This is a genomic window from Bradyrhizobium sp. NBAIM18, from assembly GCF_020193825.1.
GTDB classification, from domain to species: Bacteria; Pseudomonadota; Alphaproteobacteria; order Rhizobiales; family Xanthobacteraceae; genus Bradyrhizobium; species Bradyrhizobium yuanmingense.
The window spans coordinates 1-54,978 of sequence record NZ_JADYVO010000019.1 but is presented as its reverse complement, the minus strand read 5'-3'; the positions used below and the strand labels follow the sequence as shown (position 1 = coordinate 54,978).

The following is a 54,978-nucleotide window of genomic DNA, read 5'->3' as shown; positions in this document are numbered from 1 at the left end:
CGCCGGCCTACGCCGCGCCGATCTACAATTGGACAGGCTTCTATCTCGGCGCCCATGTCGGCGGCGCGTTCTCCAGCGACAACAATTTCAATGGCCTCTCCACCGGCAACAATGGCAACGGCCGCTTCCTCGGCGGCGTGCAGGTCGGCGGGGCCTGGCAGTTCCACCCGAACTTCGTGGTCGGCGTCGAGGGCCAGTATTCCTGGCTCTCCGGCAGCGTCGGCGCGGTGTTCCCTGGCGGCATCGCCTACACCAACGACCAGCGCGGCCTCGGCTCGATCACCGGCCGCGTCGGCTACACCTGGGGTCCGGGCCTGGTCTATGTGAAGGGCGGCTACGCCTATTCGGACAACAACGAGAAGGTCACCGTCGGCGGCGTGCCGACCGCCTTCGTCATCACCGGCGATCATCGCAACGGCTACACCGTCGGCGCCGGCCTCGAATACATGTTCGCCCCGAATTGGTCGGCCAAGGCCGAGTACCAGTATTACAATTTCGGCGACGCGAGCTTCACCGCCGGTCCGCTCGCCGGCACCGGCGCCTTCACCACCGACGACCATACCTTCAAGGCGGGCGTCAACTACCGCTTCAACTGGGCAAGCCCGGCCATGGCGCGCTACTGATCGGTTACCACGACCTTATCAAGATGAGGGGGCCGGCCTCGTTGCCGGCCCCTCTTTTTTTCGCTCTGCGGAACAACGTCAACCGATTGGGCTCATTGCGATTCCTTAACCGGTGCTGCCGATACTGCAGCCACAAATAGAAGAACATTGGGGGAATTTCGATGCCGATCCGTTTGGGCCTTGGCCGCTTCCTTGGCCGTTTCCGTCCGCGTTTCAAAATGCCCAAATGGGGCGTGCGCGGCAGCCTGTTCGCGGCGTTTGCGGTCATCGCGGGCATGGGCCTGGTGATCGCGGCCGGCGCCGGCCTCGCGTTGCAGAATCTCGGCGGACGCATCACCGAACTGAGCGGACGGGACATTCCGCGCCTTTCCGCCAGCCTGCAATTGTCGGCGCTGAGTGCGAGCCTGGCGGCGCAGGGACCGGCGCTGCTTGCGGCGCAGAGCGAGGACGCTCTGAACGAGCGCACCAAGAAACTCAGGGAATTACAGGAGCAGACGCAGCAGAAGCTCAACGAGATCATCGAGCTCGGCGGCGACAAGAGCGTCGTCTCCGGGCTCAGCGAGACGATGAAGAGCATCAACGAGGCGGCTCAGAGCCTGGCCAAGGCCGCCCGCGAACGGCTCGACATCGCAGCCCTCCACGACAAGCAATATGACGCCCTTCGCACCGCGCAGGGCGCGTTCGTCGGCGCAGCGAGCCCGGCGATGCTGGACGCGCAGACCCGCGTCAATGCCATTCTCGGTTCAGCCGACCTGTCCGCCGCGGATGCAACCGACGCCGCGCAGACCGTCGGTCAGCTCGGCAACGTCGTCGCCAGCGGCAATCTCGCGGCCGCCAACATGAGCGCGGCGCTGTCGGCGAACACCAGCGACAAGCTCGATGACATCCAGAAGGAATTCAAGACGGCGCAGGGGCGCCTGCGGTCGAACCTCGATCTGTTGCCGGACAACCAGGGCAACAAGATGCTGCGCGAGACGGCGGAAAAGCTGCTTGCGCTCGGCACCGGAAAGACCGGCGTGTTCAATCTGCGCGAGAAGGAGCTCGACTCCGTCGACTACGGCCAGACCATCCTGGACGAGACCCGCAAGCTCAACGTCGGCCTCGGCATCAGCGTGCAGCAGCTCGTCGATGGCGTGCAGAAGGAGACCAACACCTCGACCTTCCAGGCACGGCAGGAGATTTCGCTCGCGACGTCGGTCATGCTGGCGATGGGCGCGTTGATGCTGGTCGGCTCGGCGCTGTTCGTCTGGCTCTATGTCGGCCGCAACATCCTGCGCCGGATCGGCGCCTTGCATCAGTCGATGCAGTTGCTCGCGAACGGCGATCTCGAAACCGAGATCTACCGCTCGAAGAACCACAACGACGAAATCTCCGTCATGGCGAACACGCTGCAGGTGTTCCGGGAGAGCATGATCGAGACCCGCGCGCTGACCAGCGAGCAGGACAAGGACCGTATCGCCAAGGCCGAGCGCGCCGCGCGCATGGAGGCGAAGATCGCCCAGTTCGAAAGCACGGTGCGCTCCGCGCTCGACAATCTGGCCCAATCGGCCAATTCGATGCAATCGACCGCGCAGAGCATGTCGAACACCGCCGACCAGTCCAACGCGCTGGTCAACGCGGTCGCCTCCGCCGCGGAGGAGACGTCGGTCAACGTGCAGACCGTCTCGGCCGGCACCGAGCAGCTATCCTCCTCGATCCAGGAGATCAGCCGTCAGGTCGTGACCTCCGCCGAGATCGCCAAAAAGGCGGTCGACGAAGCGGGAGCGACCGACGCCACGGTGCAGAGCCTTGCCGACAGCGCGAGCCGCATCAGCGTCGTCGTCGACCTGATCCAGACCATCGCCTCGCAGACCAATCTGCTCGCGCTCAACGCCACCATCGAGGCGGCGCGCGCCGGCGAGGCCGGCCGCGGCTTCGCGGTGGTTGCCTCCGAGGTGAAGAGCCTGGCCAGCCAGACCGCCAAGGCGACCGACGAGATCCGCACCCAGATCGCCAGCATGCAGTCAGTCACGACCTCCGCGGTCGGCGCCATCCAGGGCATCGGCCGGATCATCGGCGAGATCAACGACGTCACCACGACGATCGCAGCAGCGGTCGAGGAGCAGGGCGCCGCCACGCGCGAAATCGCCCGCAACATCCAGCATGCCGCCGGCGGCACCAGCGAGGTCTCCAGCAACATCGTCGGCGTCTCCACCGCGTCCGCCGAAGCGGGCGCTGCGGCCACCGAGGTGCTGGGCGCCTCGGACGCCCTGCGCCGCGAGGCCGATATGCTGCGCGGGGAGATCGACGCCTTCCTCAACGACATGCGGGCGGCGTAAGGCCCTGTCCTGTAGCCTGGATGGAGCGTAGCGCAATCCGGGCTACGGAAAACTGCCTCGGTATGACCGCCATGCTGTCGCCGCCCAGCATCCTTTTTCGGCTGGCGCCCCGCGCGCGCTGGGTTTAAGCCGATAGCATGAGCTCGAAAACCGACACCCCGCAGTCCTCGGCCGAGGCCCTGCGCTACCCCTGGGAACAGCATCCCGGCCCCGAACAGGTGGTCGAGGTGCGGCCCGGCGTGTTGTGGGCGCGGCTGAAGCTGCCGTTCCGCCTCAACCACGTGAACATCTACCTGCTCGCCGATGGCGACGGCTATGCGATGATCGATGCCGGCTTCGGCAACGAGGAGACGATCGAGGCCTGGACGAAGCTGTTCGATGGACCGCTGAAAGGCGTCAACATCACGCGCCTGATCGTCACCCACTCCCACCCGGATCATGTCGGTCTCGCCGGTTGGATCGTCGAGCGGTTCGGCTGCCCGCTGGTGATGTCGCAGGTCGAATATCTGCAATCGGTCTATCACCAGAACCGCGGCACCGAGGAGCGGCGCGAGGCGCAGCGGCTGTTCTTCCGCCGCCACGGCATGGACGAGTCGCTCACCGAAAAGCTGCTCGGCCGCGGCCAGGACTATCTGAAGCGCGTCTCGGTGCTGCCGCCGTCCTATCGCCGCATCTCGCATGGCGACGACGTCGTGATCGGCACGCGCCGCTTCAAGGTCATCACCGGCGGCGGCCACGCCCTCGACCAGGTGATGCTGTATTGCGCCGACGACAAGCTGTTCCTCTCCGCCGACCAGGTACTGAGCAAGATCTCGCCGAATGTCAGCGTCTGGGCGGTCGAGCCCGACCAGAACTCGCTCGGCGAATATCTGGCCTCGCTCGCCAGCCTGACCACGACGCTGCCCTATGACGTGCTGGTGCTGCCCGGCCATGGCGTGCCGTTCTACGGATTGAAGACCCGCATCAAGCAGCTCGCCGACCACCACGAAGAGCGCTGCCGATTGATCGCGGAAGCCTGCCGTGAGGTGCCGCAAACCTCGCGCGCCTTGGTGCCCGTCGTATTCAACAAGCACGTGCTGGACGAGCACCAGATGGGCTTTGCCGCCGGCGAGCTCGTCGCCCACGTCAACTACATGATCGTCGAGGGCCGCCTCACGCCCGAGACGCAGGACGGCGTGCTGCAGTTTCGGACGACGTGAGTTCTGTCGTCATGGCCGGGCTTGTCCCGGCCATCCACGTTCTTCCGCGCGAAAACAAGTTCGTGGATGCCCGGGACAAGCCCGGGCATGACGAGTTTGTGGAACGACCAGCACAATCACCTCACTTCATGTTCGCGATCGCGTGCAGCGCCGCGATGTAGCCGAACGGCCCGAGCCCGCAGATCACGCCGGTCGCCACGAACGAGATCTTGGAATGCCGGTGATATTCGTCACGGGCGTGGATGTTGGAGATGTGCACCTCCAGCACCGGGCCCTCGAACGTCTTGATCGCGTCCATGATCGAGACCGAGGTGAAGGAGAGACCGGCCGGATTGATCACGATGGCGTCGGCGTCCTGCCGCGCCGACTGGATCAGATCGACCAGCACGCCCTCGTGGTTGGACTGGTGGAAGGCGAGCTTGAGGCCGAGCCTGGCGGCCGCGTCCTCGCAGCTCGCGTTGACCTCCGCGAGCGTCGTCGTGCCGTAGATGTGCGGCTCGCGGATGCCGAGCATGTTGAGGTTGGGGCCGTTGAGGATCATCACGCGCTTCATGGAAGGGTCCTTTCGAGAGCCTGGTTGGGAAGGAAAGCGCGCGCCGGGCCGCGACGGAAGACCATAGGCTGGGGTTGAACGCTCGCCCCGCCAGATGGTGCAGAGCAGCATTATATGTCGCGCAGGATTGATCGGGATCAAACTGAGGCGCGCCGGATAGGGCATTTTGCCCAAATGCCCCACAGATCCAAATGTGGGATAGCGCATAGACATTGGAGCTGGAAAAGCTCTAAGTAGACGCGTCCCCTTGGTCAGGTTCCGTTGCAGGTTTGCCGATGGATTACGCCCAATTCTTCGATTCCGCCCTCGATCGTCTCCACACCGAGCGGCGTTATCGCGTGTTCGCCGACCTCGAACGCACGGCCGGCCGGTTCCCGCATGCGGTCTGGCACTCGCCCAAGGGCAAGCGCGACGTCGTGATCTGGTGCTCCAACGACTATCTCGGCATGGGCCAGCATCCGAAGGTGGTCGGCGCCATGGTCGAGACCGCCACGCGCGTCGGCACCGGCGCCGGCGGCACCCGCAACATCGCCGGCACGCATCATCCGCTGGTGCAGCTCGAAGCCGAGCTCGCCGATCTCCACGGCAAGGAAGCCGCGCTGCTGTTCACCTCGGGCTATGTCTCGAACCAGACCGGCATCCCGACCATCGCAAAGCTCATTCCGAACTGCCTGATCCTATCCGACGAGCTCAACCACAATTCGATGATCGAGGGCATCCGCCAGTCCGGCTGCGAGCGGATCGTGTTCCGCCACAACGACGTTGCGCATCTCGAAGAGCTGTTGAAAGCGGCCGGTCCCGATCGGCCGAAGCTGATCGTCTGCGAGAGTCTCTATTCCATGGACGGCGATGTCGCGCCGCTCGCGAGGATCTGCGATCTCGCCGAGAAATATGGCGCGATGACCTATGTCGACGAAGTCCACGCCGTCGGCATGTACGGCCCGCGCGGCGGCGGCATCGCCGAGCGCGACGGCGTGATGCATCGCATCGACATTCTCGAGGGCACGCTGGCCAAGGCGTTCGGCTGTCTCGGCGGCTACATCGCCGCCAACGGCCAGATCATCGACGCCGTGCGCTCCTATGCGCCGGGCTTCATCTTCACCACCGCGCTGCCGCCGGCGGTCTGCTCGGCCGCGACCGCCGCGATCAGGCACCTGAAGACGTCGAGCTGGGAGCGCGAGCGCCACCAGGACCGTGCCGCCCGCGTCAAGGCGATCCTCAATGCCGCCGGCCTGCCGGTGATGTCGAGCGACACACACATCGTACCGCTGTTCGTCGGCGATCCCGAGAAGTGCAAGCAGGCCTCCGACCTGCTGCTCGAACAGCACGGGATCTACATCCAGCCGATCAACTATCCGACCGTCGCCAAGCGCACCGAGCGCCTGCGCATCACGCCCTCGCCCTATCACGACGACGGCCTGATCGATCAGCTCGCCGAAGCGCTGCTGCAAGTGTGGGACCACCTCGGCCTGCCGCTGCGCGCGAAGTCGCTGGCCGCGGAGTAGGCCTCTCTTACCCTTCCCCTGGAGGGCAAGAGCGGGCGGACAGCTCGCCCCACCGCTTAACGACGCCTGCAGTTCCTGCCGCCACCCGGCATTTCGCTGTCGCTTGCGTCCGCTCAACGCGCTAGGTTTGCAAGGAGAATGAGCTCGGGCGCCGCCGGCGCCCAGGGAGAGAGCCCCCGACCCATGCTGCACGATTGGGGCGTGATCGCCGCCGCCTTCGGCTATATCGGCTTCCTGTTCCTGGTGGCGAGCCACGGCGACCGCCGCTCGCCGGCCGGTCGCGGCCGCGCCTCCGGGCTGATCTATCCGCTGTCGCTGGCGATCTACTGCACGTCCTGGACCTTCTTCGGGTCGGTCGGCTTCGCGACCCGCACCTCGACCGATTTCCTCGCGATCTATGTCGGCCCGATCCTGATGATCGGGTTGGGGGCCGGGGTGCTCCGACGCGTGATCCAGCTGGCGAAAGCCCACAACATCACCTCGATCGCCGATTTCATCGGGGCCCGCTACGGCAAGAGCCAGGCGGTGGCGGCGACCGTCGCCGCAATCGCGATCATCGGCTCGGTGCCCTATATCGCGCTCCAGCTCAAGGCGGTGGCTTCCTCGCTGGGCACAATCCTGAGCGAAGACCAGGCCTTCTCGCACATCCCGATCCTCGGCGACATGGCGCTGATGGTGACGCTGACGATGGCGGCCTTTGCTGTGCTGTTCGGCACGCGACAGACCGACGCGACCGAGCACCAGCACGGCCTGATGCTGGCAATCGCGACCGAGTCCATCATCAAGCTGGTCGCCTTCCTCGCCGCCGGCATCTTCGTCACCTTCTGGATGTTCTCGCCGCATGAATTGATCGAGCGCGCGATGAGGACGCCGGAAGCGGTGCGCGCCATCAATTATTCGCCGTCGATCGGCAACTTCCTGACCATGACGTTGCTGTCGCTGTGCGCGATCATGCTGCTGCCGCGCCAGTTTCACGTCAGCGTGGTGGAGAATTCCTCGGATGCCGAGGTCGGCCGCGCGCGCTGGCTGTTTCCGCTCTACCTCGTCGCCATCAACCTGTTCGTGATCCCGATCGCGCTCGCCGGCCTCGTGACCTTCCCGTTCGGCACGGCCGACCCTGATATGTACGTGCTGGCCCTGCCGATCGAGAGCGGCGCGAACCTGCTCAGCGTCGCCGTCTTCGTCGGCGGGCTGTCGGCGGCGACCGCCATGGTGATCGTCGAATGCGTCGCGCTCTCCATCATGGTCTCGAACGACCTCGTGGTGCCGCTGGTGCTGAAACGTCGGCCGGAGGGGCGCGCCGGCGGGGCCGATTTCAGCAACTTCCTGCTGCGCTCGCGCCGGCTCGCGATCTTCGCCATCATGGTGATGGCCTATTTCTACTATCGCGCGCTCGGCAGCACCCAACTCGCGGCGATCGGCCTGCTCTCCTTTGCCGCCATCGCCCAGCTCGCCCCGAGCTTCTTCGGCGGCCTGCTCTGGCGGCGCGCGACCGCGCGCGGGGCGATCGGCGGCATGCTGGTCGGGTTTGTGGTGTGGCTCTACACGCTGTTCATGCCGAGCTTCATGGATTCCTCGACTTCAGGCATCCTGCTGCTGCAGCATGGCCCGTTCGGCATCGAGGCGCTGCGGCCGCAGGCACTGTTCGGCGCCGACCTGCCGCCCCTGATGCACGGCGTGATCTGGTCGCTGTCCCTCAACATCCTGACCTATGTGCTGCTGTCGCTGGCACGCCGGCCATCCTCCATCGAGCTGCTGCAAGCCGATCTGTTCGTGCCCAATACGCTCGCACCGATCTCCCCGAGCTTCCGCCGCTGGCGCAGCACCGTCACCGTGCAGGACATCCAGACCACGGTGGCGCAATATCTCGGGCCCGACCGCGCACGGCACTCCTTCGAGGCCTTCTCGGCGCGGCGCAACGTGCGGCTGGAGCCCGGCGCGCCCGCCGATTTCGAGCTGCTGCAACACGCCGAGCATCTGATTGCCTCCTCGATCGGCGCGGCCTCCTCCCGCCTCGTGATGTCGCTGCTGCTGCGCAAGCGGACGGTCTCCGCCAAGGCCGCGCTGAAGCTGCTCGACGATTCGCACGCCGCGCTGCATTTCAACCGCGAGATCCTGCAGACCGCGCTCAACCATGTGCGCCAGGGCATCGCCGTGTTCGACGCCGATCTGCAACTGATCTGCTCCAACCGCCAGTTCGGCGACCTCCTCAATGTGCCGCTGCATTTGATCCAGTTCGGCACGCCCTTGCGCGAGATCCTGGAGTTCATCGGCCTCGGCGATCCGAACGATCCGCTCGAGCGCGAGGCCCTGCTGGAACGGCGCCTTGCGGCCTACACCACCGATAGCGAGCCTTATCTCGAGCGGCTGCCGGAACGCCACATGGTGATCGAAGTGCTCACCAACCGCATGCCCGGCGGGGGCTTCGTCATCACCTTCACCGACGTCACGCCGACCTTCGAAGCCGCCGAAGCGCTGGAGCGCGCCAATGCGACGCTGGAAAAGCGCGTGCGCGACCGTACCGAGGAGCTGACGCGGCTGAACTCCGAGCTGGCCATCGCCAAGAGCGCGGCGGAGGACGCCAGCATCTCCAAGACGCGTTTCCTCGCCGCCGCCAGCCACGACATCCTGCAGCCGCTGAACGCGGCGCGGCTCTACGTCACGAGCCTCGTCGAGCGCCAGCACAATGGCGAGGAGACGCGGCTGGTCGAGAACATCGACGAATCCTTGCAGGCGATCGAGGAAATCCTCGGCGCGCTGCTCGACATCTCCAGGCTCGACGCCGGCGCGATGGCGACCTCGATCTCGAGCTTCAAGATGGCCGATCTGATGCGCTCGCTGGAAATCGAGTTCGCGCCGATCGCGCGCGCCAAGGGCCTGGAGCTCGCCTTCGTGCCCTGCTCGCTGCCGGTCGAGTCGGACCGGCTCCTGCTGCGGCGCCTGCTCCAGAACCTGATCTCGAACGCGATCAAGTATACCCCGCGCGGCCGCGTGCTGGTCGGCTGCCGCCGCCGCGGCGCCTCGCTCAAGATCTGCGTCTACGACACCGGCGTCGGTATCCCCGCGGTCAAGCGCGGCGAGATCTTCAAGGAATTCCATCGCCTGGAGCAGGGGGCACGGATCGCGCGCGGTCTGGGCCTCGGCCTCTCGATCGTGGAACGCCTGGCCCGCGTGCTCAAGCACGGCATCGCGATCGACGGCAACCGAAGCGGCGGCTCGGTGTTCTCGGTGACCGTGCCGACAGCGAAGGCGGTCACCCACACCGCGGCCGTGACCAGCGCGACGCCGCTGGCGCGCACACCGATCTCGGGCGCGCTGATCGTCTGCATCGAGAACGATGCGGCGATCCTCGACGGCATGCGCACGCTGCTCAAGGCCTGGGATGCCGAGGTGATCGCGGTCGCCGATCCCGAAGGCGCGATCGCTGCGATCGAAGCCGCCGGCCGCCGCGTCACCGGCCTTCTGGTCGACTATCACCTCGATCGCGGCAACGGCATCGCCGCCATCCGGGAGATCCGCCGCCGTTTCGGCGATACCATCCCTGCGATCCTGATCACGGCCGACCGCAGCCCCGCCGTGCAGGTCGCCGCGCGTGACGAGAAGATCGCGGTGCTCAACAAGCCGGTGAAGCCGGCTTCGCTGCGTGCTCTGCTCGGGCAGTGGCGCACGCAGCAAATGGTGGCGGCGGAGTAGCCTCGCCGCAAAGCGACGCCAGGCCTTCGTGCCTCAAGGCGCGAGCCGCGTGAAGACATAGTCGCGGCTCTTGGCGCGGGCTTCGTGGCAGGCGAAGCAGGTGCGGTGCTGCGCCTCGTCCACCGGCTTGCCGTTGATGAAGCGGCCAAAGCCCCAGCCGCCGGTAGCCGCGTATTTCTTGGAATCCTTCACCATCACCTGGACCGTGGTGGCGGCGCCGGGAATCGTCGCGGACGCGAACTCCGGTGACTGCTTTCGCTTCCAGGCGCGCTTGACCAGGATGGTGCCGTCCGGGAACGGCAGTTTTCCGGCCTGATAGGCATCGATGGCGGTCTGGTTGCCGACAACAGCGCGCAGCTCGTCGAGCGGCGCGGCCTCTTCGGCCGGCGCGATCAGCTCCCACCGCTTATAGCCGGCTGGAATTGTGACGCCGAAGATCGGCGAGGCGTCCGCCGCGCTCTGTTCCGCTGGCCCTTCCGCGAAGGCGATCGTGACGAGGTAGGGCATGCAGGTCAGGAGCACGACGAGGACGACCACGCTCAGCACGATCATCGTGGTGTAGAGAGATTTCTTCTTTTCGGGTTCGGCTATCGTCATGATGTTTCATCGGGCTCGATCAATGATGCTGGACGGAGGTGCTGACGAATGCCTAGGCGCCGTCGGCGTCGATGACGGCCTTGGCGAAGGCTTGTGGCGCTTCCTGCGGCAGATTGTGGCCGACGCCGCCGGTGATCAGGCGAAACTCGTATCGGCCTGAGAACTTCTTGGCATAGGCGCTGGGATCGGGATGGGGCGCGCCGTTGGCATCGCCCTCCATCGTGATCGTCGGCACCTCGATCTGCGGAGCTGCGGCCAGCTTCTTTTCGAGAGGCTCGTATTTCGCCTCGCCCTGGGCAAGCCCGAGCCGCCAGCGGTAATTGTGGATCGTGATCGCGACGTGATCCCTGTTGTCGAGCGCCGCCGCGCTCCTGTTGAAGGTGGCGTCGTCGAACTTCCACTGCGGCGAGGCCAGCTTCCAGATCAGCTTGGCGAAATCGTGCGTGTACTTCTCGTATCCGGCCCGGCCGCGTTCGGTCGCGAAGTAAAACTGGTACCACCATTGCAGCTCCGCCTGCGGCGGCAACGGCGCGTTGCCGGCAGCCTGGCTCGAGATCAGATAGCCGCTGACCGCTACCAACGCGCGACAACGGTCCGGCCACAGCGCGGCGATGATGTCGGCGGTGCGTGCACCCCAGTCGAAGCCGGCGACGACGGCCTTCTTGATCTCGAGCTTGTCCATCAGCGCGATGATGTCCGCGGCCATGGCCACAGGCTCGCCGTTGCGCGGCGTCTCGCTGGAGAGGAAGTGCGTCGTGCCGTAGCCACGCAGGTATGGGATGATCACGCGATAGCCGGCCTTGGCCAGGAGCGGCGCGACCTCGACGAAGGCGTGAATGTCGTAGGGCCAGCCATGCAGCAGGATCGCCACCGGACCGTTCGAGGGACCCGCCTCGGCATAGCCGATATTGAGGACACCGGCTTCGATCTGCTTGATCGTGCCGAAGGACGCATTCGACCCTTGAGATCGCTGCGGTTCGGTCTCGGCACGAGCGAACGCGATCACGCCGATGCCGGCGGCGGCAGCTCCCGTGGCGATGCCGAGAAACTGGCGGCGGTGCTGATCGATGATCCGTTTCATGATGGTGTGACCTCGTCGTGGTTGATGATGGTGCGTCAGATCAGCGCGACCGTGACGTCGATGTTGCCGCGGACGGCCTTGGAGTAGGGGCAGGTTTGATGCGCTTCATCGATGATGCCGCGTGCGATCTCGGGGTCGAGTCCCGGCAGGCTGACATTGAGGCGCGCCCTCAGCGCGTAGGCGCCCTCGTCGAGCACCAGATCGATCTCCGCGTCGATCGCACTTTTCCTGGGAAGGGTCACCTTCTGCTTGCGCGCGGCGAGTTCCATGGCGCCTTCGAAGCAGGCCGACCAGCCGGCCGCAAACAATTGCTCGGGATTTGTGCCGATGCCGGCCCCGCCCGGCGGCGACAGCTTGACGTCTAGGCGACCGTCGGAACTGCGCGATATGCCGTCGTGCCGGCCTCCGCTGGTGTGGGTCCGGGCCGTGTAGAGCAGTTTTGCCGTTTGCGTCATGAAGAGCTCCTTGCCGTCGCGCAAACTGACTAGCAGCGACGCGCTCCGGAGACCCGTTTGGACTTGTGAGAAGTTGTGAGGCCGGCGCAGAAGCTGTTGTGAGGCCTGCAAACACGGTCTGAGGCCGATGCAACGCAGGCCTTGCGGGATGGCTGCCCTCTGGCTATCCGGTTCGCAAATGAGCAAGATTTCGCGATGACCACGCCGACCGGGCCAAGACTCTCGTTCGGACCATTCACCGTGGCGCCACTTGAAAGGCTCGTGACGCGCGACGCCGTCGCGGTGCCGCTGGGTGCGAAGGCCTTCGACGCACTGATCGCACTGATGTCGCGGCCGAACGAGGTCGTCAGCAAAAGGTATCTGATGGCGCTGGTGTGGCCCGGCATCACCGTCGAAGAGGCCAATCTGCGCTTTCACATCGCCGCTCTGCGCAAGGCGCTCGGCGACGGCAAGGACGGCGCGCGCTACATCACGACGCTCTCCGGGCGCGGCTATTGCTTCGTGGCGCCGATCTCGCACACGGAGCCTCCGGCGGCGCGGCGCTCGTCCCCGCCGATGGAATTGCCGCCGGTCAAGCTGCCGAATCGGCTGCAACGGATGGTCGGACGCGACCAGGCGGTCGCCACCATCTCCGACAAGCTTCTCACCTCGCGCTTCGTCACGATCGTCGGTCCGGGCGGCGTCGGCAAGACTGCCGTCGCGGTGGCGATCGCCCACGACCTGCTCGCGACGTTCTCCGACGCCGCGCATTTCGTCGACCTTGCCGCGCTCAGCGACCCCGATCTCGTGATCACCTCGATCCTGTTGATGCTCGGCTTGCCGGCCGAGACCGACGATCCCCTGCCCGCGCTGCTCGCGCATCTCCGGGACAAGCGGTTGCTGCTCATCCTCGACAATTGCGAGCATGTCATCGCCGCGGCGGCACCGCTGGCTTCGGCGATCTTCCACGCTGCGCCTGATGTCCACATCCTCGCCACCAGCCGCGAAGCCCTGCGCGTCGAGGGCGAGCAGGTCTATCGACTGGCGCCGCTCGCCGTACCGCCTGATAGTGCCGGGCTGAGTGCGGCGGCTGCACAGACCTATCCCGCGCTTCAGCTCTTCATCGAACGGGCGACCGCTGGCGGCGCGCAGATCGCGCTCGACGACACCAACGCCGCGACTATCGCGAGGATCTGCCGCAACCTCGACGGCATGGCCCTGGCGATCGAGCTCGCCGCCGGCCGGGTCGAAGCTTACGGCCTGGAGCAGACGGCCGCGCTGCTCGATGAGCGTCTCAATCTGCTCTGGCAGGGCCAGCGCACCGCGCCCCCGCGACAGAAGACGTTGCGGGCGACGCTGGACTGGAGCTACGGGCTGCTGTCCGACATCGAGCGCCTCGTCCTCCGCAGGTTGGCGGTCTTCGCAGGTCACTTCACCATCGACGCCGCCCTCGAGGTCGTCCCGGATAAACGTGCCGACCGCTCCCATTTGTTCGATGCCATCGACAGTCTCGTCGCCAAATCGATGGTCGCGCCGCGGCCGGTCGGCGCCATGATGCGCTACCGTCTGCTCGATACCACGCGCGCCTATCTGCTCGAGATCGAGCCGAACGACGCCGCGCTCGCCGCCCGCCACGCGACCTACTACCGGCGATGGCTGGAGCAGGCCGGCAGCACATGGGCGGCAACGCCGAACGCCGACGAACGGGCGATCCACTTCTCCGCGCTCCACAATGTGCGTGCCGCGCTGGACTGGTGCTTTGGCGCGGGCGGCGACGCCACCGCCGGCATTGCGCTCGCCGCCGCGGCAGCGCCGATCTTCCTCGCGATGTCCCTCTTGATCGAATGTCGGCGCTGGTCGGAACGGGCACTGCTTGCCATGACCCCGTCCGCGCGCGGCAGCGCCGATGAAATGCACATCCAGGCTGCCCTCGGGCTGACCCTGATGTTCACGCGCGGCGGCAGCGAGGCGGCGCGCGTGGCCTTGAGCAGGAGCCTTGCGATCGCGGAGGCGCGCGGCGACGTGCCGAACCAGCTCCAGCTGCTCGGCCGCATGCACATCTTCCACGAACGGATGGGGCAGTTCCATGCCGCGCTTGGTTATGCGCAGCAGAGCCTTGCGGTCGCGCAGCCGCTCGGCGATCCGGGCTCGATCGTCCTCGCCCATTCGTTGCTCGGGGTCTCGCTGCATCTGGCCGGCGAGCACCGCGACGCGCTCAAGATGCTAGAGGTCGCATGGCAAGGGCCGGGCGCCGAACGAATCAGCACCATCCATGGCTTCGATCATCGCAACCGGGCCGGCATCACGCTGGCGCGCGAACTCTGGTTGCAGGGCCGGCCCGCGGACGCGCGGCAGCTGGCGCAACAGACGGTGACTGAAGCCGCGCAGATGGAGCATCCGATCACGCTGTGCATCGCGTTGATCTGGGCGGTCTCGATCTCGCTCTGGGACGGCGATCTCGACGGCGCCGAGCAGAGCATCGACCAATTCATCGCGCATGCCGAATCTCGCTCGATGGGTCCCTATCTCGTGGTGGGCCGCGGCGTGAAAGGCGAACTGGCGATCCGTCGGGGAGACGCCGCGCAAGGCGTCGATACGATCTTCGCTTGCCTACGTGATCTCCACGAGGCCGGCTACGAACTACTCACCACGACCTTCAACATCGCGCTGGTTCAAGGCTTGTTGGCGCTTGGACAGGTCGAGCAGAGTGCGCGCCTGATCGACGATGCGATCCGCCTCGTCGATCAGAGCGGCGATCATCTCTACATGCCCGAATTGCTGCGGATGAAAGGCAGAGTTCTGTTGTCGCTGCCGGAGCCCGACGCCGAGCAGGCAGAAGCCCACTTCATGCAATCCCTGGATCTCAGCCGCCGGCAAGGCGCCACGGCCTGGGAGCTGCGCGCTGCGATCGATCTCGCCGGGCTGTTTGCCGGACGCGGGCAGCGCGACGAGGCGAAGCGATGGCTCCAATCGCCGCTCGAGGGCTTTGCCGAGGGCGCCGATACGGCGGATATCAAAGCGGCCAGCGTGCTTCTGACCACGCTGTAGCGGATCACCCCGTCGGCGTACCCTGCTTCGTCGCTGCGCTCCTCGCAATGACGGCGCAAGGTGAACCGTTATCGACCTCAAACCAGCGTCTCGACTCGCAGACATGGCTTCGCCTTCTCGCGGCGCGTTTCGCCCGAGTTTTGCGCTTCGCGTCACGCCCTCCTGGAGAAAGGGCGCAGGGAAGGCCGGGTGCTGGCTCGCACCCGCGGTCCGCTGCGCGAAATGCACACGCAGAAGGAACCGCACAGCAGCATACAGGTGAAGCCGAACACACGGCCTTCCCTGCGCGATGGTCGGACGGCTTATGCCGCGCTCTCCCGGGAGCCGAGTTCCCTCTGGCCTCCCTCGCCCTCACGAAAGTCACCGACACCGCGCCGGTTGGCGCAGATGCCGCATCCGCAAGCGCTTGACCGTAGCAACGACGGCCAGGACCACACGGTTTTGCCGTTACGCGAACGGCGCCGTTCGTACAACGCGGCTTGCGAGGCGCTCACGGGGCTCGGCTCAATCCATCACCCCGCCCTGCGTCCCACATCCGCGACGGCGCCAAAGCGTCCACCGCAGCCCGATCCGCGGCTCGTGACGACGTACGACCGCCCCTTTCGCCGGATCAGGGTGAGCCAGGATTTACGCTGAATCCGAATTTCTGTAAAGTAGAATATTTGGCCGCCGATCGGTTGACCCAGCCGTTGCTGTTTTGAGCGACGACGGCCCAACCCCTAGGGGTGGCTCGGTCACGTCCCTGCAAATCATGTTTCGAAGAACGCGCACATGGTGTCCCGTCATCTCCAGCAGCAGCGCGAAAAGCGGAGAGCGTCAACCGCCCGGGTTGGACGAAAAGCGGAAGTGCTTCGGCGGACGTCCCTTAGTTCTTGGGCTGCCCGAAATCGACCAGCGGTGGCGGCAACTCGATGTCCGGAATCTCGATCTTGATCTTATCCAGATCCACCTTGATCGGGGCGTCCAGCAACCCGGTGACAGTGATCGGGAATGCGATCACGACCGCAACCATGATCGCCTGCAGACCGATCCACGGCACCGCACCCCAATAGATGTCTGAACTCTTGACTTCCCTCGGCGCCACGCCGCGCAAATAGAACAGTGCGAAGCCGAAGGGGGGATGCAGGAAGGAGGTCTGCATGTTCACGCACAGCATGATCCCAAACCAGATCAAGGCGGCATCCGCGCCGACGACAGGCGTGAGGAGCTTGAGGGCGGTCGGCGCGATCATGGGAACGATAATGAAGGCAATCTCGAAGAAGTCGAGGAAGAAGGCGACAAAGAAGATGAACAGATTGATGAAGATTAAGAAGCCCCATACACCGCCCGGCAACGATGTCAGCATGTGTTCCAGCCAGACGCCCCCGTTGCAGCCGAGAAAGACAATCGAGAAACAGGTCGATCCAATGAGGATAAAAGTCACCATGCAGGTGATGCGCATGGTGGTCTCATAACCCTGCTTTACCAGCAAGCGCAGGTCGGGAATCCTGATTACCTCGAGACACGCCCAGGCCACCGCCAGATAGGCAATCGCGAACGCAATTTTGAACGGCAGATTAGGCGTGAAGTAGATGCCGATGATGGTGCCCACGCCGGCCGCGGCCACGCCCACGAGCAAGACCTTGTGACCGGCCGAGCTGAAATCCTTGTGATGGATGACGGCGAGGACGATCGCGCCGACGGCGCCCATGGCACCCGCTTCGGTCGGCGTGGCGAGCCCCAGCATCATCGTGCCGAGCACCACGAAGATCAGAACGGCGGACGGAATGATGCCCAGAAGGCATTTGCGCCAGAGTGCCCAGCCCTTGAGCGTCCTCGCTTCCTTCGGCACCGCCGGAACATGGCCCGGTTTGACGATGCTCAGAACGAAGGTGTAGCCCGCGAACAGCGCGATCTGAAGTATCGATGGCCCCCAGGCGCCCAGATACATGTCACCCACCGACTTTCCGAGTTGGTCCGCGAGCACGATCAAAACCAGCGAGGGAGGCACCAGCTGGGTTATGGTGCCGGAGGCTGCGAGCACGCCGGTGATGTAGCGCACGTTGTAGCCGTAGCGGATCATGACCGGCATCGAGATCAGCGCCATGGCGATGACCTGCGCCGCCACTGTGCCTGTGATGGCCCCAAGGATGAAGCCGACGATGATCACGGAATAGCCGAGACCGCCGCGAACGGGGCCAAACAGCTGTCCCATCGAATCCAGCATGTCCTCTGCGAGGCCACATCGTTCGAGGATCGCGCCCATGAACGTGAAGAATGGGATGGCCAGCAGCAGCTCGTTGGACAGAACGCTGCCGTAGATGCGCTCCGGGATCGCCTGGAGGAAGCTGAACTCGAAAAATCCCAAATGGATCGCGAGAAATCCGAACGAGAGCCCGAGGGCGGCCAGCGTGAAGGCGACCGGAAAGCCGATGAGCATCGCCAGCACAAGACCGCCGAACATCAGCGGCGGCATCATCTCGATCGTGATCATTGGGTCGGCCGCTCGTATTTCGCATCGATGGTGACTTCACCGCGCAAGGCGGCGGCGCGCTTGATGACCTCCGAGATACCCTGCAAAGCCACCATGAAGAAGCCGGCCGGCAGGACGAACTTGATCGGCCACCGCAGAAGGCCGCCTGCATTGTTGGACATTTCGCCGATGACGAACGAATTGTAGAACATCCCCCAAGAGAGGTAGCTGAGGAGCAGGCAGGCAGGGACGAGGAAGACCAATGTCCCGATCAGGTCCAGCCACAGCTGGCCGCGCTCGGTGAGCATGAGATAAAGGATCTCGACGCGGACGTGCTCGTTGCGCTTAAAGGTGTAGGACGCGCCGAACATCACGATGACGGCGAACATATACCACTGCGTCTCTAGCCAGCTGTTCGAGCTGTAACTGAAGGCGTAGCGGATCATCGCATTGACAGCACTCACGACGCAGGCCGCGAGCACCAGAATATTGCAGACGTTGCCGACCTTTTCGTTCAGCCAGTCGATAGCCGTACTCATCGCCAACAATGGGCGCATCGATGCCTTGTCCCCGCTCGCTGAGTACTATCCCCCAGGCGAGCAGGACCATGGCGCTGCATCAGCTGCCTGCCACGTCTGCGCGGGAGCTAGTTGACCCCTCCTGATGCTTCCGCCCGTTCTTGCTGTCGGTTTTCGGCAAGACACGTTCAGGTCTCAGCCGCCGCGTGAAGCAGGGCCACCTTTACCGTCGGCCAATTCCCGGTCAACAGGAAAATGGACAGTTTGCCGCAGCAATGTCTAAGTTAGCGTCACTAGGCTTAATTGGGTTGACCTTCGGGGCTTACCGGCGACGCGACCGGCGGAGGACAACCTCCAGCGAGATATCACTGCTCCAGAGGAGGATTTCGTGATCGGCGCATTCCTGGTCGTCTTGTCGATCGCTCTCCTCTGGGTCTTCCTGCCTCGCAACGGGCAGTCACATCGGTGGATGGAGCTGCCATTCTTTGAGACAGGAGTCCCCCTGGTGATCATCATGGCCTTCTCAGCTGGCCTGACGATGGTGATCGACCGCATCTTCTGACCGGTGTCGGCTGTCGAGGCGCGCCTAACCCTCGACGTCGTACTGCCTGCAGAGGTGATCCCCAATCTGGACCAGCATGGCAACGCATTCAGGATAGCCCGGCCGATCAGAGGTCGCCTGATCAGCGCTGGCCCGAAACTCCCAGGATTTCCCGTCGCGGAGGATGGAAATCGTCATTCCATCGGGACAGTCGGCGTGGACCTTCAACTCGGCTCTCGCCATGGCGACGAGTTCGCTTTCAGATTTTACGGGCTTGCTCATTCGTTGGCCCTTGATCTCCTAGCGGACAACCCCAGCGGCATCATCGTCGCTCGGCATCACCCAATCGAGGGCGAGCAAGCAAGCTTCCAGCAGAACTAAAGCAATAAGGCCGCCAACCAGGCCGAAAAAGACGATGGAAAAGGTCCCTAGTAAAAGCGCACAGAAGACATCTGCAAGCACCTTAGACGTGCGATCGGATTGGGTCTGGTTGGCTGTGAAGTACGGCATCTTCATCCTCCGGGGTTTGACCCCAACTTAGCCGCGTCAGCTACTGGCGGTCTATTCCAAACGACGGTTTAGCGGTCCAGCTAATCCATCGATCGACATGCCCACACGGGTCAAAACCGCCGAAGCTCTCATCGCGACGAATGATTGCGCTCTGCCGCGAGCCCGGACATCCGCCAGTTGACGCGCAAACGCTACCCCGTCGGCGTGCCCTGCTTCCACTGGCTGCCGGCGATCTTCGCCGCGGCAATCACCGCTTGCGTCCGGCTCTCGACGCCGAGCTTTTGCAGGATCGCCGAGACATGCGCCTTGATGGTGGCCTCTGAGACACCGAGCTCGTAGGCGATCTGCTTGTTGAGAAGGCCTTCCGACAGCATCATCAGGACCCGGACCTGCTGCGGCGTCAGCGTCACCAGGCGGTCGCGCAGGCGGGTCATGTCGGGATCGGCCGCAGCCGACAGGTCGGTGTCGGTGGGAACCCAGACGTCGCCCTCCATCACCTTGAGGATGGCATCGCGCAAGGTTTCGACCCCGAACCGCTTCGGGATGAAGCCGGACGCGCCGAAATCGAGCGAGCGGCGGATCGTGGCGCTGTCGTCGGATGCCGAGACGATCACGACCGGAATCGCCGGGTATTGCGCGCGCAGATAGATCAGGCCGGAAAAGCCGGAGATCCCGGGCATGGAGAGGTCGAGCATGACCAGATCGACCTCGGAGGTCTGCTCCAGGAGCTTGGTCAGATCCTCGAAGGTTCCGGCCTCGTCGATCCGGGCCGAGGGGAGAACGCCCGCCACCGCCTGCCGCAGCGCATCGCGGAACAGGGGATGATCGTCGGCGATGACGAGATGGGTCGAAGGAGCGTTCATCGTTCTCTTGCTGTCGTTCGCGGCGGATCGGCGAACAGATCCCGGGTGCGTCAATTCTTCCCCGAGCGGCCGTGGCATGCAAGTGGACATTATCCCTTTGCTGCAAAGGGGTTAATCCCCCCGGCTTGGCATTTGCACACCGGCGCTGGATACCGCAGCACCAGTGCGCAAGGCCGAAAGTCGTATTGGGGAGGGTTTCACGCCGATGTTACCTTGTGGCCAAGACCTGGGCTGATCCGGCACGTCCGGACATTCTGGGGGCGAGAGGAAACGATTTTCGGGGAGCGACCCAAACATGTCGACAATGGCTGTGTCTCAATCGAGCGCGCAGGGGATGACGAAGGACGAACGGTTCGTCATTCTCGCCTCCTCGCTCGGTACCGTCTTCGAGTGGTACGACTTCTATCTCTACGGTTCGCTGGCCGGCATCATCGGCGCGCAGTTCTTCTCGGCCTATCCGCCGGCAACCCGCGATATCTTCGCGCTGCTGGCGTTTGCCGCGGGCTTCCTGGTGCGTCCGTTCGGCGCGATTGTGTTCGGCCGTGTCGGCGACATCGTCGGCCGCAAATACACCTTCCTCGTCACCATCCTGATCATGGGTCTGTCGACCTTCATCGTCGGCCTGTTGCCCAACGCGGCGACCATCGGCATCGCGGCCCCGATCATCCTGATCGTGCTGCGCCTCGCCCAGGGTCTGGCGCTCGGCGGCGAATATGGCGGTGCGGCGACCTACGTCGCGGAGCATGCGCCGAACGGCAAGCGCGGCTTCTACACCTCCTTCATCCAGACCACGGCAACCCTCGGCCTGTTCCTGTCGCTGCTGGTGATTCTGTTCACCCGCACCGCGCTCGGTGAGGCCGATTTCGCAGCGTGGGGCTGGCGCATTCCGTTCCTGGTCTCGGTGCTGCTGCTCGGCATCTCGGTCTGGATCCGGCTTCGCCTGAACGAATCGCCGATCTTCCAGAAGATGAAGGAAGAGGGGAAGGGTTCGAAGGCGCCGCTGACGGAGGCCTTCGGCAACTGGCAGAACGGCAAGCTCGTGCTGCTCGCCCTGCTCGGCGGTGTGATGGGCCAGGGCGTGGTCTGGTACACCGGCCAGTTCTACGCGCTGTTCTTCCTGCAATCGATCCTGAAGGTCGACGGCTATACCGCCAACCTGCTGATTGCATGGTCGCTGCTGCTCGGCACCGGCTTCTTCATCGTGTTCGGCATGCTCTCCGACAAGATCGGCCGCAAGCCGATCATCCTCGGCGGCTGCCTGATCGCGGCGCTGACCTTCTTCCCGATCTTCAAGATGATCACCTCCAACGCCAACCCGGCGCTGGAAAAGGCCATCGAGACGGTCAAGGTCGAGGTGGTGGCCGATCCCGCCAAGTGCGGCGATCTGTTCAACCCGGTCGGCACCCGCGTCTTCACCGCGCCTTGCGACACCGCGCGCGCCTACCTGTCGCAATCGTCGGTCAGGTACACGACGACGCCAGGTCCGGCCGGCTCGGACGTGAAGGTCGTGGTCAACGGCAAGGACGTGCCCTACGCCAACGCCAAGGACAGCAACCCGGCGGTTCTCGCCGCGGTGCAGGCGGCCGGCTATCCCAAGGCGGGTGACACCGGCATCGTGAAGATGTCGCATCCGTTCGACGTCTTCCGTCCGCAGCCGGCGGCGATCATCGGCCTGCTGTTCGTCCTGGTCCTGTTCGTGACCATGGTGTACGGCCCGATCGCGGCGATGCTGGTCGAATTGTTCCCAACCCGCATCCGCTACACCTCGATGTCGCTGCCCTACCACATCGGCAACGGCTGGTTCGGCGGCCTCCTGCCCGCCACCGCCTTCGCCATCGTGGCCTCGACAGGCGACATCTATGCCGGTCTGTGGTACCCGATCATATTCGCCTCGATTACCGTGGTGATCGGCTTCCTGTTCCTGCCGGAAACCAAGGACGTCGACATCAAGGCGACCTGATCGCAGCAGCAATCGACGACACCAACCGGCCGCGGTCTCCGCGGCCGGTTTTGCTTTGTGTGGTTATCGATCGCTGCCGATGAATTGCAGCACGATCTCACGGCGGTGCGGGCGGTTGCGATGCTCGATCAGGTAGATCGCCTGCCAGGTGCCGAGCGCGAGCTTGCCGCTCAGGACCGGGACCTGAAGCGAAGTCTGCGTCAGCATGGTCTTGATATGGGCCGGCATGTCGTCCGGCCCCTCGGTATCATGGGTCCACCCCGCGTTCTCCGGCGCGAGCCGTGACAGCGCCGTCGTAAGATCGACCAGCACGGAGGGATCGGCGTTCTCCTGGATCGTCAGCGAGGCCGAGGTGTGGCGGATGAACAGCGTCAACGCGCCCTCACCCGCGTGCGCCTCGGCGATGAATCTCGCGGCCTCGCTGGTCAGATCAGTGAAGCCGCGGCCAGGCGTCTGCACGGTGAGCAGTGCCGATGTGACGGTCGTGGCCTGTACGGACGATGGTGCGGAGCGGGTGACGGATCTGGCTGATGTCATGGAGGGGCCCGCATCAGATCTTCCCCGACACGTCTTTCTGCACGCGGTTGGCCATGTCGATCAGCCGCCGCCAGGCCTTTTCCAGGAACGACATCATGCGGTCGACGTCCTGCTCGCTCGGCAGCGGGATCTCGATCTTGCGCTCGCCCTCGGCGACCTTGGGCTCGGGCTTCCTGAGTGGATCGGATTTCGGCAGCGCCTCGTCGATCTTGCCCGATACCGTTGGCCCCGCCGCGAGCTGTGCCTTCAGCCGCTCGACCTCGGCCTGGAGCCTGCCGATCTCGGCGTCGAGTGCGGTCCGCTCGTCGGGCACCGCGTAGCAGGCCCAACCGGCGCCGTTCCTGGTGCAGGTCGACACCGTGCCGGTGCGCGTGTCGAGCCGCAGCACGCCCTCGGGGATGGGCATCATGCTGTAGCGGCCATTTTCGCCGTCGGGCGTAGATTGCGCGGCCGCGAGGCCGCCGCTGACTACCATCACCGCGGCCGCCGCCGCGAGCCATGATGTCGTGGATGACGTCGCAGGTCTCATCATTGTCTCCGCCCGGCACTGCTGCGGCTGCGGTTGCAATTCTACACCCCCCGCCGGCAATCCGCCGCCAAAAAGCCGCCCCCGAAATCAACGAACGCGGCGGCTTCTTTGATCCCGCGAGCGCGGCGAAAGCACGGCTGCGTCCGCCGTTCGCAAGCAGACCTGCTGCGGTGCGGCGTCACGCTGTGTGCAGCGCTGCCGTGCGCGTCGATATCATCAAGTAAATCAAATACATAATCGGAAGGGACGCAATCGTGACTTGGCTTGACTTGATTATAGGCCATCAGTATGGTCCGCGCGGCTTTTGAGGGTGACGGGCGCAATTTCCATTCAGCCGCAGCGTTTCGGGTCTTCGTTGCATGACACAGGGCACGGGACACGGCGAGGATGGAGATCGCGATAGATCGCCCGAGGAAGCCGCGCTTTCCGATCGGCTCGGAAATCTTGATCAGCGGTTGTCCGAATTTCGCGACCGCCGGGCCAAGACCGAGCAACCCGCAGGTGACGATGGAGACAAAGCGGCCAGAGCCTCGGCGATGGCGCTTGGTTTCCGACTATCCTCGGAGTTGATCGCCGGCGTCGCTGTCGGAGCGGGGATTGGCTGGGGGTTCGACCACTTGCTGTCGACGTCGCCTTTCGGATTCATCGCGTTCCTGCTGCTGGGCTTCATCGCCGGCGTGGTGAATGTGGTGAGAACGGCAGGCGCGGGTCCGAACAGGCGCGGTGGTTCGTAATTGGCCTAGCCGGGTTAACTGTCGTGCCGCTCGCCGGCACAGCCGGCCGACCAATCTTCACTGGTCGGCTTGTCCAGCAGACGAGAGATGCCGCGCGGATGAAAATCGACCCGATCCATCAGTTCAACGTCGAACCGCTCTTCACGATCGGCCGTATCGGCGATCACTCGATCGCCTTCACCAATGCCTCTCTCTACATGTTCGTCGCGGTGGGGATCATTGCGCTGCTTCTGCTCACCAGCGGCAAGCAGCTGGTTCCGGGGCGTCTGCAGTCGGTGGCCGAGCTCTCCTATGAGTTCGTGGCCAGCATGATCCGCAGCACTGCCGGAGCGGATGGCATGCGGTTCTTCCCGCTGATCTTCTCGCTGTTCATGTTCATCTGCGTCTCGAACCTCGTAGGCATCGTTCCGTACACGTTCACCGTGACGAGCCATCTCATCGTCACTGCGGCGCTGGCGCTGCTGGTGTTCTTCACGGTCCTGATCTACGGCCTCTACAAGAACGGCCTGAAGTTCCTGAAAGTGTTCGTGCCCTCGGGCGTTCCCGGCTACATCCTGCCGCTGGTCATGGCGATCGAGGTGCTGTCGTTCTTCCTGCGGCCGGTCTCGCACAGCGTTCGACTGTTCGCGAACATGCTCGCGGGCCACATCGCGCTGAAGGTGTTCGCCGGCTTCGTTGCCATGCTCGGCGCGTCTCTTGGCGTGGTCGGCTGGATCGGCGGTGTCATGCCGCTGGCGCTCGCCGTCGCGCTCACCGCGCTCGAACTGCTGGTCGCGTTCCTGCAAGCCTATGTGTTTGCGATCTTGACCTGTATCTACCTCAACGACGCCATTCACCCTGGACACTGAGTGATCCGGGTGCTTTTCCACCCACACCTGTCTTTCTTCCAAGGAGTCAAAAATGGATCCGCAAGCAGCTAAGTTTCTCGGCGCGGGCATCGCGTGCATCGGCATGGGCGGCGCCGGCATCGGCGTGGCCTTCATCTTCGGCAATTATCTGTCCGCAGCCATGCGCAACCCGGCAGCTGCTCAGGGCCAGTTCGGCAACCTGATCTTCGGCTTCGCCGTGACCGAAGCGCTCGGCATCTTCTCGCTGCTGATCGCTCTGCTGCTGCTGTTCGTCCCGCTCTGAACGCGTTTCGCGCCGCTTCCAGGTGGGAGGCGGCGCGTCTGACAGCAACAGGAGAACTCCATGGCTGAAAGTCATGGCGGCGCCAAAGGTACCGGCGCTCACACGGAGGCCGATGGCGGTCACCACGGCGGTGGCTTTCCGCCTTTCGAGAGCAGCACCTTTGCTTCGCAACTGGTGTCGCTCGCGATCGCCTTCGTCGCGCTGTATCTGATCGTCTCCCGGTTCGCGCTGCCGCGTGTCGGGGGTGCGATCGAGGCGCGTCAGAACAAGATCGAGGGCGATCTCGCCGAAGCGCAGAAGCTGAAGGACCAGTCCGAGGCGGCGCTCAAGGCCTATGAAGGCGAGCTCGCGTCGGCGCGCGCACGTGCACAGGCGATCGGCAACGAATCCCGCGAGAAGGCGAATGCGCAGGCGGAAGCCGAACGCAAGGCGCTGGAAGAGCAACTGTCCGCCAAGCTCGCCGAGGCGGAGAAGACCATTGCCTCGACCCGCGCGACCGCCATGAGCAACGTCCGCGGCATCGCGGCCGATGCAGCCGGCACCATCGTTCAGCAGCTCACGGGCGTCGTTCCGGATGCAGCGTCGGTCAATGCCGCCGTTGATGCGACCTTGAAGGGTTAGTCTCGATGTTCTTCACACCTGAGTTTTGGGTCGCCGTCGCCTTCGTGATCCTGATGGTGATCTTCGCCTATGTGGGGGTGTTCAAGACGGCGATGTCGGCGCTCGATCATCGCGCCGCTCGTATCAAGGCCGAGCTGGACGAGGCGGCGCGCCTCAAGCAGGAGGCCACCAAAGTGCTCGCCGACTACAAGGCGCGCACTGCCGGTGCCGAGCGCGAGGCCGCCGACATCATCGCCAACGCGAATGCCGAAGCCGAGCGCATCGCAGCAGAGGCCAAGGCGAAATTGGAAGATTTCGTCACCCGCCGCACCAAGACCGCCGAGGGCAAGATCGCACTCGCCGAGGCTCAGGCTCTCGCGGACGTCCGGGCAGCCGCCGCGGAAGCCGCCGTGCAGGCTGCCTCCACGATCCTGTCGCAGTCAGTCAAGGGCCCGATCGCCGACGACCTGCTCGCCAAGGGCATCAACGAAGTCAGGCAGAAGCTGAACTGAGGGATTTGCCTTACCCAATCAAAAAGCCGGCGCGACGAGCGCCGGCTTTTTTGTCTGTCGGGTAACAGCATCCACAAGTGCGGTATCATTACCCACCTTGCGCGCACTTGCGCACTGGGGCGGGTGATCCAGTACGCCGAGGCTTCTCAGTTCAAGCACCGCGGCCTCTGGAATACTGGATTGCCCGCCTTCGCGGGCAATGACAGCTGACATTGCCGCAAGATCTCCCCTACTTCTTCTTCTTCCCTCTCGGCTCCGGCGAGAGCGCCTGCGGGTCGAAGCCGACATAGAAGATGTAGGTATCGGCAACCGCGGGCGCCGGCACCGGATAGGCCAGATCCTCGGCGACGAAGGTGAAGGGCACGCTGCCGCCTTCCGACATCGCCACCGTGGTCCGGTAGGCCTTTGAGGCGATCACCTTCTCGCCGACGCCGCCCTGCACGACGGCGATGCGCAGCGGCACCTCGACGGAGGCAGGCGCCCCGGCGGGGCCGGCGATGACACGGCCCTGGATGCCGATCCGGGCCGTGATGCCGGCACTGCTGCGCAAGCATTCGCGCGCCATCTTGGTGATCGAGGCCTGGAAGCGGATGTCATTGCCGACCGCCGGCTTGCCGCTGGCGCCGACCGCGTAGGTCGAGGCGCCCGCGCGCACCGTGACTTGGGGGCAATCGAGGTCGTCTTCGGCCGGCTGCCCGGGCGCAGGCGCCGGCTTCGGCTCCGCCGGCTCGTCGGACTTGCCGCCGAACAGGCTCTTGAAGCGGTCGGTCAACGACTGTGCCGCCACCGGCGAGACGGAGGCGAGCCCGACCGATAATGCCAGCACGACCGCTGCGCCCCGCCGCAACCTCGTCCGCGATGACCGAAGCTCCTGCACCATCAACACCCGTACTCCATGACAATGTTCCGGCCGGGTTATATCGCCAATATCGGCGAACCCAAGGCGGCAAAAAGGGATTTGGCTGCATCCATCAGGCTGCTCAGCCGCGGAAGTCCTCGTGCAGCAGGCCGAACAGCAGGTGATCCTGCCAGACCCCGTTGATGCAGAGATAGCGGCGCGCCAGGCCCTCGCGCGAGAAGCCGCACTTCTCCAGCACCCGGATCGACGGCGCATTGGTCGGGATGCAGGCGGCCTCGACCCGGTGCAGATTGAGCTCGCCGAACAGCGTCGGCAGCAGGACCCGCAGTGCGGCGGTCATGTAGCCGCGGTGGGCATAGGGCTGGCCTACCCAATAGCCGATGGTGCCGGCCTGCACGATGCCACGCCGGACATTGGCGAGCGTGATGCCGCCGACCAGGGCACCGTCGAGCTCGCGGAAGATCAGAAAGGGATAGGAGCGGTCCGCGGCAATGTCCTCGGCATAGCGGCGCAGGCGACGGCGGAAGCCGGAGCGGGTGAGATCGTCGGACGGCCAGATCGGCTCCCAAGGCGTCAGATAGTCGCGGCTGGTCTCGCGCAAATGAGCCCATTGCAGGAAGTCGGACATTTGCGGCGCGCGCAGGAGCAGCCCGTTGCCGCGCGGCGCCAGGGCGGCGGGTCCACTGGATGGCAGGCGAAAGAGGGCCATGGTGATGCTTCCCGGGGCGAGGCCCGCGCGCGGCTCCTAATGCAGCCGCGCCTTGGCGCGCGCCCGTGTCAATCCTTCCGCAAAAGACACCGCCGTGTCCAGACCCCTGCCGCTGCCCAATGCGACGACCGCAGGCCGGCTGCGCGACAGGAGCGCACGGGCCGCGTCCCGCGTCGATTCGATGCTGACGGCGTCGATCCGGGCAACCAGTTCCTGCACTGTCTGCGGCCGCCCATAGGCCAGCACGTGCCGGGCGAGCTGCTCGGCGCGGGAGGAGCAGCTCTCCAGCGCCATCAGCAGCCCCGCCTTCATCTGTGCCTTGGCTCGGGCGATCTCGGCCTCAGTCAGCGTCTCCACCGATTCGTTCATGATGTCGACCACGACCTCCATCATCTCCGGCGCATCGGCGGGATCGGTGCCGGTATAGAGGCCGAAGAAGCCGGTATCGGTGTAGGGGGCGTGGAAGGTGTAGATGGAGTAGCAGAGGCCGCGCTTCTCGCGCACCTCCTGGAACAGGCGCGACGACATTCCGCCGCCGAGGACATTGGTGAAGACCTGCAGCGAGAACAGCGAAGGATCGGTCTGCGGCACCCCCTCGAGCGCCAGCGTCAGATGCGCCTGCTCGAGCTCGCGATGCACCACCTTGGCGCCGCCCTGGCCGAACCGAGCGGCCTGCGGCTTCGGCCCGGGCGTCCCCTCGAAGCTCGCAAAGCGCTTTTCGACCTCGGCGACGACCTGGCCGTGATCGACCGCCCCGGCCGCGGCCACCACCATGTCGGGCCCGCGATAATGCGTCGACAGATAGCCGCGCAGCATGTCGCGGTTGAAGGCGCGCAGCGTCTTGGCGGTGCCGAGCAGCGAACGGCCCATCGGCTGGTCGGGATAGCAGAGCTCGTTCAGATGCTCGAACACGACGTCGTCGGGCGTGTCCTGCGCGGCACCGATCTCCTGTACGATGACGTTCTTCTCGCGCTCCAGCTCGTCGGGCTCGAAGGCGGGATTGGCAAGGATGTCGGCGAGCACGTCGAGCGCGAGCGGCACGTCGGCCTTCAGCACCCGCGCGTAATAGGACGTGGTCTCGGTCGAGGTGCCGGCATTGAGGTCGCCGCCGACCGCCTCGATCTCCTCGACGATCTCGCGCGAGGAGCGCCTGGTCGTGCCCTTGAACGCCATGTGTTCCAACAGATGCGAGATACCGTGCTCGTTCGGCTTCTCGTCGCGTCCGCCGACGCCGGCCCAGACACCGAGCGCCGCCGTCTCGAGGTGGGGCATCTCGTCGGTGACGACGGTGAGGCCGGAGGCAAGCTTGGACATCTCGACGCTCATCCGGCAACTCCCTGCTTTGCGGCGCGGCTGGCGGACAGCACGAACCGCTCGAGCTCGACCTGATCGTTCTTCATCACCCTCATGTGTTCGGATTTGGTCATCAGGCCGTCGAGCCAGGCCGGCAGTTGCGGCCGCTGGCCGCAAGCCGCCTCGACGGCGTCGGGGAACTTGGCCGGATGGGCGGTGGAGAGCACGATGCTCGGCACCTTCGTATCGGTGGTGTCGCGGTCCGCGACGGCGAGCGCCACGGCGGTATGAGGATCGACCAGCTCGCCTGCTTCGCGCCAGGCGGCGCGGATCGCAGCCGCAGTCTCGGTCTCGTCGGCGCGCCCGGCATCGAATTCCTCGCGGATCGCGGCCAGCGTCGCATCAGGCAGCACGAAGCGGCCGGACTGCTTCAGCTGTTCCATCAGGCGACGCACGCCGGCGCCATCGCGCCGGCCGGCCTCGAACAGCAGCCGTTCGAAGTTCGAGGAGATCTGGATGTCCATCGACGGCGATGCCGTCGCGTGCACCTCACGCACCTCGTAGATGCCGGTCTTCAGCGTGCGCGCCAGGATGTCGTTGACGTTGGCGGCGATGCGCAGGGTGCGCACCGGCAGCCCCATGCGCTTGGCGACGTAGCCGGCGAAGATGTCGCCGAAATTGCCCGTCGGAACGACGAAATCGACCGCGCGCGCCGGAGCACCGACCGCGACGGCAGAGGTGAAATAGTAGACCACCTGCGCGACGATGCGCGCCCAGTTGATGGAATTGACGCCGGAGAGCGAGGTCGCATCGCGGAAGCGATGGTTGTTGAACATCCCCTTCACGAGCGCCTGGCAGTCGTCGAAGGTGCCTTCGATGGCGAGCGCATGGACGTTGGCCGCGCCCGTCGTGGTCATCATCCGCCGCTGCACCTCGGAGATGCGGCCGTGCGGAAACAGCACGATGAGATCGACGTTCTCGAGGCCCGCAAAGGCTTCGACCGCGGCGCCGCCGGTATCGCCTGACGTCGCGACCACGATGGTGGTGCGCTGGCCGCGCTTTTCGAGCACATGGTCCATCAGCCGCGAGATCAGCTGCATCGCCACGTCCTTGAAGGCGAGCGTCGGACCGTGGAACAGCTCCAGCACGAACTGGTGCGGGGACATCTGGCGCAGCGGCACCACCGCAGGATGGCGGAAGGTGGCATAGGCCTCGTTCGCCATCCGCCCGAGCTCGGCGTCGGAAATCTCGCCACCGGCGAAGGGACGAATCACGTCGACCGCGACCTCCCAATAGGGGCGGCCGAAGAAGCCGGCGATCGTCTCGCTCGGAAGCTGTGGCCACACCGCCGGCACATACAGGCCGCCGTCGCGGGCAAGCCCGGTCAGCATCACGTCACAAAAGCCGAGTTCGGGGGCTTCGCCCCGGGTCGAGATATAGCGAGTCAAACTGCCCTCCAAAGGCGGCCGGGCCGGAGCTCGACCCTTAAGCCTTTGATTTTGCGTAATTACTTGTCAACAGCCGGTGGCTTTGAACCACCATAGAGTGTTTTGCCGCATCGGGAAACCGCTTCCGGCGTACCCCCTCGCCCAATGAAAAAGGGCTGCGGCATTGCCGCAGCCCTTCTCTTGGAAGGCCTGTCGTTGTGTGCAGACTAGTTGCCTCGTCGGGGTCGCCGAACCCTCAAAACTGTTCCGGCAAGCTTTCGTCGCCTGTCACGAAATCGTCAAGTCCAAAACCCCGCGCGTGTCGAAAATGTTCCTATTTTTCCCGATCTGGCTCTGGTTCGTTTTGGCAGTTGCAGCCAAGCCCCGCCGTGATCCTCACCCTGAACTCCGCCTTTTCCCGAGTCAGTCGCGGGGAACGAATACAGCCTCGGCCCATTGTGTCGGGCGGATGGGTGTCAGCCCGTTGTCCAATGCATTGCCCGGCCAACGGCGGCGTCGATCCGTCGGCCGAACCGCTGCATCCCGGAGCAGCCGGTTCGGTCGCTGGCGAAAGTCAGTTCATTCCGATTTCCACTGCGATCCGGATCAGGTCGGAATGGTTCTTGGCGCCAAGCTTCTGCTTGAGCAGGGACGTGGTGTTGGCGACCGTCTTGTAGGAGATGCCGAGCGCCTCGGCGACCTCGACGATCTTGTCGCCGCGTCCGAGCAAGCGAAGAATTTCGAGCTCCCGCGGCGTCATTTGTGACGCGGGGTTGGCCTTGATCGCCGCGCCGGAGAACGTCACGGCTTCCGCAAGCTGCGGCGAGATGAAGTTGTCACCCGCGACCACCTTGCGCACCGCTTTGAGCAGGATCCTGGGATCGTCGCCTTTGGAGACATAGCCCTGCGCCCCGAGCTCGACGGCCCGCACGACGAACGCCGGATCGTCGTTCATGCTGAACATGATGATCTTGGCGTCGGGGTCGTCCTTGCGGATGCGCCGCATCAGCTCGAACCCGGAGACGTCGGGCAGGCTGATGTCGATCACGGTGACGTCGGGCCGCTTGCTGACATAGGCGCGATGCCCGGATTTGGCGTCGCTCGCCTCGTCAATGCGGATTGAATGGTCGGATGCGAACAGGGTGCGGCAGCCCGACAGCACCACGGGATGGTCGTCGACGATCAGGACCCTCGTCGCCAGCTTGGCGGTATCTTGCATCGCGCACCCTCTTGTTTTTCGACTCATAGCCCGCCGGGAATAAATGGAAAGAGCAAATCCGGCCGATACGCGTTAGAATTGACCTAATGTGGCGACGACTTTCGTTCCGAACGCAATTGTTTCTCCCGCTCGGCGCGAGCCTTCTCGCAGCCCTGATCCTGGGCGGCATATTACTGCAGATATTTGCAGCAGGTCAGGTAGCTGATGAACACGAGCCGGCTCGACGCTCGATCCAGACCATCGCCGCCGCGCTCAACAGCACTCTGCGCGCATCGGACAATCCGCAAAAGACCCTCGATGCATTTGTTCAGTCCTTGGACGCCTCCACGGATATTCAATTCCGCCGCATGGACGGAGGTCCCCCGCCTTCTCCGAAAGACTTGCGCAACCTGAAGAAGGTTCCGCAATGGTTCGTCAACCTCATCACCATACCAGAGATGGAAGCGGCGTTTCCGATCGTCATGGACGGCAGACATGTCGGCGATATCGTGTTCTTCCCGGACATATCGGCCGACTTGTTCGAGAAGTGGATCGGCTTCCTTGCGCTAACCAGCCTGGTCGCTGTCCTGATGGTGCTCACCGGCACCGTTGCCTATGTCTTCGCCGGTTCGGCCCTGCGCCCCCTGCAACATCTCGGCGACGGTCTTACGCGGATTCGGCGCGGCGACTACGCAAGGCCGATCCCGGTCGGAGGACCGCCGGAGATCCGGCAGAGCTGCGAGGAAGCCAATGCGCTGGCAGCGACACTGGCGCAACTCAGCCAGGACAATCGCTATCTGATGCACCGCCTGGTGTCGCTGCAGGATGACGAGCGGCGCGATCTCGCCCGCGAACTGCACGACGAGCTCGGGCCCCTCCTCTTCAGCATCCGCGCCGGCACGATCGCGCTGACCGATGCCTCCGAGCCAACGGGACATCTCGGCAATTCGGCACAGGACCTGCTGCAATCGGTCGAGGCCCTGCAGCAGACCAACCGCCGCATCCTGGACCGGCTGCGGCCGCTCTATATCGAAGAGCTCGGCCTTTCGAGCAGCGTGCAAACGCTGCTCCGGAATTTTCGCAAGCAGGCACCTCATATCGTGCTGACGGACGCGATCGATCGCGATCTCAGCGCAATCGGCGGACCGCTGGCGCAGACCGTCTATCGAGTGATCCAGGAGGCACTGACCAACGTGCTGCGACATGCCAACGCGGGCAACGCACATGTGCAGGCGACGGTTGCCGACAAGACGCTCGTCGTCGAGATCTCCGACGATGGCGGCGGTTTCCCTGCGGACAACGTCTTCGGCCGGGGCCTGACCGGCATGCATGAGCGCGTGCGCGCGCTCAGCGGATCGCTATCGCTGTTGCGCGTGGATGACCGAACCTACGTGCGCTGCCGCCTTCCGGCGGAGACGATGCGGGACGTTCCGCCTCCAGGGTAATTCAGCAGGCGCAACCATCATGCGCATTCTGTCGCGCCGGTTCGCACAGCGTGCTGCGGATCTTGCCATCCGGGCTGAAGCGGAACGAGGCCTGAATGCGCAGCGCGCCGGCGACGGAATATTCGAGGTGGACGCCGTGGGGCGCGGGATTGATCTCTTCCAGCCCGAACCCCGCCGAGGAGAAGGCGCTGAGCCGCGGCTGCCAATAGGCCTCGATCTCGCTCCGGCCACGAAAGCGCCGCGCGCCGTCGCAGGTGCATTCGAGCTGCGCGTCGTCGGCATAGAGGTCGAGCAGGGCTGTGAGGTCGCCCTTACGGCAGGCATCCACCCAGTCGACGATAATTCCCATCTGGTCGAAATCACTCACGCCGCACCCAATCTGCCGCGGACAATATTGGCGGCTTAGAACCACCCTCGTGAATATGCGCTGAATAATAAACCCCGGGCGATACCGGGTTCCCTCGATGGACCTGCCAATGAGCTCAGCTCTGCCGCCGGCCTCTTGCCCACACGCCGAAGGCGATAAGCACGGCGCCTGCAAGCGTGAACCAGGTGATTGCATATTGCAGATGGTCGTCCTTGAGATTCACCTGGAGCGGTCCCGGACGCGGGATGCCGTTCGCCGGCGCGGGCCGTTCGAGATCGACATAGAACGGCGCAACCGTGCCCCAGCCCAGCACGCTTGCGATTGCCAGATGATCGCGCACGAACCAGAGCCGCTTGCCGCGATTCTCCGCCGGAGTCAGCCAGCTTGGCGCCTCGGGAAAGCGCAGATAGCCGGTGAGCTCAACCGGTTGGCCCGTGACGAGCTTGTTCACCGCGCGATCCTCGACGCCGCGGTCCTGCATCGTGTTCTCGACGAAACCCGCTTCGATCACGACCATCTCGCCGCCGGGAAGCCGCGCCGGCAGGAACGCCCAGGTGCCGGGGCCGGAGGCGTCCTTGCGCACCGCCGAGCCGGAGGAATAGACCATTGCATCGGGGAGGGCTGCGTAGGTCGCGGTGAAGCTGACGCGGCGGAATTCGTCGCGGGCGGGATTGAGCGCGACCCATTGCGCGGACGGCGGCAGCGCAATCGGCGCGGCCGCAAGCCGCTCGGTGAGCGCCGCAATCAACTCGTGCTTGGCGGTGCGGCGCTGCAGCTGCCAGACACCGAGCGCCACGAACACAGCCGTGAGGAACAGCGTGAACAGCGCGAAGCCGGCCACGGGGGCCTTGCGCGACGCAGGCTCATTCATTTCGCGCGATCGACCAACCGGCCCGGCGCCGCCTTGTGGTGGAATTGCAGCGCGATCAGCAACGACTTCATCGAGCGCAGCGGCAACAGCGTGGTGGCGAGGATGAGCGGCAGCCAGAGCACCGCATGCAGCCAATATGGCGGCTGGTATTTGACTTCGACGATGAGGGCGCACGCGACGACGATGCCGCCGGCCAGCATGATGATGAAGATCGCCGGGCCGTCGCCGGTATCGATGAAGGCATAGTCGAGCCCGCAACGGTCGCATGCGGGCGCGAGCGTCAGAAAGCCCGCATAAAGCTTGCCTTGGCCGCAGCGCGGGCATTTGCAGGCAAGCCCACGCAGCGCGCTTTGCAGGACGGTGGTTTCGGACGGGGGTGTGCCGGCACTGTCGTTCATGATGGCGGACTCTATCACAGTTTCCGACGAAACTTCGGGCGGCCGGAAAGCGAAAGGGCGGCCCTGCGGCCGCCCTTCCTTATCGGTTCGATCGGGCTCAGTGCGCGGCGCTGGCCATGGTCTCGGCGCCGCGTCCCCAGACGTAAATGCAGAGGAACAGGAACAGCCAGACCACGTCGACGAAGTGCCAGTACCAGGCCGCAAACTCGAAGCCGAGATGCTGCTTCGGCGTGAAGTGGCCGGCATAGGCGCGGAACAGGCACACCAGCAGGAAGATGGTGCCGACCAGCACATGGAAGCCGTGGAATCCGGTCGCCATGAAGAACGTCGCGCCGTAGACGTTGCCGCCGAAGGAGAACGCCGCGTGGGCATACTCATAGGCCTGCACGCAGGTGAAGAGCGCGCCGAGCACGACGGTAAGGATCAGGCCATACTTCAGGCCCTGGCGGTCGTTCTCGAGCAGCGCATGGTGCGCCCAGGTCACGGTGGTGCCTGACGTGAGCAGGATCAGCGTGTTCAGCAGCGGCAGATGCCAGGGATCGAAGGTCTCGATGCCCTTCGGCGGCCAGGTGCCCGGGACCGCGCAGGCGCCGGGCTGCGTGCCGAGGCCGCAACCGAACACCGCATCGCGGGTGGCGTGGACGGCATCAGCCGGAAACAGCGCCGCGTTGAAATAGGCCCAGAACCAGGCGACGAAGAACATCACCTCGGAGGCGATGAACAGGATCATGCCGTAGCGGTGATGCAGCTGCACGACCCGGGTGTGATCGCCCTTGTACTGGGCCTCCTTGATCACGTCGGCCCACCAGCTCGCCATGGTGTAGAGCACGCCCACGGTGCCGACGCCGAATACGATCGGCGCCGCCGAGAACATGTGGTGCATCCAGGCGACCGCGCCGACCGCCATGATGAAGGCCGAGAGCGAGCCGACCGCCGGCCAGGGAGAGGGATCGACCAGGTGATAGTCGTGATGCTTGGTGTGCGCCGTGGCCATTTCCGTCTCTCTCCTCAATCCCGTGCCTGTCCGGCACTTATCCCCTTGCGTCCAACCGCCTGCGCGTGAGCCCTGCGGTCAAAGATTTCCCTTGCGCTTGTCGGCTTCGCCCGATGCCAGCGGTTTCGCCACGGGATCGCGCACCGGATAGAACGTGTAGGACAGCGTGATCGTGCTCAGCCCGTCGTTCTCGTGGTCGGCGGCGATCGACGGGTCGACGTAGAACACGACTGGCATCTCGCGCTTCTCACCGGGTGCCATGGTCTGCTCGGTGAAGCAGAAGCAGTTGATCTTCTGGAAATAGGCGCCGACCGTCAGGGGCGCGACGTTATAGGCGGCCTGGCCCGCGGTGGCGCGCGCCGCCTGGTTGGTCACGGTGTAGAAGACGGTCACGACCTGGCCGATATTGACCTCGATCTCGCTCTGCTCTGGCTCGAACTTCCAGGGCAGGCCGGGCGCGACGTTGGAATCGAAGCGCACCGAGATCTTCCGCGCGATCGGGCCCGTGGCCGGCGCAGAGGTCGCCACTTGCGTCGTGCCGTTGAATCCGGTGGCGCGGCAGAACCAATTGTAGAACGGCACCGCCGCGTAGGAGGCGCCGACCATCAGCGCGACCACGCCGCCGCAGATGGACGCGACCACCACATCGCGCCCCAGCCCGCGGCCCTTGCCCGGGTTGCGATGGCCCGGCTTGGCGCTGACGTCCTGCGATATGGTGGGCTCGTGATCCATATTTCCTACATCGGCCGCACGAGCACGGCCGGCCCCTTGACCATGGTGACGGCGAAGAACAGCACCACGAGCACGCCGAGCGCCAATGCGATGGCGATCGAGCGCTGACGACGGCTCTTCCGCTGCGCCTCGGTGAGGACGATTCCTTCCGGCTCGGGTTTGTCGGCCATCGCGGTGATCATGCGCCCCCAACCATCGGAGCAAGCGCCCGGTACACGACCTCGGCCAGCAGGGTCGCAAACAGCGCGAACAGGTACAGGATCGAGAAGGCAAACAGCTTGCGGGTCGCGCGCAGCGACTGGCTGCGCTCGCGGCGCAGATAGACGTTGATGGCGAGCACCAGCATGCCGGCACCGAGAATCAGCGAGACCACGCCGTAGACGGCATCGAAATAGCCGAGCGCCCAGGGCGCGGCGGCGACCGCGATCAGCACGATGGTGTAGAGCAGGATCTGCAGACGCGTGGCGTCGGGACCGGCGACGTTCGGCAGCATCGGAATGCCGGCGCGCGCGTAGTCGTCGGAGCGGAACAGCGCCAGCGCCCAGAAATGCGGCGGGGTCCAGAAGAAGATGATGGCGAACAGCAGCAGCGGCTCGACATCGACCGTGCCCGTCACCGAGGCCCAGGCCACCACCGGCGGCAGCGCACCGGCGGCGCCGCCGATCACGATGTTCTGCGCGGTCCAGCGCTTCAGCCACATCGTGTAGATCACGACGTAGAAGAAGATGGTGAAGGCGAGCAGCGCACCCGCGATCCAGTTGACGAGGATGCCGAGCGTCATCACCGAGAAGAAGGCGAGCGTCATGCCGAACGCCATCGCCTCGGGGCGGGTGATGCGGCCGCGCGGGATCGGCCGGTTCGCCGTGCGCGACATCTTGGCGTCGATGTCGCCTTCGAGCGCCATGTTGAGCGCCCCGGAGGCACCGGCGCCGACGGCGATGCAGAGCAGCGAGGTTATCGCCAGCACCGGGTGGAAATGCCCCGGGGCCATCGCCATCCCGACCAGCGCAGTGAAGATCACCAACGACATCACCCGCGGCTTGAGCAATGCGAGATAATCGCCAACCTCCGCTTCGGAGATGTGGGGATTGATGTCGATGGCGTTGTGGTCGAGGACGGACACTTAGATCTACTCGCTTCGTTACAGCGCCGCGGCGCCCGTCACGGGCGCCGCGGGGGATTGGTTACTGCACGCGGGGCAGCACTTCGAACTGGTGGAAGGGCGGCGGCGAGGACAGCGTCCACTCCAGCGTGGTCGCGCCGGCACCCCAGGGATTGTCGCCTGCCGGCACCCTCTTCATGAAGGCGTCCAGCACGCAGTAGAGGAAGATCAGCACGCCGAAGCCGGAGATGTAGGAGCCGACCGACGAGACCAGGTTCCAGCCCGCGAACGCATCGGGATAGTCGATGTAGCGGCGCGGCATGCCGGACAGGCCGAGGAAGTGCTGCGGGAAGAACACCAGGTTGACGCCGACGAAGGTGACCCAGAAGTGCAGCTTGGCAAGGCCCTCATTGTACATGTAGCCCGACATTTTCGGGAACCAGTAGTACCAGCCGGCGAAGATCGCGAATACCGCGCCGAGCGACAGCACGTAGTGGAAGTGGGCGACGACGTAGTACGTCTCCTGGAGCACGCGATCGACACCCGCGTTCGCCAGCACGACGCCGGTCACGCCACCGACCGTGAACAGGAAGATGAAGCCCACCGCCCAGATCATCGGCGCGCGGAATTCGATCGAGCCGCCCCACATCGTGGCGATCCAGGAGAAGATCTTCACGCCGGTCGGAACCGCGATGACCATCGTGGCGGCGACGAAATAGGCCTGCGTCGCCGAGGACATGCCGACCGTGTACATGTGGTGCGCCCACACCACGAAGCCGATGCCGCCGATCGCGACCATGGCGTAGGCCATGCCCAGATAGCCGAACACGGGCTTGCGCGAGAAGGTCGAGACGATCTGGCTGATCATGCCGAAGCCGGGCAGGATCAGGATGTAGACCTCGGGGTGACCGAAGAACCAGAACAGATGCTGGAACAGCACGGGGTCGCCGCCGCCGTCGGGCGAAAAGAACGTCGTGCCGAAATTGCGGTCGGTGAGCAGCATGGTGATCGCACCGGCGAGCACCGGCAGTGACAACAGCAGCAGGAACACCGTCACCAGGATCGACCACACGAACAGCGGCATCTTGTGCAGGGTCATGCCCGGCGCGCGCATGTTGAAGATGGTGGTGATGAAGTTGATCGCACCCAGGATCGAGGAGGCACCGGCGAGGTGCAGCGACAGGATCGCGAAGTCAACCGCCGGGCCGGGATGGCCCGAGGTCGACAGCGGCGCGTAGATGGTCCAACCCGCCCCGACGCCGTTGGAGCCCGGCTCGCCCTCGACGAAGGTCGACATCAAGAGCAGCGCGAACGATGCCGGCAGCAGCCAGAACGAGATGTTGTTCATGCGTGGGAACGCCATGTCTGGCGCGCCGATCATCAGCGGCACGAACCAGTTGCCGAAGCCGCCGATCATCGCGGGCATGACCATGAAGAAGATCATGATTAGGCCGTGCGAGGTCACGAACACGTTGTAGGTATGGGCCTCGTGGAAGACCTGCACGCCCGGATACATCAACTCGGCCCGGATCGCGATCGACATCGCCGCACCGATGATGCCGGCGACGACCGCGAAGATCAGGTACATCGTGCCGATGTCCTTGTGATTGGTCGAATAGACGTAGCGCCGCCATCCGGTCGGATGGGCATGCTCGTCATGATGCGCGTGATCGCCGTGTGCCGCTGCGCTCGTTGCCATTTTCAAATCCTGCCTTGCGTCCCATTCGGACCTTTGGAGGTCCCACCCTTATCGCTTTCAGTCCCTCAGGCCGCCCCCGGCGCTTACTGCGTCGGGCCGGCCGCGGAGGCGTAGGTGCTGGTGCCGCCGCTCGCAAACTTCTTCTTCGCCGTCTCGACCCAGGAGGCGAACTCCTGGTCGCTCACCACGCGGATCGCAATCGGCATGAAGGCGTGATCCTTGCCGCACAGTTCCGAGCACTGACCGTAGTACATGCCGGTCTTGGTAGCCTTGAACCAGGTCTCGTTCAGACGGCCGGGAATGGCGTCGATCTTGACGCCGAAAGCCGGCAGCGCGAACGCATGGATGACGTCCGCACCCGTGGTCTGGACGCGAATCACCTTGTTGACCGGCACCACCATCTCGTTGTCGACGCCGAGCAGACGGGGCTGCTTGTCCTGCGCCATCAGCGAATCGAATTCGAACTTGCCGTTATCCGGATAGGCATAGGACCAGTACCACTGCTTGCCGGTCGCCTTCACGGTCAGGTCCGCTTTCGGAATGTCGAGCTCCAGGAACAGCAGCCGGAACGACGGCACCGAAATGCCGACCAGGATCAGCACCGGGACGAGCGTCCAAGCCACCTCGATCAGCGTGTTGTGGGTGGTCCGCGACGGCACCGGATTGGCCTTCGCGTTGAACTTGACGACCACGATCACGAGCAGCGCCAGGACGAAAAGCGTGATCAGGGTGATCAGCACGAAGAGGAAGTTATGGAACCAGACGATGTTATCCATCACCGGGGAACCGGACTGCTGGAGCGTCCACTCCCACGGCGCCGGCTGCCCGAGCTCGGCCAAGGCCGCACCACCCGTCGCCAGCGTGACTCCAGTCGCCACCAAGGCGATGGTGGCCAATCCCAGCAATTGCCGGCCCACCCGACCCATCGACATCCTCATGTCGTTCGCGCTCCCCTTCCGAGATCACCCCACGTGCATTCCCCTGCTTGCGGGAAACGCTTATTCGATCCGCCAGTCCGCCAAACCGCCACGCAAGAATACCTCTAAGAGGAATTGGGGCCAGATCGCTAGAACGCGAAATCAAGCCTCTCAAACCATAATTCTTGATCTATCGCAATGCAGTCTTGAGCCCCGCCTGCCAGCCATCACCGGCAAGATATTTCCCAGCAAGATCAGACAAAAATACCGTTTCCCGGGACGCTGCGGCTTGACAGCGGAATTGCCCGCGGTAGGCACTGGAAGACTGCCACGCGGCAGCCTGATTCGTGCGGGCAATGGCGGTGTGGGCGGCGCGGAATTTGCTTGGGAATCGCCTTCAAGACGCCGTCATTCCGTATCAGTCCGCCAGATCAGTCCGCCAAGCGCGAGCAACCCAGGCGAGCAGAGGGACCGACCCGATGGGGCTTTCGAGATCGATGGCAAGGCCGGCGAACGGCCTCCCGGCGCTCGCCGCCCTCGTGGCTGCGATGGTCCTGCTGGCGCTGCCGGGGCTTGCCCATGCGCAGGGCGCGGTGCGCTCCGTCCATGGCGATTGGCAGATCCGCTGCGACACCCCGCCCGGCGCCCAGACCGAGCAATGCGCCCTGATCCAGAGCGTGGTGGCTGAAGACCGCTCCAATGCCGGCCTGACCGTGATCGTGCTCAAGACCGCCGACCAGAAGAGCCGGCTGATGCGCGTGGTCGCTCCGCTCGGGGTCCTCTTGCCCTCCGGCCTCGGGCTCAAGCTCGACAACCAGGACGTCGGCCGCGCCGGCTTCGTCCGCTGCCTGCCCAACGGCTGCGTCGCCGAGGTGGTCCTGGAGGACAAACTGCTCGGTCAGCTCCGCAGCGCCAAGACCGCGACCTTCATCATCTTCGAGACTCCGGAAGAAGGCATCGGCTTCCCGCTCAGCCTGAACGGGCTCGGCGAGGGCTATGACAAGCTGCCGTAGCAGCGGCTAACCTGGGCAATCCTTTTGTTTCCGTAATGTGAGGCTTCGCGCTCTCGCGGAACTGGTCCGAAACCATTATCTTGCCCCACATCCCCGGCTAATGGACGGACGCATGACCAATCCTGCCACGACCTCCCTGCTCGACCGTGCCAATCTCGACCGCGACCAGGTTCGCAGCGAGGTCGCGCGCGGGCTTTCCGGCGCTGACGACGGCGAGCTGTTCCTGGAATACAGCCAGACCGAAGCTCTCATGTTCGACAATGGCCGGCTCAAGCAGGCGACCTACGACACCTCGCAGGGTTTTGGTTTGCGCGCCGTCAAGGATGATGCGGTCGGCTATGCGCATTCCTCCGACGTGTCGCTGCCGGCGCTGATTCGCGCCGCCGATGCGGTTGCCGCCGTGCGCGGCGGCTACTCTGGCAGCTTCTCGGCGCCGCCGCCGCACACCAATGTCCGCCTCTATGGCGACGACAATCCGCTGGATGCGCCGGGCTTCGAGACCAAGGTCAAGCTGCTCGCCGAGATCGACGCTTACCTGCGCGACAAGGATCCGCGGGTGCGGCAGGTCAGCGTGAGTCTCGGCGCGACCTGGCAGGTCGTCGAGATCCTGCGGCCCGACGGAGAGAGCTATCGCGACATCCGTCCGCTGGTGCGCGTCAACATCTCCGTCGTCGCCGGCCAGGGCGACCGCCAGGAGAGCGGCAGCAAGGGCTATGGCGGCCGCGCCGGCTATGCCGAGTTCATCGAGAGCAGGAACTGGCGCGACGCTGCCGACGGCGCGCTGCGCGAGGCGCTGGTCAATCTGGAATCGATTCCGGCGCCCGCCGGCGAGATGGACGTCGTGCTCGGCGCCGGCTGGCCCGGCGTGATGCTGCATGAAGCGGTGGGCCATGGCCTCGAGGGCGACTTCAACCGCAAGAAGACGTCTGCTTTTGCGGGCCTGATGGGCCAGCAGGTCGCGGCCAAGGGCGTCACCGTGGTCGACGACGGCACCATTGCCTCGCGCCGCGGCTCGCTGTCGATCGACGACGAGGGCACGCCGACCAATCGCACCGTGCTGATCGAGGACGGCATCCTGGTCGGCTACATGCAGGACCGCCAGAACGCGCGGTTGATGAACATGAAGCCAACCGGCAACGGCCGTCGCCAGGGTTATGCCCATGTGCCGATGCCGCGCATGACCAACACCTACATGCTCGCCGGCGATCGCGATCCGGCCGAGATCATCGCCTCGGTGAAGAACGGCGTGTTCGCCGCGAATTTCGGCGGCGGACAGGTCGACATCACCTCGGGCAAATACGTGTTCCAGTGCACCGAGGCCTACAAGATCGAGAACGGCAAGATCGGGGCGCCCCTGAAAGGCGCCATGCTGATCGGCAACGGGCCGACCGACCTGCATCGCATCCGCATGATCGGCAACGACCTCGCGCTCGACACCGGTATCGGCACCTGCGGCAAGAACGGCCAGGGCGTGCCTGTCGGCGTCGGCCAGCCGTCGCTGCTGATGGAACGCATCACCGTGGGTGGAACCGGCGCATGAGCGTTGAAGACAAGGTCACGGTCAGCCCCAAGCGCAAAAGCAGCGGCTGGGGCGGACAGATCGCTCAGCTCGCCGGCATCGTCGCCGCGGTCTTCATCGCCAAGGGCGCGCTCGCCGAGCCGTTCTACGTGCCGTCGGGCTCGATGGAGCCGACGCTCCTGATCGGTGATGCGCTGCTCGCCTCGAAATTTCCCTATGGCTACGGCACCTCGTCGCTGCCGATTCAGATCAGCCTGCCGGAGAGCGGCCGCGTGTTCGCGGAGACGCCAAAGCTCGGCGACGTCGTCGTGTTCCGCTGGCCCGGCGATCGCTCGCAGGCCTGGGTCAAGCGTGTCGTGGGTCTGCCCGGCGACCGCATCCAGATGCGGCAGGGCCAGCTCTTCATCAACGACCGTCCGGCCGAGCTGAAGCCCGACGGCGTCGGTGCCGCCGAGAACGACCGTGGCGGCAGCGAGCCCGCCTATCGCTATGTCGAGACGCTGCCGAACGGCGTCTCGCATCTGATCTTCAAAATGCGCGACAGCGGTCCGCTCGACAACACGCCCGAGGTGACGGTCCCGGCCGGGCATCTGTTCGTGCTCGGCGACAACCGCGACAATTCCGCCGATAGCCGCGTGCCGCTGCGCTCCGGCGGCGTCGGCCTGCTGCCGATCGACAATCTGATCGGCCGTGCGGACGCCGTGGTCGGCTCCTGGGACCTCGGCATGCGCAGCCAGCCGGTATGGACCTGGCTGTCCGGATTCAGGCTGTCGCGGTTCTTCACCGCCGTGCACTGATTGGCCGCAGGGTGAGCAAGGACGAATTCCTCGCGCTCGCCTTACGCAATCCGGTCAACGCCGCGATCCTCGACGAACTGCACCGGCTCGCGCTGCCGGATGCGTGGCTGGTGTCGGGATGCCTGCTGCAGACGGTATGGAACGTGCTCACGGGGCGCCCGATCGACCACGGCATCGCCGATTACGACGCGTTCTATTTCGACGCCGACACATCGTGGGAGGCCGAGGACGCGGTGATCCGCACCCTCCATGCACGCCTTGCGTATCTCGGCGCCAAGATCGAGGTCCGCAACCAGGCCCGCGTGCACATGTGGTACCCGGCCAAGCACGGCCTGCCCTATCCGCCGCTGAGAAGCTCGAGGGAAGGCATCGACCGCTTCCTCACGCAGAACACGCAGGTCGGCGTCAGGCGCGCAAGCGATGGCCACGAGGTCTACGCACCGCGCGGGTTTGACGACATTGCGGCCCTGATCGCGCGGCCAAATCCGGGACCGAATTTTTCCGCGGCGAACTACGAAGCGAAGGCTAAGCGCTGGAAGGCGCTGTGGCCGGAGATCACGGTGATCGCGGCAGAGTGAGGTGCCTCACGTGTCCCGGACAAGCTGCATCGTGAAACGATGCGGCGCAGAGCTGAAGGAGCACCGCGTCCGGGGCACGAGTCTGGATACTACCGCACCACGCCCGACGTGAACCCCGCCTTCCTTCGCGGCGGCTTGATTTCCTTCTTCAGGAAGCAGCGGGCCTCACGGCCGGTGTAACCGGGGCGGGCATAGGTGAAGGCGCGGCATTTGTTGTCGGCGGTGCAGGCGGCCTTGCAGGCCTCGACGCTTTCGCCGTCCTTGAGCTCGAAATTGCGCAAGTCGCCGCCGGGACGGTCGATCGACGTCTCGACGCCTTCGACGCGCGGCTCGATCACGCCGGCGCCGCGCACCCCGGAGATACAGCAGCTACCCGGCACGCGGGCCGGCACGGTGTTCTTCAGCCAGCACACGGCCGAGCCGCCTTCGACATCGGGATAGTTGAAGCTCCAGGAGCGGCAACGGCGATCGCGCTCGCACAGCAGCGCGCAATCCTCGGGATCGCCGGAGGTGACGGGCGTACTGAAATAGTCGCCGCCGGGCCGGTCGAACGCCGTCTGGGCAAGCGCCGGCGCGCTCGCAAACGCAAGCGAAAGCAGCGTGACACATGCCGCGGCGCTGGCCATGATGGCCCCGGACAGGCGGCCCTTCCACATCGGAACAGCTTTCGAGTTATTGACGACGCTCAGGTTTTTTCAGCCGGTCATTTGATCGCCGCAAACCTGTATGGGCGATGAACGGCTGAATCCTGGCTGCCCGGCTTCAGATGTCTAGAACGCGTATTCCGCGTAGGCCGGTTCCACCGAACCCTTCCAGGGTCCGTTGAATTTATCCAGCATCTCCTCGGCCGGCGTCCGGCCGGAATCGATGATGCGATCGAGCGGCTCGAGATGCCGGGTTTCGTCGCGGCCGAGCTGGTCGATCCGGCCGCGCCGGCGCAGGCCGGCATGGGCAAGAACGAGGCATTCCTTGGCGATCTCGAACAGATAGCGGTCCTTGATCCGCGCCTTGAAGCCCATGCGCGGCACGTCGTCGCGCAGGGCCTGGCGTTCATGCGCGCTCCAGTGCTTGACGATCTCCCAGGCGGCATCGAGCGAGGCATCGTCGTAGAGCAGCCCGACCCAGAACGCCGGCAGCGCCGGCAAGCGGCCCCACGGGCCGCCGTCCGAGCCGCGCATCTCGAGATAGCGCTTGAGCCGCACTTCCGGGAAGATCGTCGAGAGGTGGTTGGCCCAGTCCGACAAGGTCGGACGCTCGCCGGGAAGGTTGTTGTTGCGGCCGTCGAAGAAGGCGCGGAACGAGGAGCCCGAGACGTCAATGTATTCCTCGCCGCGCTTGACGAAATACATGGGCACGTCCAGCGCATAATCGACGTAGCGCTCGAACCCCATGCCGTCCTCGAACGCCCACGGCATCATGCCCGAACGGGCATTGTCGGTGTCGCGCCAGATTTCGGACCGGAACGAGAGGAAGCCGTTCGGCTTGCCCTCGGTGAACGGCGAATTGGCGAACAGCGCGGTCGCGACCGGTTGAAGCGCGAGCGAGACGCGCAGCTTCTTGACCATGTCGGCTTCCGACGAGAAGTCGAGATTGGTCTGCACCGTGCAGGTCCGGTACATCATGTCGAGGCCGTATTGGCCGACCTTCGGCATGTAATTGGTCATGATCTTGTAGCGGCCCTTGGGCATCACCGGGATATCGGCGCGCGACCAGGACGGCGTCATGCCGAGGCCGAGGAAGCCGATGCCGAGCGGGGTTGCGATCTCGCGCACCTGCGCCAAGTGCGCCATCAGCTCGCTCTGGGTCTGGTGCACGTTCTCGACCGGCGCGCCGGACAGCTCGAACTGTCCGCCGGGCTCGAGCGAGATCGCGCCGCCGCCGGTGACGTCGTAGAGGCCGATGATGTTGCCCTGCTCCATGATCGGCTCCCAGCCGAGCAGGAGCTTCATGCCTTCGAGCAGCGCGCCGATGCCGCGCGCGCCCTCGTAAGGCACCGGACGATGGCCTTCGAGCGTGAACGGCGTTTTCTCGTGCTCGGTGCCCATGCGGAACTCGGACGGGTCCTTGCAGCCGGCCTCGAACCACGCGACGAGCTCGTCGCGTGATTGCAGCGGCGTCATGTCGATCTGGTCTCGCGCCATATCAAACTCTAATCAAAAGCGCTTCGACCGAACGCGCGCGGGTGACAGGGATGGCCCGCGAACCCACCGGTTGCACGGGCGAGCGGGTTTGCCGCGCGATCATCGCGACGGCATGGTTTCGTTGGCGGCTGCGGGCGGCAGTTTCATCTCGCCGCACGAGCAGCCCAGGCGATCGAGCAGATTGCTGAGCTTGACGGCGTCGGCGTCCGACAGTTTCGAGCCGACATATTTCTCGATCGCGGCCGAATAGGCGCCCCACATTCGCTTCTGCAGCTCGCGGCCGGCTTCGGTGATCTCGACGAACTGGCCGCGCTTGTCGATCTTGCATTCGCGACGCGAGGCGAGGCCCTCGTCGACCAGGCGGTCGATCAGGCGCGAGGTCGAATATTGCGGGATCAGCATCTGCCGCTCGAGCTCGACCGGCCGCAGCTCGCCCGAGGGCGCCCGCGACAGTTCGAGCAGCGCGTCATACCAGGCCAGCGGTGGGAAGCCGGCCTTCTTCAAGTCCTGCTCGACGCAATCGAGCACGCGGCTCTGCACCCGCATCAGGCGGATCCAGGCGGCGGTTGCCTCGGTCGATGGTTTGCGTTTCATGGTCCCGCTCAAGCTCGTCGCCCGTCTCTTACTCCATTCGATGCACCTGCATCAATCTTGACTATTTCAAGCAGGTGCATGTAGTCGTTCTTTCGGCCGGGCCAAGCGTCAGGGGAAGGAAATTCCTCGAAACCGGATGGTTTGCCCGGTGTGTGCCCGCCGTCCCCACATCGTGCTCCTGGAGGCCAGCCCGCTCTGTGGCCTGGTCGAGGTCGGTAGCGGCGCCAAGAAGCCCGAAATGGTGAGGATTATCTGAAGTTGGGGCCTCCTTCGGGCCAAGTCCCTGCGCTGGGCCTCGACGGCAATCAGATCGTGACGGAAGGCCAAGTGATTGTCCAGATGATCGCCGATCAGGTCTGGTCCGCCGTTCGCGAAGCGTGACGGGCGGGGTCGACGAAGAGCCGGACCGATGATTCGGCTCTTTGCTTGCGTCATTCGCTAATCCGATGATTCGCGATGCGCTGACGCGGATTTTACGAGCATTGTCCGGGTTAACAATAACTCCGCCTTTTGCGCTCCAAGGACGTCGCCATCCTTGTGAGAGCAATCCTCCTGTGCCTCAACTTCAGCGCGGGACAGGACGCTAACCGTCGGACCGGAAAGCTATTGTGACGACTGTAATCCTCCTCCTGCTCGCGAGCGCAATCACCGGCTTGGCGACGGGTCTATTCTTCCGAGTCTGGACTCTATTGCTGGTCTCGCCGGCGACTGCGATCCTTGCCGCGACGGTGCTTCAGACCTCGGGCTTTGGATTCTGGACGGGCGTTCCAATCGTCGTCGGCTGCCTGATTGCCGGCCAGGTCGCCTATTTGGCGGCGACGTTCTACGTGCACAGAGGTGAGCTTTCAGTGCAGGACGAGATCGACGGCGAACCAGGCAAGCACGGCCAGCGCAACATCAAAGACGAGGACGAGTAAGACCAGGCCAAACCACGAAGGAATTTTTCTGCGCCACCGGAGGAGCCTGCGGCGGCGCCACGGCCGATCCAGCAGCAACAAGGGGGCGTATCTTACCGCAACGCCGGCTGCGCTGTCTTGAGACACCGTGGGGATCATTGCGGGACACCTTCAATGTCGATGGGCCATCCGGTGGATCATCAGCAAGAGCGGTGCCAGGGCGAAGCGAGCGTGGCCGCGATAGAGGATTGGGTGCTGGGGTGAGACGAAAGCGCATCAATCGATGTGACAAGGCTCAAGGCAGAGCGCCCAAGCGATGATCCAGCCCTTCCTTTTGTGAACCATCTGATCCGCGGCGACGTCGAAGGAGCATCTCCAGGAGACAATTGCCTCCATGAACATGATCGTCCTCATGACCGCCGCGGGCGCGCCGCTGGCGATGCTCGGGCTCTCGACGCCGGTCGCGCCGGAACGCAATTGCATCTTCATGATCCATCCGCAGATCACCTCGGCCGTGTTCGAGAGCAGGGAAGGAAAGATCGTCTTGCCGAACCGGCCGACCGAATATCCCTGCCGCTACGCCAGGACGAAGAGCGGCGCGGACGTCGCCTTCACCAACCAGAATGGCTGGCGTTTCGAGGTGCGCATCGGCCGCGGCGACGAAGGCAGCTGGAAGGCCCGTCTCGACGACGATGTCGTCGGAGGGCGCGCCTTCTCGCCGTTCGGCGACGGAAAATGAAAAAGGCCGGATCGATGATCCGGCCTTTTGTTTCTGCGGAACCTCTTCCGTCAGGCCGCCGCCTTCTTCGGCGCGAAGCGGCCGTAGAAGGTCTCGCCCTTCGCGGCCATCTCTTCCAAGAGCTTCGGCGGGGTGAAGCGCGAGCCGTACTTCGCCTCCAGCTTGTGGCAGAGCTCGACGAACTTCTTCGTGCCCATGAAGTCGATGTAAGACAGCGTGCCGCCGGTGAACGGCGCGAAGCCGAAGCCGAGTATCGAGCCCACATCGGCCTCGCGCGGATCGGTGATGACGTGGTCCTCGACCGTGCGCGCAGCTTCCACCGCCTGCACCACCAGGAAGCGCTGCTTCAGCTCCTCGATATCGAGCGTATCGGGATCGAGCTGCTTCGGCTGCAAGGCCGAGAGGCCCGGCCACAGGCTCTTCTGGCCCTTGCCCTTCTCGGGGTAATCGTAGAAGCCCTTGCTGTTCTTGCGGCCGAGCCGGCCCTGCTTCTCGACCATCTCCACCATCAGCTTCTTCTGCTCGGGATTGATCGCGTTGGGGCCGAGATCGGCTTCGGTCGCCTTCATGATCTTGAGACCGAGATCGAGCGCGACCTCGTCCGAGAGCGAGAGCGGGCCGACCGGCATGCCGGCCATCTTGGCGCAGTTCTCAATCATGGCGGGCGGCACGCCCTCCAGGAACATCTCGTTGCCTTCGGCGACGTAGCGGCCGACGCAGCGATTGGCGAAGAAGCCTCTGGAGTCGTTGACCACAATCGGCGTCTTGCCGATCTGGCGGACGTAGTCGAGCGCGGTCGCGAGCGCGACGTCGCCGGTGTTCTTGCCGAGGATGATCTCGACCAGCATCATCTTCTCGACCGGCGAGAAGAAGTGAATGCCGATGAACTTGCCCTGATCCTTAAAACTCTCGGCCAGCGAGGTGATCGGCAGCGTCGAAGTGTTGGAGGCGAAGATCACATCAGGCTTCAGATATTGCTGCGCCTTGGCAAAAGTCTCCGCCTTGACCTTGCGGTCCTCGAACACGGCCTCGATGACGAGGTCGACGTCCTTCAGCGCGGCGTAGTCCGCAGTCGGCGTGATGCGCGCGAGCAACGCTTCGGCGTCCGCGGGCTTGGCGCGGCCCTTCTTGATCTGCTCCTCGATCACTTTCTGGGCATGCGCCTTGCCCTTGTCGGCGCTCTCCTGGTCGCGGTCGATCAGGACGACGTCGAGGCCGGCCCGGGCAGAGACGTAGCCGACGCTCGCGCCCATGAAGCCGGCGCCGATCACGGCGATCTTCTTCACCTTGGTGGCGGGCACATCCTTCGGACGACGCGCGCCCTTGTTGAGCTCCTGCATCGACAGGAACAGGCTGCGGATCATCGCAGCCGCTTCCTTGGAGCGCAGCACCGAGGTGAAGTAGCGCGACTCCACGCGCAGCGCCGCGTCGATCGGCAGCTGCAGGCCCTCATAGACGCAGCTCATGATCGCCCGTGCGGCCGGGTAATTGTCGTAGGTTTCGCGGCGATAGATCGCGTTGCCGGCCGGGAACATCATCATGCCGGCCTTGGAGAAGACCGGGCCGCCAGGCAGCTTGAAGCCCTTCTCGTCCCACGGCGCGACGGCCTTGCCGCCGCCCTTGATCCAGTCCTTGGCGGCCTTGATGAGATCGGCGGCGGGCACGATGGCGTGAATCAAATTCAGCGCCTTGGCCTTCTCGACGGTGACGGGGTCGCCCTTGAGCAGGATCGTCATCGCGTCCTGCGGCGGCACCAGGCGCGGCACGCGCTGCGTGCCGCCTGCGCCCGGGAACAGGCCGACCTTGACCTCGGGCAGGCCGAGGCGCGTCTTGGGATTCTCCGCCGCGACGCGATAATGGCAGCACAGCGTGATCTCGAAGCCGCCGCCGAGTGCGAGCCCGTTGATCGCGGCCGCCCACGGCTTGCCTGAGGTTTCGATTCCGCGCAGCACCTGCGAGAAGCGCCGGCTCTGGTCGAACAGCATCTGGTTCGCCGCGATCTCGCCCTGCTCCTTGAAGACCTTCGCATAGGCCTGGTTCATGCCTTCGAGCATGGACAGATCGGCGCCGGCGCAGAACGCTTCCTTGGCCGAGGTGATGACGACGCCCTTCACCGCGGGATCCGCCGTGGTCGCCTTGACGATCGCCTCGAGCTCGTTGGTCGAGGTCTCGTCGAGCACGTTCATGGAGCGGCCCGGGATGTCCCAGGTGACGAGCGCAATACCGTCGGAATCGGTCTCAACCTTGAAGTTCTTGTACGACATGTTGGTTGCTCCCTACCCTTAGACGCGCTCGATGATGGTCGCGGTGCCCATGCCGCCGCCAATGCACAGCGTGACCAGGGCGGTGGACTTGTTGGTGCGCTCGAGCTCGTCGAGCACGGTGCCGAGGATCATTGCGCCGGTCGCACCGAGCGGGTGGCCGAGCGCGATCGCGCCGCCGTTGACGTTGATCTTGGCATTGTCGATGTCGAAGGCCTGGATGTAGCGCAGCACGACGGAGGCGAAGGCCTCGTTGAGCTCGAACAGGTCGATATCCGACTTCTTCATGCCCGAGCGCGCAAACAGCTTCTCGGTGACGTCGACCGGTCCGGTCAGCATCATCGCAGGCTCCGAGCCGATGTTGGCGAAGGCACGGATCTTGGCGCGCGGCTTCAGGCCGTACTTGCTGCCCGCTTCCTTGCTGCCGAGCAGCACGGCGCCGGCGCCATCGACGATGCCCGACGAATTGCCGGCGTGGTGCACGTAATTGACGCGCTCGATCTCCGGGTGCGACTGGATCGCGACGCCGTCAAAACCGCCCATCTGCGCCATCATCGTGAACGACGGCTGCAGCTGCGCCAGCGACTGCATCGTGGTCGAGGGGCGCATATGCTCGTCCTTGGCGAGGATGGTGAGGCCGTTGATGTCCTTCACCGGCACCACGGACTTGTCGAAGCGACCCTCGTCCCAGGCCTTGCCCGCGCGCTGCTGGCTCTGCACGGCGTAGGCGTCGACGTCGTCGCGCGAGAAGCCGTATTTGGTGGCGATCAGGTCGGCCGAGACGCCCTGCGGCATGAAGTAGGCCGGCACCGCCATCGAGGGGTCCATCGGCCAGGCGCCGCCGGAGGCGCCGATGCCGACGCGGCTCATGGATTCGGCGCCGCCGCCGATCACGAGCTCATGCTGGCCGCTCATGATCTGCGCTGCGGCGAAGTTCACGGCATCGAGGCCGGAGGCGCAGAAGCGGCTGATCTGCACGCCGGGCACGGCCTCGCCGAGGCCGGCCTTCAGCGCCGCGAAGCGCGCGATGTCGGAGCCGGCTTCGCCGACCGGATCGACCACGCCGAGCACGACGTCATCGACCGCATCCTCGGGAAGGTTGTTGCGGTCCTTCAGCGCCTTCAGCGGCACGGTCGCGAGCGCGAGGGCGGTGACTTCGTGCAGCGCGCCGTCCGCCTTGCCGCGGCCGCGCGGGGTACGAACGTGGTCGTAGATGAATGCCTCAGGCATGACGCCCTCCTGATGTGATGTTCGGTACGATTGGGAGCAGGCAGCGGAAGCAGGCTCAGAAAGCTTCCGCCGGCAGTTCCATGATGGTGGCGCAGCCGGCCTGGATGCGCGCGAGATTGGCGGCGGTCTCCGGCAGCATCCGCTCCATGAAGAAGCGGCCGGTGACGAGCTTGGTCGAGAGATAGGGCGTCGCCCCGCTCTCGGCAATCTTGGCATTCGTCACCTTGGCCATCCGCGCCCACATGTAGCCGAGCGCGACGAAGCCGAAGAGATGCAGGTAATCGGTTGCGGCGGCACCGGCATTGTCGGGCTTCGCCATCGCGTTCTGCATCAGCCAAGTCGTCGCCTGCTGCAGATGGCCGAGCGAGGTCGAGAGCGGCGTGATGAAGGGCTTCAGCGCCTCGTCGCCGCCGTTCTCCTTGGCGAACGCCATGACCTCGCCGAAGAAGGCCATGATGGCGCGGCCGCCGTCGCGCGGCAGCTTGCGGCCGACGAGGTCGAGCGCCTGGATGCCGTTGGCGCCTTCATAGATCATGGCGATGCGCGCATCGCGCACGAACTGCTCCATGCCCTGCTCGGCGATGTAGCCGTGGCCGCCATACATCTGCTGCGCCTGCACCGCGTTGGCGAAGCCGTAGTCGGTGAGGAAACCCTTCAGCACCGGGGTCATCAGGCCCATGTGGTCGTCGGCGGCCTGGCGGTCCTTGGGGTCTTCGGAGCGGTGGGCGACGTCGCTCTTCAGCGCGGTCCACATCACAAAGGCGCGCGCGGCCTCGTTGAAGGCGCGGATCGAGAGCAGCGTGCGGCGCACGTCCGGATGCACGATGATCGGGTCGGCCTGCTTGTCCGGCGCCTTGGCGCCGGTGAGCGCGCGGCCCTGGATGCGCTCGCGGGCATAGGCGACCGCGTTCTGATAGGCGACCTCGGACTGCGCGAGGCCCTGCACGGCGACGCCGAGCCGGGCCTCGTTCATCATCACGAACATGCCCTGCATGCCCTTGTTCTCTTCGCCGATCAGCCAGCCGGTGGCGTTGTCGTAGTTCATCACGCAGGTCGAATTGCCGTGGATGCCCATCTTGTGCTCGATCGAGCCGCAGACGACGCCATTGCGCGCGCCCACCGAACCGTCGGCGTTGACGAGGAACTTCGGCACCACGAACAGCGACACGCCCTTGATGCCGGCCGGCGCGCCCTCGATGCGGGCGAGCACGAGGTGGATGATGTTGTCGGCGAGATCATGCTCGCCGGCCGAGATGAAGATCTTGGTGCCCGTGATCTTGAAGCTGCCGTCCGCCTGCCGCACCGCCTTGGTGCGGAGCATGCCGAGATCGGTGCCGCAATGCGGCTCGGTGAGATTCATGGTGCCGGTCCATTCGCCGGCCACCATCTTCGGCACGTAGGTCTTCTTCTGCTCGGGCGAGCCGTGCACCAGCAGCGCCGCGGTCGCGCCCATGGTGAGGCCGCCATACATCGAGAACGCCATGTTGGCAGAGATCTGGAATTCGTTGACGGCTTGCGAGAGCGTCACCGGCAGGCCCTGCCCGCCATATTCGGTCGGCGCCGACAGGCCGAGCCAGCCGCCCTCGGCGACCTGCTTGAAGGCCTCCTTGAAACCCTTCGGCGTGGCGACGCTGCCATCATCCGCGCGCTTGCAGCCTTCGAGATCGCCGACGCGGTTGAGCGGCTGCAGCACCTCTTCGGCGAGCTTGGCGGCTTCGCCGAGGATGGCCTCGCGCACGTCGCTGGACGCATCGGAGAAGCCAGCGAGATTGTCGTAGCGATCGATCTGGAAGACGTCGTTGAGCAGGAAGTTCACGTCTTCGACGGGGGCTTTATAGATCGGCATAGTGGTCTCCCGGCATGGGGCTTGAGGAGGATGTTGGGCTTATGATTGGGCGGCGGCAAGCTGCTCCGCCATCAGGCGGTGCAGCATGTTGATCGCCTTGAGCGGACGCACCATCACCTTGAAGTGGGTGATGCGCCCCTCGCTATCGAAGCTGATGATGTCGACGCCGTTGATCTCGATGCCGTCGATGACATTCTTGAATTCGAGCACCGCGCCATTGTCGCTGCGCCACTCGCCGACATAGGTGAAGCCGGGGCCGCCGAGCACCTTCTCGGCGCTGGCGAGGTATTTGAAGGTGATGTCGCGGCCGCGTTGCGGCGTATGCACGACGGGGCTTTCGAACACGGCGTCGGGATGCAGCAAGTCCCAGAGCGCAGCGCGGTCGTGGGACTTCATGTAGGCATACCAGGAATCGAGGCCGGTCATTCTCAGGTGCCTCCCTAGGCTAAGGGCAAAAAGTGCGAAAACAACCCCATGCACAGTAGCGAGGAGATTGATTTCACTTGATTATTCAGTCGGGCCTGTGGCCCGCCTGCACGCTGCCTCATATGCACATTGACGCATATGCGCCGATGCGCATAAAGTCAAGCAACTTGGTCAAACCTAAAGAAGGGGCGGGTCATGGCACTGGGCGACGCAATCCTCGCATGCCTGACGGAACGCCCGATGACGGGCTACGAACTCGCCAAGACGTTCGATTCCTCGATCGGCTTCTTCTGGAAGGCCGACCATCAGCAGATCTACCGCGAGCTCTCCAAGCTGCGGGACCGCGGCTACATCCAGGGCCGCGAGGTCGTGCAGTCGGGCAAGCCGAACAAACTGATCTATACGCTGACTCCCGAGGGCCGAACAGCGCTGCGGCACTGGGCCGCGCGGCCAAGCACGCCGCCCTCGATCAAGGACGACCTCCTGGTGCGGCTGCATGCGCTCGACAGCATCGACATCGAGCCCATGCGCACCGACCTGATGGCCCGCCTGGAGCACCACCGCGACCGCCACGCCAATTACGAGCGCATCCTGAAGAAGCGCTTTCCCGACGGCACGGCGGAGGGACGGCTCGATCTCGGCAATCTGCTGCTGCTTCAGCTCGGCGCCCGCCACGAGCAGATGGTGGCCGATTTCTGCGAGGAGGCGCTGGAAGCGCTGTCGGCCATGAGCGGCAAGGCGACCGTGGTGCCGCTGGAGTCCGTGGTGCCGCTGGAGAATGGCAAGCGCGAGAAGGGCTGAGGGCGCCGACGTTACGCGAGCGCTTTCCGCCTCCTCGCTGTCATCGCCCGCGAAGGCGGGCGATCCAGTATTCCAGAGACGGCGCGGCTAGAACCGAGGAGCCGCGGCGTACTGGATGCCCCGCCTTCGCGGGGCATGACACCGGTTTGTTTCGGGACCGGATGAGCGACACAACACCGCCCCAAGTC

General features: G+C 64.8%; 54 protein-coding genes and 1 pseudogene (1 of these 55 only partly in view). 22 read left to right on the top strand and 33 right to left on the bottom strand.

Translation table 11 applies throughout. From position 1 onward, the window contains the following. The 3 genes from I6F17_RS29730 to I6F17_RS29720 form a co-directional block, all read left to right on the top strand. Positions 1–623, top strand: partial view of an outer membrane protein gene (locus I6F17_RS29730; RefSeq protein WP_225126877.1) — the 3' portion only. It extends 103 nt beyond the left edge of the window; only the last 623 of its 726 coding nucleotides appear in the window; its start codon lies beyond the left edge, outside the window; it ends in the stop codon at positions 621–623. Between the two features lie 161 nt (positions 624–784). Next, positions 785–2,941, top strand: coding sequence for a methyl-accepting chemotaxis protein (locus tag I6F17_RS29725; protein ID WP_225126876.1), 2,157 nt, complete (start codon positions 785–787; stop codon positions 2,939–2,941). 137 nt (positions 2,942–3,078) lie between these two features. After that, on the top strand, positions 3,079–4,140 hold the full coding sequence (locus I6F17_RS29720; protein WP_128265932.1) for an MBL fold metallo-hydrolase: 1,062 nt from the start codon (positions 3,079–3,081) through the stop codon (positions 4,138–4,140). A 121-nt stretch (positions 4,141–4,261) separates the two neighbouring features. Here I6F17_RS29720 and aroQ read toward each other — a convergent pair whose 3' ends face one another. Continuing rightward, positions 4,262–4,693 carry a type II 3-dehydroquinate dehydratase gene (gene aroQ, locus I6F17_RS29715; RefSeq protein WP_036040241.1) on the bottom strand — a complete coding sequence of 144 codons (432 nt, stop codon included), beginning with the start codon at positions 4,691–4,693 and terminating at the stop codon, positions 4,262–4,264. A gap of 275 nt (positions 4,694–4,968) precedes the next feature. Here aroQ and hemA point away from each other — a divergent pair, with 275 nt between their 5' ends. After that, on the top strand, positions 4,969–6,198 hold the full coding sequence (hemA, locus tag I6F17_RS29710) for a 5-aminolevulinate synthase (protein WP_225126874.1): 1,230 nt from the start codon (positions 4,969–4,971) through the stop codon (positions 6,196–6,198). A 183-nt stretch (positions 6,199–6,381) separates the two neighbouring features. Further along, positions 6,382–9,891, top strand: a complete 3,510-nt coding sequence (locus I6F17_RS29705; RefSeq protein ID WP_036040237.1) for a hybrid sensor histidine kinase/response regulator — start codon at positions 6,382–6,384, stop codon at positions 9,889–9,891. Between the two features lie 33 nt (positions 9,892–9,924). Here the strand turns inward: I6F17_RS29705 and I6F17_RS29700 are convergent, their stop codons facing one another. The 3 genes from I6F17_RS29700 to I6F17_RS29690 are packed head-to-tail and all read right to left on the bottom strand — an operon-like array spanning position 9,925 to position 12,024. Then, entirely contained in the window at positions 9,925–10,488 is a 564-nt protein-coding gene (locus tag I6F17_RS29700) for a cytochrome P460 family protein (RefSeq protein ID WP_225126872.1), read from the bottom strand. Between the two features lie 52 nt (positions 10,489–10,540). Beyond that, positions 10,541–11,569 carry an alpha/beta hydrolase gene (locus tag I6F17_RS29695; RefSeq protein WP_035996654.1) on the bottom strand — a complete coding sequence of 343 codons (1,029 nt, stop codon included), beginning with the start codon at positions 11,567–11,569 and terminating at the stop codon, positions 10,541–10,543. 35 nt (positions 11,570–11,604) lie between these two features. Next, positions 11,605–12,024, bottom strand: coding sequence for an organic hydroperoxide resistance protein (locus tag I6F17_RS29690; protein ID WP_035996651.1), 420 nt, complete (start codon positions 12,022–12,024; stop codon positions 11,605–11,607). Positions 12,025–12,219: 195 nt separating this feature from the next. Between I6F17_RS29690 and I6F17_RS29685 the strand changes: the two genes are divergently transcribed. Further along, the gene (locus I6F17_RS29685) at positions 12,220–15,051 is read left to right on the top strand and encodes a winged helix-turn-helix domain-containing protein (RefSeq protein ID WP_225126870.1); all 2,832 of its coding nucleotides are present in this window, start codon (positions 12,220–12,222) and stop codon (positions 15,049–15,051) included. Between the two features lie 865 nt (positions 15,052–15,916). Here I6F17_RS29685 and I6F17_RS29680 read toward each other — a convergent pair. Further along, positions 15,917–17,524: a TRAP transporter large permease subunit gene (locus I6F17_RS29680; RefSeq protein WP_225126868.1), complete on the bottom strand. Its 1,608-nt coding sequence runs from the start codon at positions 17,522–17,524 to the stop codon at positions 15,917–15,919. Beyond that, positions 17,521–18,060 carry a TRAP transporter small permease subunit gene (locus I6F17_RS29675; protein WP_036020596.1) on the bottom strand — a complete coding sequence of 180 codons (540 nt, stop codon included), beginning with the start codon at positions 18,058–18,060 and terminating at the stop codon, positions 17,521–17,523. Before I6F17_RS29675 ends, I6F17_RS29680 begins: the two co-directional genes overlap by 4 nt. 349 nt (positions 18,061–18,409) lie before the next feature. On the opposite strand from I6F17_RS29675, the gene I6F17_RS29670 reads away from it, so the two are divergent. Continuing rightward, complete coding sequence (locus I6F17_RS29670; protein WP_157785976.1) at positions 18,410–18,583, top strand: hypothetical protein; 174 nt, start codon at positions 18,410–18,412, stop codon at positions 18,581–18,583. Between the two features lie 24 nt (positions 18,584–18,607). Here the strand turns inward: I6F17_RS29670 and I6F17_RS29665 are convergent, their stop codons facing one another. The 3 genes from I6F17_RS29665 to I6F17_RS29655 all read right to left on the bottom strand — a co-directional run bounded on the left by I6F17_RS29665 (position 18,608) and on the right by I6F17_RS29655 (position 19,935). Further along, complete coding sequence (locus I6F17_RS29665) at positions 18,608–18,844, bottom strand: hypothetical protein (RefSeq protein WP_025033504.1); 237 nt, start codon at positions 18,842–18,844, stop codon at positions 18,608–18,610. Positions 18,845–18,862: 18 nt separating this feature from the next. Then, complete coding sequence (locus I6F17_RS29660; protein ID WP_036020622.1) at positions 18,863–19,072, bottom strand: hypothetical protein; 210 nt, start codon at positions 19,070–19,072, stop codon at positions 18,863–18,865. Positions 19,073–19,263: 191 nt separating this feature from the next. After that, entirely contained in the window at positions 19,264–19,935 is a 672-nt protein-coding gene (locus I6F17_RS29655) for a response regulator transcription factor (RefSeq protein WP_225126866.1), read from the bottom strand. Positions 19,936–20,269: 334 nt separating this feature from the next. Between I6F17_RS29655 and I6F17_RS29650 the strand changes: the two genes are divergently transcribed. Continuing rightward, positions 20,270–21,895, top strand: coding sequence for an MFS transporter (locus tag I6F17_RS29650; RefSeq protein WP_193375171.1), 1,626 nt, complete (start codon positions 20,270–20,272; stop codon positions 21,893–21,895). A gap of 63 nt (positions 21,896–21,958) precedes the next feature. On the opposite strand, the gene I6F17_RS29645 is transcribed toward I6F17_RS29650, so the two are convergent. Next, entirely contained in the window at positions 21,959–22,432 is a 474-nt protein-coding gene (locus tag I6F17_RS29645; RefSeq protein ID WP_225126856.1) for a secondary thiamine-phosphate synthase enzyme YjbQ, read from the bottom strand. A 13-nt stretch (positions 22,433–22,445) separates the two neighbouring features. Continuing rightward, the gene (locus I6F17_RS29640; RefSeq protein WP_225127081.1) at positions 22,446–22,961 is read right to left on the bottom strand and encodes a hypothetical protein; all 516 of its coding nucleotides are present in this window, start codon (positions 22,959–22,961) and stop codon (positions 22,446–22,448) included. A gap of 359 nt (positions 22,962–23,320) precedes the next feature. On the opposite strand from I6F17_RS29640, the gene I6F17_RS29635 reads away from it, so the two are divergent. From I6F17_RS29635 to I6F17_RS29615, 5 genes are all read left to right on the top strand, one after another. Then, positions 23,321–23,695, top strand: coding sequence for an AtpZ/AtpI family protein (locus I6F17_RS29635; RefSeq protein ID WP_035996624.1), 375 nt, complete (start codon positions 23,321–23,323; stop codon positions 23,693–23,695). 98 nt (positions 23,696–23,793) lie between these two features. After that, positions 23,794–24,543: a F0F1 ATP synthase subunit A gene (locus I6F17_RS29630; RefSeq protein WP_225126854.1), complete on the top strand. Its 750-nt coding sequence runs from the start codon at positions 23,794–23,796 to the stop codon at positions 24,541–24,543. Between the two features lie 52 nt (positions 24,544–24,595). Next, a complete protein-coding gene (locus tag I6F17_RS29625) occupies positions 24,596–24,826 on the top strand; it encodes a F0F1 ATP synthase subunit C (protein WP_008541273.1) in 231 nt (76 codons plus the stop codon). Between the two features lie 60 nt (positions 24,827–24,886). Continuing rightward, on the top strand, positions 24,887–25,447 hold the full coding sequence (locus I6F17_RS29620) for a F0F1 ATP synthase subunit B (protein WP_036040220.1): 561 nt from the start codon (positions 24,887–24,889) through the stop codon (positions 25,445–25,447). Between the two features lie 5 nt (positions 25,448–25,452). Further along, positions 25,453–25,938: an ATP F0F1 synthase subunit B gene (locus I6F17_RS29615; RefSeq protein WP_225126852.1), complete on the top strand. Its 486-nt coding sequence runs from the start codon at positions 25,453–25,455 to the stop codon at positions 25,936–25,938. An 18-nt stretch (positions 25,939–25,956) separates the two neighbouring features. Here I6F17_RS29615 and I6F17_RS29610 read toward each other — a convergent pair whose 3' ends face one another. The 6 genes from I6F17_RS29610 to I6F17_RS29585 all read right to left on the bottom strand — a co-directional run bounded on the left by I6F17_RS29610 (position 25,957) and on the right by I6F17_RS29585 (position 31,445). After that, positions 25,957–26,151, bottom strand: a complete 195-nt coding sequence (locus I6F17_RS29610) for a hypothetical protein (protein WP_146207664.1) — start codon at positions 26,149–26,151, stop codon at positions 25,957–25,959. 16 nt (positions 26,152–26,167) lie between these two features. Then, entirely contained in the window at positions 26,168–26,818 is a 651-nt protein-coding gene (locus I6F17_RS29605) for a hypothetical protein (RefSeq protein WP_035996613.1), read from the bottom strand. A gap of 100 nt (positions 26,819–26,918) precedes the next feature. Continuing rightward, positions 26,919–27,506: a GNAT family protein gene (locus I6F17_RS29600; RefSeq protein ID WP_035996611.1), complete on the bottom strand. Its 588-nt coding sequence runs from the start codon at positions 27,504–27,506 to the stop codon at positions 26,919–26,921. Between the two features lie 36 nt (positions 27,507–27,542). Next, complete coding sequence (locus tag I6F17_RS29595; protein ID WP_036020577.1) at positions 27,543–28,832, bottom strand: pitrilysin family protein; 1,290 nt, start codon at positions 28,830–28,832, stop codon at positions 27,543–27,545. Next, on the bottom strand, positions 28,829–30,247 hold the full coding sequence (gene thrC, locus I6F17_RS29590; RefSeq protein ID WP_036040215.1) for a threonine synthase: 1,419 nt from the start codon (positions 30,245–30,247) through the stop codon (positions 28,829–28,831). The genes I6F17_RS29595 and thrC overlap by 4 nt, the downstream gene beginning before the upstream one ends. Positions 30,248–30,800: 553 nt before the next feature. Then, on the bottom strand, positions 30,801–31,445 hold the full coding sequence (locus I6F17_RS29585; protein ID WP_028178165.1) for a response regulator transcription factor: 645 nt from the start codon (positions 31,443–31,445) through the stop codon (positions 30,801–30,803). An 86-nt stretch (positions 31,446–31,531) separates the two neighbouring features. On the opposite strand from I6F17_RS29585, the gene I6F17_RS29580 reads away from it, so the two are divergent. Next, positions 31,532–32,869, top strand: coding sequence for a histidine kinase (locus I6F17_RS29580; protein ID WP_225126850.1), 1,338 nt, complete (start codon positions 31,532–31,534; stop codon positions 32,867–32,869). A 1-nt stretch (position 32,870) separates the two neighbouring features. Here I6F17_RS29580 and I6F17_RS29575 read toward each other — a convergent pair whose 3' ends face one another. The 9 genes from I6F17_RS29575 to coxB all read right to left on the bottom strand — a co-directional run bounded on the left by I6F17_RS29575 (position 32,871) and on the right by coxB (position 39,970). After that, on the bottom strand, positions 32,871–33,236 hold the full coding sequence (locus I6F17_RS29575) for a nuclear transport factor 2 family protein (RefSeq protein WP_035996598.1): 366 nt from the start codon (positions 33,234–33,236) through the stop codon (positions 32,871–32,873). A gap of 115 nt (positions 33,237–33,351) precedes the next feature. Next, complete coding sequence (locus I6F17_RS29570; RefSeq protein WP_225126848.1) at positions 33,352–34,107, bottom strand: SURF1 family cytochrome oxidase biogenesis protein; 756 nt, start codon at positions 34,105–34,107, stop codon at positions 33,352–33,354. Beyond that, complete coding sequence (locus I6F17_RS29565) at positions 34,104–34,505, bottom strand: DUF983 domain-containing protein (protein WP_035996593.1); 402 nt, start codon at positions 34,503–34,505, stop codon at positions 34,104–34,106. The genes I6F17_RS29570 and I6F17_RS29565 overlap by 4 nt, the downstream gene beginning before the upstream one ends. Before the next feature lie 97 nt (positions 34,506–34,602). After that, positions 34,603–35,499 (bottom strand): cytochrome c oxidase subunit 3, encoded by an 897-nt coding sequence (locus tag I6F17_RS29560; RefSeq protein ID WP_035996590.1) that lies wholly within the window; start codon positions 35,497–35,499, stop codon positions 34,603–34,605. A 78-nt stretch (positions 35,500–35,577) separates the two neighbouring features. Beyond that, positions 35,578–36,231: a cytochrome c oxidase assembly protein gene (locus tag I6F17_RS29555; RefSeq protein ID WP_225126846.1), complete on the bottom strand. Its 654-nt coding sequence runs from the start codon at positions 36,229–36,231 to the stop codon at positions 35,578–35,580. 5 nt (positions 36,232–36,236) lie between these two features. Then, positions 36,237–36,413, bottom strand: coding sequence for a hypothetical protein (locus tag I6F17_RS29550; RefSeq protein WP_035996586.1), 177 nt, complete (start codon positions 36,411–36,413; stop codon positions 36,237–36,239). Next, the gene (locus tag I6F17_RS29545; RefSeq protein ID WP_035996584.1) at positions 36,410–37,354 is read right to left on the bottom strand and encodes a heme o synthase; all 945 of its coding nucleotides are present in this window, start codon (positions 37,352–37,354) and stop codon (positions 36,410–36,412) included. The genes I6F17_RS29550 and I6F17_RS29545 overlap by 4 nt, the downstream gene beginning before the upstream one ends. A 61-nt stretch (positions 37,355–37,415) precedes the next feature. Continuing rightward, positions 37,416–39,032, bottom strand: a complete 1,617-nt coding sequence (gene ctaD / locus I6F17_RS29540) for a cytochrome c oxidase subunit I (RefSeq protein ID WP_036020563.1) — start codon at positions 39,030–39,032, stop codon at positions 37,416–37,418. A gap of 83 nt (positions 39,033–39,115) precedes the next feature. Continuing rightward, entirely contained in the window at positions 39,116–39,970 is an 855-nt protein-coding gene (gene coxB, locus I6F17_RS29535) for a cytochrome c oxidase subunit II (protein ID WP_035996579.1), read from the bottom strand. Between the two features lie 458 nt (positions 39,971–40,428). Between coxB and I6F17_RS29530 the strand changes: the two genes are divergently transcribed. The 4 genes from I6F17_RS29530 (at position 40,429) to I6F17_RS29515 (ending at position 43,856) form a co-directional block, all read left to right on the top strand. After that, positions 40,429–40,962 (top strand): invasion associated locus B family protein, encoded by a 534-nt coding sequence (locus I6F17_RS29530; protein WP_036040195.1) that lies wholly within the window; start codon positions 40,429–40,431, stop codon positions 40,960–40,962. A gap of 112 nt (positions 40,963–41,074) precedes the next feature. After that, the gene (gene tldD, locus I6F17_RS29525; RefSeq protein WP_036040203.1) at positions 41,075–42,502 is read left to right on the top strand and encodes a metalloprotease TldD; all 1,428 of its coding nucleotides are present in this window, start codon (positions 41,075–41,077) and stop codon (positions 42,500–42,502) included. Then, positions 42,499–43,278, top strand: a complete 780-nt coding sequence (gene lepB, locus I6F17_RS29520) for a signal peptidase I (protein ID WP_036020560.1) — start codon at positions 42,499–42,501, stop codon at positions 43,276–43,278. The genes tldD and lepB overlap by 4 nt, the downstream gene beginning before the upstream one ends. An 11-nt stretch (positions 43,279–43,289) precedes the next feature. Continuing rightward, positions 43,290–43,856 (top strand): nucleotidyltransferase family protein, encoded by a 567-nt coding sequence (locus I6F17_RS29515; protein ID WP_225126844.1) that lies wholly within the window; start codon positions 43,290–43,292, stop codon positions 43,854–43,856. 89 nt (positions 43,857–43,945) lie between these two features. Here the strand turns inward: I6F17_RS29515 and I6F17_RS29510 are convergent, their stop codons facing one another. From I6F17_RS29510 to I6F17_RS29500, 3 genes are all read right to left on the bottom strand, one after another. Continuing rightward, positions 43,946–44,512, bottom strand: a complete 567-nt coding sequence (locus I6F17_RS29510) for a PAN domain-containing protein (RefSeq protein WP_035996547.1) — start codon at positions 44,510–44,512, stop codon at positions 43,946–43,948. Positions 44,513–44,626: 114 nt separating this feature from the next. Then, on the bottom strand, positions 44,627–45,997 hold the full coding sequence (locus I6F17_RS29505) for a glutamate--cysteine ligase (RefSeq protein WP_036040189.1): 1,371 nt from the start codon (positions 45,995–45,997) through the stop codon (positions 44,627–44,629). A gap of 99 nt (positions 45,998–46,096) precedes the next feature. Beyond that, entirely contained in the window at positions 46,097–46,591 is a 495-nt protein-coding gene (locus I6F17_RS29500) for a MarR family winged helix-turn-helix transcriptional regulator (RefSeq protein WP_035996519.1), read from the bottom strand. Positions 46,592–46,727: 136 nt separating this feature from the next. On the opposite strand from I6F17_RS29500, the pseudogene I6F17_RS37970 reads away from it, so the two are divergent. From I6F17_RS37970 to I6F17_RS29490, 3 genes and pseudogenes are all read left to right on the top strand, one after another. After that, positions 46,728–46,945: pseudogene (locus I6F17_RS37970) on the top strand (glutathione transferase GstA); the annotation flags it as partial. Positions 46,946–47,199: 254 nt separating this feature from the next. Next, positions 47,200–47,508 (top strand): hypothetical protein, encoded by a 309-nt coding sequence (locus tag I6F17_RS29495; RefSeq protein ID WP_225113003.1) that lies wholly within the window; start codon positions 47,200–47,202, stop codon positions 47,506–47,508. 373 nt (positions 47,509–47,881) lie between these two features. Beyond that, complete coding sequence (locus tag I6F17_RS29490) at positions 47,882–48,226, top strand: hypothetical protein (RefSeq protein WP_225126842.1); 345 nt, start codon at positions 47,882–47,884, stop codon at positions 48,224–48,226. A 50-nt stretch (positions 48,227–48,276) separates the two neighbouring features. Here I6F17_RS29490 and I6F17_RS29485 read toward each other — a convergent pair whose 3' ends face one another. From I6F17_RS29485 to I6F17_RS29470, 4 genes are read right to left on the bottom strand one after another with little or no spacing between them, the layout of a single operon-like run. After that, complete coding sequence (locus I6F17_RS29485) at positions 48,277–50,490, bottom strand: FAD-dependent oxidoreductase (RefSeq protein WP_225126839.1); 2,214 nt, start codon at positions 50,488–50,490, stop codon at positions 48,277–48,279. Between the two features lie 18 nt (positions 50,491–50,508). Further along, on the bottom strand, positions 50,509–51,717 hold the full coding sequence (locus I6F17_RS29480) for an acetyl-CoA C-acetyltransferase (protein WP_225126838.1): 1,209 nt from the start codon (positions 51,715–51,717) through the stop codon (positions 50,509–50,511). A 55-nt stretch (positions 51,718–51,772) separates the two neighbouring features. Then, positions 51,773–53,563: an acyl-CoA dehydrogenase C-terminal domain-containing protein gene (locus tag I6F17_RS29475; protein WP_225126835.1), complete on the bottom strand. Its 1,791-nt coding sequence runs from the start codon at positions 53,561–53,563 to the stop codon at positions 51,773–51,775. Between the two features lie 39 nt (positions 53,564–53,602). Then, positions 53,603–53,989, bottom strand: a complete 387-nt coding sequence (locus I6F17_RS29470) for a nuclear transport factor 2 family protein (RefSeq protein ID WP_225126832.1) — start codon at positions 53,987–53,989, stop codon at positions 53,603–53,605. 195 nt (positions 53,990–54,184) lie between these two features. Between I6F17_RS29470 and I6F17_RS29465 the strand changes: the two genes are divergently transcribed. Next, positions 54,185–54,790 carry a PadR family transcriptional regulator gene (locus tag I6F17_RS29465; protein ID WP_225126830.1) on the top strand — a complete coding sequence of 202 codons (606 nt, stop codon included), beginning with the start codon at positions 54,185–54,187 and terminating at the stop codon, positions 54,788–54,790. Positions 54,791–54,978 lie beyond the last annotated feature (188 nt).

What these genes read in the sequence shown, in the direction of transcription:
- I6F17_RS29475 (WP_225126835.1), bottom strand. Translation starts at nt 53,563, where the DNA reads ATGCCGATCTATAAAGCCCCCGTCGAAGACGTGAACTTCCTGCTCAAC.
- I6F17_RS29630 (WP_225126854.1), top strand. Translation starts at nt 23,794, where the DNA reads ATGAAAATCGACCCGATCCATCAGTTCAACGTCGAACCGCTCTTCACG.
- I6F17_RS29480 (WP_225126838.1), bottom strand. Translation starts at nt 51,717, where the DNA reads ATGCCTGAGGCATTCATCTACGACCACGTTCGTACCCCGCGCGGCCGC.
- I6F17_RS29610 (WP_146207664.1), bottom strand. Translation starts at nt 26,151, where the DNA reads ATGTCAGCTGTCATTGCCCGCGAAGGCGGGCAATCCAGTATTCCAGAG.
- I6F17_RS29555 (WP_225126846.1), bottom strand. Translation starts at nt 36,231, where the DNA reads ATGGATCACGAGCCCACCATATCGCAGGACGTCAGCGCCAAGCCGGGC.
- I6F17_RS29695 (WP_035996654.1), bottom strand. Translation starts at nt 11,569, where the DNA reads ATGAAACGGATCATCGATCAGCACCGCCGCCAGTTTCTCGGCATCGCC.
- aroQ (WP_036040241.1), bottom strand. Translation starts at nt 4,693, where the DNA reads ATGAAGCGCGTGATGATCCTCAACGGCCCCAACCTCAACATGCTCGGC.
- I6F17_RS29655 (WP_225126866.1), bottom strand. Translation starts at nt 19,935, where the DNA reads ATGAACGCTCCTTCGACCCATCTCGTCATCGCCGACGATCATCCCCTG.
- I6F17_RS29645 (WP_225126856.1), bottom strand. Translation starts at nt 22,432, where the DNA reads ATGACATCAGCCAGATCCGTCACCCGCTCCGCACCATCGTCCGTACAG.
- I6F17_RS29600 (WP_035996611.1), bottom strand. Translation starts at nt 27,506, where the DNA reads ATGGCCCTCTTTCGCCTGCCATCCAGTGGACCCGCCGCCCTGGCGCCG.
- I6F17_RS29490 (WP_225126842.1), top strand. Translation starts at nt 47,882, where the DNA reads ATGAACATGATCGTCCTCATGACCGCCGCGGGCGCGCCGCTGGCGATG.
- I6F17_RS29500 (WP_035996519.1), bottom strand. Translation starts at nt 46,591, where the DNA reads ATGAAACGCAAACCATCGACCGAGGCAACCGCCGCCTGGATCCGCCTG.
- ctaD (WP_036020563.1), bottom strand. Translation starts at nt 39,032, where the DNA reads ATGGCAACGAGCGCAGCGGCACACGGCGATCACGCGCATCATGACGAG.
- coxB (WP_035996579.1), bottom strand. Translation starts at nt 39,970, where the DNA reads ATGAGGATGTCGATGGGTCGGGTGGGCCGGCAATTGCTGGGATTGGCC.
- I6F17_RS29680 (WP_225126868.1), bottom strand. Translation starts at nt 17,524, where the DNA reads ATGATCACGATCGAGATGATGCCGCCGCTGATGTTCGGCGGTCTTGTG.
- I6F17_RS29720 (WP_128265932.1), top strand. Translation starts at nt 3,079, where the DNA reads ATGAGCTCGAAAACCGACACCCCGCAGTCCTCGGCCGAGGCCCTGCGC.
- I6F17_RS29585 (WP_028178165.1), bottom strand. Translation starts at nt 31,445, where the DNA reads ATGCAAGATACCGCCAAGCTGGCGACGAGGGTCCTGATCGTCGACGAC.
- I6F17_RS29685 (WP_225126870.1), top strand. Translation starts at nt 12,220, where the DNA reads ATGACCACGCCGACCGGGCCAAGACTCTCGTTCGGACCATTCACCGTG.
- I6F17_RS29665 (WP_025033504.1), bottom strand. Translation starts at nt 18,844, where the DNA reads ATGAGCAAGCCCGTAAAATCTGAAAGCGAACTCGTCGCCATGGCGAGA.
- tldD (WP_036040203.1), top strand. Translation starts at nt 41,075, where the DNA reads ATGACCAATCCTGCCACGACCTCCCTGCTCGACCGTGCCAATCTCGAC.
- I6F17_RS29615 (WP_225126852.1), top strand. Translation starts at nt 25,453, where the DNA reads ATGTTCTTCACACCTGAGTTTTGGGTCGCCGTCGCCTTCGTGATCCTG.
- I6F17_RS29510 (WP_035996547.1), bottom strand. Translation starts at nt 44,512, where the DNA reads ATGTGGAAGGGCCGCCTGTCCGGGGCCATCATGGCCAGCGCCGCGGCA.
- I6F17_RS29465 (WP_225126830.1), top strand. Translation starts at nt 54,185, where the DNA reads ATGGCACTGGGCGACGCAATCCTCGCATGCCTGACGGAACGCCCGATG.
- I6F17_RS29620 (WP_036040220.1), top strand. Translation starts at nt 24,887, where the DNA reads ATGGCTGAAAGTCATGGCGGCGCCAAAGGTACCGGCGCTCACACGGAG.
- I6F17_RS29675 (WP_036020596.1), bottom strand. Translation starts at nt 18,060, where the DNA reads ATGCGCCCATTGTTGGCGATGAGTACGGCTATCGACTGGCTGAACGAA.
- I6F17_RS29570 (WP_225126848.1), bottom strand. Translation starts at nt 34,107, where the DNA reads ATGAATGAGCCTGCGTCGCGCAAGGCCCCCGTGGCCGGCTTCGCGCTG.
- I6F17_RS29700 (WP_225126872.1), bottom strand. Translation starts at nt 10,488, where the DNA reads ATGACGATAGCCGAACCCGAAAAGAAGAAATCTCTCTACACCACGATG.
- I6F17_RS29640 (WP_225127081.1), bottom strand. Translation starts at nt 22,961, where the DNA reads ATGAGACCTGCGACGTCATCCACGACATCATGGCTCGCGGCGGCGGCC.
- I6F17_RS29485 (WP_225126839.1), bottom strand. Translation starts at nt 50,490, where the DNA reads ATGTCGTACAAGAACTTCAAGGTTGAGACCGATTCCGACGGTATTGCG.
- hemA (WP_225126874.1), top strand. Translation starts at nt 4,969, where the DNA reads ATGGATTACGCCCAATTCTTCGATTCCGCCCTCGATCGTCTCCACACC.
- I6F17_RS29565 (WP_035996593.1), bottom strand. Translation starts at nt 34,505, where the DNA reads ATGAACGACAGTGCCGGCACACCCCCGTCCGAAACCACCGTCCTGCAA.
- I6F17_RS29580 (WP_225126850.1), top strand. Translation starts at nt 31,532, where the DNA reads ATGTGGCGACGACTTTCGTTCCGAACGCAATTGTTTCTCCCGCTCGGC.
- I6F17_RS29470 (WP_225126832.1), bottom strand. Translation starts at nt 53,989, where the DNA reads ATGACCGGCCTCGATTCCTGGTATGCCTACATGAAGTCCCACGACCGC.
- I6F17_RS29550 (WP_035996586.1), bottom strand. Translation starts at nt 36,413, where the DNA reads ATGATCACCGCGATGGCCGACAAACCCGAGCCGGAAGGAATCGTCCTC.
- I6F17_RS29705 (WP_036040237.1), top strand. Translation starts at nt 6,382, where the DNA reads ATGCTGCACGATTGGGGCGTGATCGCCGCCGCCTTCGGCTATATCGGC.
- I6F17_RS29605 (WP_035996613.1), bottom strand. Translation starts at nt 26,818, where the DNA reads ATGGTGCAGGAGCTTCGGTCATCGCGGACGAGGTTGCGGCGGGGCGCA.
- I6F17_RS29725 (WP_225126876.1), top strand. Translation starts at nt 785, where the DNA reads ATGCCGATCCGTTTGGGCCTTGGCCGCTTCCTTGGCCGTTTCCGTCCG.
- I6F17_RS29690 (WP_035996651.1), bottom strand. Translation starts at nt 12,024, where the DNA reads ATGACGCAAACGGCAAAACTGCTCTACACGGCCCGGACCCACACCAGC.
- I6F17_RS29530 (WP_036040195.1), top strand. Translation starts at nt 40,429, where the DNA reads ATGGGGCTTTCGAGATCGATGGCAAGGCCGGCGAACGGCCTCCCGGCG.
- lepB (WP_036020560.1), top strand. Translation starts at nt 42,499, where the DNA reads ATGAGCGTTGAAGACAAGGTCACGGTCAGCCCCAAGCGCAAAAGCAGC.
- I6F17_RS29660 (WP_036020622.1), bottom strand. Translation starts at nt 19,072, where the DNA reads ATGCCGTACTTCACAGCCAACCAGACCCAATCCGATCGCACGTCTAAG.
- I6F17_RS29505 (WP_036040189.1), bottom strand. Translation starts at nt 45,997, where the DNA reads ATGGCGCGAGACCAGATCGACATGACGCCGCTGCAATCACGCGACGAG.
- I6F17_RS29625 (WP_008541273.1), top strand. Translation starts at nt 24,596, where the DNA reads ATGGATCCGCAAGCAGCTAAGTTTCTCGGCGCGGGCATCGCGTGCATC.
- I6F17_RS29635 (WP_035996624.1), top strand. Translation starts at nt 23,321, where the DNA reads ATGACACAGGGCACGGGACACGGCGAGGATGGAGATCGCGATAGATCG.
- I6F17_RS29595 (WP_036020577.1), bottom strand. Translation starts at nt 28,832, where the DNA reads ATGAGCGTCGAGATGTCCAAGCTTGCCTCCGGCCTCACCGTCGTCACC.
- I6F17_RS29650 (WP_193375171.1), top strand. Translation starts at nt 20,270, where the DNA reads ATGACGAAGGACGAACGGTTCGTCATTCTCGCCTCCTCGCTCGGTACC.
- I6F17_RS29560 (WP_035996590.1), bottom strand. Translation starts at nt 35,499, where the DNA reads ATGGCCACGGCGCACACCAAGCATCACGACTATCACCTGGTCGATCCC.